This is a genomic window from Paenibacillus larvae subsp. larvae, from assembly GCF_002003265.1.
Taxonomy (GTDB): domain Bacteria; phylum Bacillota; class Bacilli; order Paenibacillales; family NBRC-103111; genus Paenibacillus_H; species Paenibacillus_H larvae.
This window is the reverse complement of record NZ_CP019687.1, coordinates 3,348,358-3,406,028: the sequence shown is the minus strand read 5'-3', so window position 1 is coordinate 3,406,028 and position 57,671 is coordinate 3,348,358. Positions and strand designations below refer to the sequence as shown.

The 57,671-nt window shown below is 44.1% G+C and carries 48 protein-coding genes and 4 pseudogenes (2 of these 52 only partly in view); 11 read left to right on the top strand and 41 right to left on the bottom strand.

Features of this window, described 5'->3' with window-relative positions; all coding sequences use genetic code 11:
* The 4 genes and pseudogenes from BXP28_RS17635 to BXP28_RS17615 all read right to left on the bottom strand — a co-directional run.
* Nucleotides 1-372, bottom strand: the start of a protein-coding gene (locus BXP28_RS17635; RefSeq protein ID WP_023482264.1) for a carbon-nitrogen hydrolase family protein. Its footprint begins 486 nt before the window's first position; the window shows 372 of its 858 coding nt (coding positions 1-372); it begins with the start codon at nucleotides 370-372; its stop codon lies beyond the left edge, outside the window.
* A gap of 992 nt (nucleotides 373-1,364) precedes the next feature.
* Nucleotides 1,365-2,954 (bottom strand): annotated as a pseudogene (locus BXP28_RS17625) (UDP-glucose--hexose-1-phosphate uridylyltransferase).
* A gap of 19 nt (nucleotides 2,955-2,973) precedes the next feature.
* Nucleotides 2,974-3,963, bottom strand: coding sequence for a UDP-glucose 4-epimerase GalE (gene galE, locus BXP28_RS17620; RefSeq protein ID WP_023482268.1), 990 nt, complete (start codon nucleotides 3,961-3,963; stop codon nucleotides 2,974-2,976).
* A gap of 1 nt (nucleotide 3,964) precedes the next feature.
* Complete coding sequence (locus tag BXP28_RS17615) at nucleotides 3,965-5,146, bottom strand: galactokinase (protein ID WP_023482269.1); 1,182 nt, start codon at nucleotides 5,144-5,146, stop codon at nucleotides 3,965-3,967.
* A 207-nt stretch (nucleotides 5,147-5,353) separates the two neighbouring features.
* Between BXP28_RS17615 and BXP28_RS17610 the strand changes: the two genes are divergently transcribed.
* Nucleotides 5,354-6,220 (top strand): AraC family transcriptional regulator, encoded by an 867-nt coding sequence (locus tag BXP28_RS17610; protein ID WP_024095469.1) that lies wholly within the window; start codon nucleotides 5,354-5,356, stop codon nucleotides 6,218-6,220.
* A gap of 232 nt (nucleotides 6,221-6,452) precedes the next feature.
* On the opposite strand, the gene BXP28_RS17605 is transcribed toward BXP28_RS17610, so the two are convergent.
* The 16 genes and pseudogenes from BXP28_RS17605 to BXP28_RS17535 all read right to left on the bottom strand — a co-directional run bounded on the left by BXP28_RS17605 (nucleotide 6,453) and on the right by BXP28_RS17535 (nucleotide 23,062).
* Nucleotides 6,453-7,415, bottom strand: a complete 963-nt coding sequence (locus BXP28_RS17605; RefSeq protein WP_023482271.1) for an ABC transporter permease — start codon at nucleotides 7,413-7,415, stop codon at nucleotides 6,453-6,455.
* Complete coding sequence (locus tag BXP28_RS17600) at nucleotides 7,416-8,495, bottom strand: ABC transporter permease (RefSeq protein ID WP_023482272.1); 1,080 nt, start codon at nucleotides 8,493-8,495, stop codon at nucleotides 7,416-7,418.
* The gene (locus tag BXP28_RS17595) at nucleotides 8,485-10,032 is read right to left on the bottom strand and encodes an ABC transporter ATP-binding protein (RefSeq protein ID WP_036655564.1); all 1,548 of its coding nucleotides are present in this window, start codon (nucleotides 10,030-10,032) and stop codon (nucleotides 8,485-8,487) included. Before BXP28_RS17595 ends, BXP28_RS17600 begins: the two co-directional genes overlap by 11 nt.
* Nucleotides 10,033-10,174: 142 nt before the next feature.
* Nucleotides 10,175-11,200 (bottom strand): BMP family lipoprotein, encoded by a 1,026-nt coding sequence (locus BXP28_RS17590; protein ID WP_036655566.1) that lies wholly within the window; start codon nucleotides 11,198-11,200, stop codon nucleotides 10,175-10,177.
* A gap of 277 nt (nucleotides 11,201-11,477) precedes the next feature.
* Nucleotides 11,478-12,734: a threonine ammonia-lyase IlvA gene (gene ilvA / locus BXP28_RS17585; protein WP_023482275.1), complete on the bottom strand. Its 1,257-nt coding sequence runs from the start codon at nucleotides 12,732-12,734 to the stop codon at nucleotides 11,478-11,480.
* A gap of 554 nt (nucleotides 12,735-13,288) precedes the next feature.
* Nucleotides 13,289-13,597, bottom strand: coding sequence for a hypothetical protein (locus BXP28_RS17580; protein ID WP_036655568.1), 309 nt, complete (start codon nucleotides 13,595-13,597; stop codon nucleotides 13,289-13,291).
* A 153-nt stretch (nucleotides 13,598-13,750) separates the two neighbouring features.
* Nucleotides 13,751-15,820 carry an ABC transporter ATP-binding protein gene (locus BXP28_RS17575; RefSeq protein WP_046654993.1) on the bottom strand — a complete coding sequence of 690 codons (2,070 nt, stop codon included), beginning with the start codon at nucleotides 15,818-15,820 and terminating at the stop codon, nucleotides 13,751-13,753.
* Entirely contained in the window at nucleotides 15,817-17,577 is a 1,761-nt protein-coding gene (locus BXP28_RS17570) for an ABC transporter ATP-binding protein (RefSeq protein WP_077585152.1), read from the bottom strand. Before BXP28_RS17570 ends, BXP28_RS17575 begins: the two co-directional genes overlap by 4 nt.
* A gap of 169 nt (nucleotides 17,578-17,746) precedes the next feature.
* Nucleotides 17,747-17,890: a hypothetical protein gene (locus BXP28_RS22925; RefSeq protein WP_024095476.1), complete on the bottom strand. Its 144-nt coding sequence runs from the start codon at nucleotides 17,888-17,890 to the stop codon at nucleotides 17,747-17,749.
* 279 nt (nucleotides 17,891-18,169) lie between these two features.
* Nucleotides 18,170-19,000, bottom strand: a pseudogene (locus BXP28_RS17565) (aldo/keto reductase).
* Nucleotides 19,001-19,150: 150 nt separating this feature from the next.
* Nucleotides 19,151-19,429: a hypothetical protein gene (locus BXP28_RS17560; RefSeq protein WP_036655571.1), complete on the bottom strand. Its 279-nt coding sequence runs from the start codon at nucleotides 19,427-19,429 to the stop codon at nucleotides 19,151-19,153.
* A gap of 11 nt (nucleotides 19,430-19,440) precedes the next feature.
* Complete coding sequence (locus tag BXP28_RS17555) at nucleotides 19,441-20,094, bottom strand: ATP-binding cassette domain-containing protein (RefSeq protein ID WP_023482279.1); 654 nt, start codon at nucleotides 20,092-20,094, stop codon at nucleotides 19,441-19,443.
* 189 nt (nucleotides 20,095-20,283) lie between these two features.
* The gene (locus BXP28_RS23465; RefSeq protein WP_174567579.1) at nucleotides 20,284-21,372 is read right to left on the bottom strand and encodes a stage II sporulation protein M; all 1,089 of its coding nucleotides are present in this window, start codon (nucleotides 21,370-21,372) and stop codon (nucleotides 20,284-20,286) included.
* 397 nt (nucleotides 21,373-21,769) lie between these two features.
* Nucleotides 21,770-22,345, bottom strand: coding sequence for a hypothetical protein (locus BXP28_RS23460; protein ID WP_023482281.1), 576 nt, complete (start codon nucleotides 22,343-22,345; stop codon nucleotides 21,770-21,772).
* A gap of 79 nt (nucleotides 22,346-22,424) precedes the next feature.
* Nucleotides 22,425-22,646, bottom strand: coding sequence for an uberolysin/carnocyclin family circular bacteriocin (locus BXP28_RS17540; RefSeq protein WP_036655577.1), 222 nt, complete (start codon nucleotides 22,644-22,646; stop codon nucleotides 22,425-22,427).
* 152 nt (nucleotides 22,647-22,798) lie between these two features.
* A complete protein-coding gene (locus BXP28_RS17535; protein WP_024095479.1) occupies nucleotides 22,799-23,062 on the bottom strand; it encodes a hypothetical protein in 264 nt (87 codons plus the stop codon).
* A 236-nt stretch (nucleotides 23,063-23,298) separates the two neighbouring features.
* Between BXP28_RS17535 and BXP28_RS17530 the strand changes: the two genes are divergently transcribed.
* Nucleotides 23,299-25,929 (top strand): collagenase, encoded by a 2,631-nt coding sequence (locus tag BXP28_RS17530; protein WP_046654994.1) that lies wholly within the window; start codon nucleotides 23,299-23,301, stop codon nucleotides 25,927-25,929.
* A gap of 44 nt (nucleotides 25,930-25,973) precedes the next feature.
* On the opposite strand, the gene BXP28_RS17525 is transcribed toward BXP28_RS17530, so the two are convergent.
* From BXP28_RS17525 to BXP28_RS17500, 6 genes and pseudogenes are all read right to left on the bottom strand, one after another.
* The gene (locus tag BXP28_RS17525; RefSeq protein WP_023482283.1) at nucleotides 25,974-26,819 is read right to left on the bottom strand and encodes a DUF72 domain-containing protein; all 846 of its coding nucleotides are present in this window, start codon (nucleotides 26,817-26,819) and stop codon (nucleotides 25,974-25,976) included.
* Complete coding sequence (locus tag BXP28_RS17520; protein ID WP_036655579.1) at nucleotides 26,816-27,508, bottom strand: metal-dependent hydrolase; 693 nt, start codon at nucleotides 27,506-27,508, stop codon at nucleotides 26,816-26,818. The genes BXP28_RS17525 and BXP28_RS17520 overlap by 4 nt, the downstream gene beginning before the upstream one ends.
* Before the next feature lie 89 nt (nucleotides 27,509-27,597).
* The gene (locus BXP28_RS17515) at nucleotides 27,598-28,350 is read right to left on the bottom strand and encodes a DeoR/GlpR family DNA-binding transcription regulator (RefSeq protein ID WP_036655583.1); all 753 of its coding nucleotides are present in this window, start codon (nucleotides 28,348-28,350) and stop codon (nucleotides 27,598-27,600) included.
* A gap of 257 nt (nucleotides 28,351-28,607) precedes the next feature.
* The gene (locus tag BXP28_RS17510; RefSeq protein ID WP_023482286.1) at nucleotides 28,608-29,012 is read right to left on the bottom strand and encodes a DUF3221 domain-containing protein; all 405 of its coding nucleotides are present in this window, start codon (nucleotides 29,010-29,012) and stop codon (nucleotides 28,608-28,610) included.
* 262 nt (nucleotides 29,013-29,274) lie between these two features.
* Nucleotides 29,275-31,506, bottom strand: coding sequence for a thiamine pyrophosphate-dependent enzyme (locus tag BXP28_RS17505; protein WP_046655000.1), 2,232 nt, complete (start codon nucleotides 31,504-31,506; stop codon nucleotides 29,275-29,277).
* A gap of 87 nt (nucleotides 31,507-31,593) precedes the next feature.
* Nucleotides 31,594-32,603, bottom strand: a pseudogene (locus BXP28_RS17500) (2-oxoacid:acceptor oxidoreductase family protein).
* Between the two features lie 355 nt (nucleotides 32,604-32,958).
* On the opposite strand from BXP28_RS17500, the gene BXP28_RS17495 reads away from it, so the two are divergent.
* Nucleotides 32,959-33,642, top strand: coding sequence for a YwiC-like family protein (locus tag BXP28_RS17495; protein ID WP_023482289.1), 684 nt, complete (start codon nucleotides 32,959-32,961; stop codon nucleotides 33,640-33,642).
* On the opposite strand, the gene BXP28_RS25645 is transcribed toward BXP28_RS17495, so the two are convergent.
* Together BXP28_RS25645 and BXP28_RS17485 are read right to left on the bottom strand one after the other, a co-directional pair.
* Complete coding sequence (locus tag BXP28_RS25645) at nucleotides 33,626-33,709, bottom strand: CysS/YqeB C-terminal domain-containing protein (RefSeq protein WP_437435900.1); 84 nt, start codon at nucleotides 33,707-33,709, stop codon at nucleotides 33,626-33,628. The genes BXP28_RS17495 and BXP28_RS25645 overlap by 17 nt on opposite strands.
* Before the next feature lie 145 nt (nucleotides 33,710-33,854).
* The gene (locus BXP28_RS17485) at nucleotides 33,855-34,940 is read right to left on the bottom strand and encodes a YeiH family protein (protein WP_077585150.1); all 1,086 of its coding nucleotides are present in this window, start codon (nucleotides 34,938-34,940) and stop codon (nucleotides 33,855-33,857) included.
* A 356-nt stretch (nucleotides 34,941-35,296) separates the two neighbouring features.
* Between BXP28_RS17485 and BXP28_RS17480 the strand changes: the two genes are divergently transcribed.
* The 5 genes from BXP28_RS17480 (at nucleotide 35,297) to BXP28_RS17460 (ending at nucleotide 40,083) form a co-directional block, all read left to right on the top strand.
* The gene (locus BXP28_RS17480; protein WP_036655592.1) at nucleotides 35,297-36,613 is read left to right on the top strand and encodes an APC family permease; all 1,317 of its coding nucleotides are present in this window, start codon (nucleotides 35,297-35,299) and stop codon (nucleotides 36,611-36,613) included.
* Nucleotides 36,614-37,062: 449 nt separating this feature from the next.
* Nucleotides 37,063-37,335: a hypothetical protein gene (locus BXP28_RS17475; protein ID WP_152532834.1), complete on the top strand. Its 273-nt coding sequence runs from the start codon at nucleotides 37,063-37,065 to the stop codon at nucleotides 37,333-37,335.
* A gap of 269 nt (nucleotides 37,336-37,604) precedes the next feature.
* Nucleotides 37,605-37,796 carry a hypothetical protein gene (locus BXP28_RS17470; protein ID WP_036655594.1) on the top strand — a complete coding sequence of 64 codons (192 nt, stop codon included), beginning with the start codon at nucleotides 37,605-37,607 and terminating at the stop codon, nucleotides 37,794-37,796.
* Between the two features lie 74 nt (nucleotides 37,797-37,870).
* Nucleotides 37,871-39,424, top strand: coding sequence for a hypothetical protein (locus BXP28_RS17465; protein WP_144029499.1), 1,554 nt, complete (start codon nucleotides 37,871-37,873; stop codon nucleotides 39,422-39,424).
* Nucleotides 39,418-40,083 (top strand): ATP-binding cassette domain-containing protein, encoded by a 666-nt coding sequence (locus tag BXP28_RS17460; RefSeq protein ID WP_023482293.1) that lies wholly within the window; start codon nucleotides 39,418-39,420, stop codon nucleotides 40,081-40,083. Before BXP28_RS17465 ends, BXP28_RS17460 begins: the two co-directional genes overlap by 7 nt.
* Before the next feature lie 1,080 nt (nucleotides 40,084-41,163).
* Here the strand turns inward: BXP28_RS17460 and BXP28_RS22920 are convergent.
* The 4 genes from BXP28_RS22920 to BXP28_RS17440 all read right to left on the bottom strand — a co-directional run bounded on the left by BXP28_RS22920 (nucleotide 41,164) and on the right by BXP28_RS17440 (nucleotide 43,887).
* Nucleotides 41,164-41,367: a hypothetical protein gene (locus BXP28_RS22920; protein WP_144029500.1), complete on the bottom strand. Its 204-nt coding sequence runs from the start codon at nucleotides 41,365-41,367 to the stop codon at nucleotides 41,164-41,166.
* Nucleotides 41,368-41,374: 7 nt separating this feature from the next.
* The gene (locus BXP28_RS17450) at nucleotides 41,375-42,949 is read right to left on the bottom strand and encodes a hypothetical protein (RefSeq protein WP_144029501.1); all 1,575 of its coding nucleotides are present in this window, start codon (nucleotides 42,947-42,949) and stop codon (nucleotides 41,375-41,377) included.
* Between the two features lie 220 nt (nucleotides 42,950-43,169).
* Nucleotides 43,170-43,679, bottom strand: coding sequence for an ATP-binding cassette domain-containing protein (locus tag BXP28_RS17445; protein WP_024095489.1), 510 nt, complete (start codon nucleotides 43,677-43,679; stop codon nucleotides 43,170-43,172).
* The gene (locus tag BXP28_RS17440) at nucleotides 43,639-43,887 is read right to left on the bottom strand and encodes an ATP-binding cassette domain-containing protein (RefSeq protein ID WP_024095490.1); all 249 of its coding nucleotides are present in this window, start codon (nucleotides 43,885-43,887) and stop codon (nucleotides 43,639-43,641) included. Before BXP28_RS17440 ends, BXP28_RS17445 begins: the two co-directional genes overlap by 41 nt.
* Before the next feature lie 845 nt (nucleotides 43,888-44,732).
* Between BXP28_RS17440 and BXP28_RS17435 the strand changes: the two genes are divergently transcribed.
* From BXP28_RS17435 to BXP28_RS17425, 3 genes are read left to right on the top strand one after another with little or no spacing between them, the layout of a single operon-like run.
* Nucleotides 44,733-45,914 carry an efflux RND transporter periplasmic adaptor subunit gene (locus BXP28_RS17435; protein WP_023482297.1) on the top strand — a complete coding sequence of 394 codons (1,182 nt, stop codon included), beginning with the start codon at nucleotides 44,733-44,735 and terminating at the stop codon, nucleotides 45,912-45,914.
* Nucleotides 45,911-46,591, top strand: a complete 681-nt coding sequence (locus BXP28_RS17430; protein ID WP_023482298.1) for an ABC transporter ATP-binding protein — start codon at nucleotides 45,911-45,913, stop codon at nucleotides 46,589-46,591. The genes BXP28_RS17435 and BXP28_RS17430 overlap by 4 nt, the downstream gene beginning before the upstream one ends.
* Nucleotides 46,588-47,787, top strand: a complete 1,200-nt coding sequence (locus tag BXP28_RS17425; RefSeq protein ID WP_023482299.1) for an ABC transporter permease — start codon at nucleotides 46,588-46,590, stop codon at nucleotides 47,785-47,787. Before BXP28_RS17430 ends, BXP28_RS17425 begins: the two co-directional genes overlap by 4 nt.
* A 94-nt stretch (nucleotides 47,788-47,881) precedes the next feature.
* Here the strand turns inward: BXP28_RS17425 and narI are convergent, their stop codons facing one another.
* The 9 genes and pseudogenes from narI to moaA all read right to left on the bottom strand — a co-directional run.
* On the bottom strand, nucleotides 47,882-48,559 hold the full coding sequence (gene narI / locus BXP28_RS17420; RefSeq protein ID WP_023482300.1) for a respiratory nitrate reductase subunit gamma: 678 nt from the start codon (nucleotides 48,557-48,559) through the stop codon (nucleotides 47,882-47,884).
* Entirely contained in the window at nucleotides 48,556-49,137 is a 582-nt protein-coding gene (gene narJ, locus BXP28_RS17415; RefSeq protein ID WP_023482301.1) for a nitrate reductase molybdenum cofactor assembly chaperone, read from the bottom strand. The genes narI and narJ overlap by 4 nt, the downstream gene beginning before the upstream one ends.
* An 18-nt stretch (nucleotides 49,138-49,155) precedes the next feature.
* The gene (narH, locus tag BXP28_RS17410; protein ID WP_036655602.1) at nucleotides 49,156-50,625 is read right to left on the bottom strand and encodes a nitrate reductase subunit beta; all 1,470 of its coding nucleotides are present in this window, start codon (nucleotides 50,623-50,625) and stop codon (nucleotides 49,156-49,158) included.
* The gene (locus tag BXP28_RS17405) at nucleotides 50,615-54,295 is read right to left on the bottom strand and encodes a nitrate reductase subunit alpha (RefSeq protein ID WP_023482303.1); all 3,681 of its coding nucleotides are present in this window, start codon (nucleotides 54,293-54,295) and stop codon (nucleotides 50,615-50,617) included. Before BXP28_RS17405 ends, narH begins: the two co-directional genes overlap by 11 nt.
* A gap of 219 nt (nucleotides 54,296-54,514) precedes the next feature.
* A complete protein-coding gene (gene mobA, locus BXP28_RS17400; protein ID WP_023482304.1) occupies nucleotides 54,515-55,150 on the bottom strand; it encodes a molybdenum cofactor guanylyltransferase in 636 nt (211 codons plus the stop codon).
* Nucleotides 55,147-55,683 (bottom strand): molybdopterin-guanine dinucleotide biosynthesis protein B, encoded by a 537-nt coding sequence (gene mobB, locus BXP28_RS17395; protein WP_046654995.1) that lies wholly within the window; start codon nucleotides 55,681-55,683, stop codon nucleotides 55,147-55,149. The genes mobA and mobB overlap by 4 nt, the downstream gene beginning before the upstream one ends.
* Nucleotides 55,684-55,713: 30 nt before the next feature.
* The gene (locus BXP28_RS24530; RefSeq protein WP_257125648.1) at nucleotides 55,714-55,890 is read right to left on the bottom strand and encodes a hypothetical protein; all 177 of its coding nucleotides are present in this window, start codon (nucleotides 55,888-55,890) and stop codon (nucleotides 55,714-55,716) included.
* The gene (locus BXP28_RS17390; protein ID WP_257125647.1) at nucleotides 55,887-56,960 is read right to left on the bottom strand and encodes a molybdopterin molybdotransferase MoeA; all 1,074 of its coding nucleotides are present in this window, start codon (nucleotides 56,958-56,960) and stop codon (nucleotides 55,887-55,889) included. The genes BXP28_RS24530 and BXP28_RS17390 overlap by 4 nt, the downstream gene beginning before the upstream one ends.
* 122 nt (nucleotides 56,961-57,082) lie before the next feature.
* Nucleotides 57,083-57,671, bottom strand: a pseudogene (gene moaA, locus BXP28_RS17385) (GTP 3',8-cyclase MoaA) (it continues 415 nt past the right edge of the window).

Genomic DNA, 57,671 nt, shown 5'->3' with positions numbered 1-57,671 from the left:
TGGAGTGATGTGAATCTTTCGCTGCTCTCCAACTCTCCCGTCCGGATAAAAGAGGAAGGCTGTATTATACAAATGACCGTTTTCTTCGATAATATGGGTTCCCCCGGCAATATACATTCCTGAAGAAGTGGCTAACCCGCGAAACAAATTTTTGTAATCGTCCGTATATGAAGGCAATGCGCTTATGGGTAATGCATTCCCATGCTCATCGCCAATGGAAAGAAGCTGGGTGGTAAATAGCTCAGGAAATAGAATGAAATCCGACTCGTATTCCTGGGCCGTCTTTACATAATGAGTGACCTGTGCAGCAAAAGCATGAAAACTGTCTACCGTATGCAAATGATACTGGACAGCCGAAATTCTTACTTTCATAGACAACGCCTCCCCTTTCCAACTATATTCATTGTAAACGATTCATACGGACAGGAGAATAGTCAAAAAATTTGATCTAGTTTGTTCAACTAACCCGTGGCAGAATTTACCCTAATCTTTTTAGTGCACTAAAGGGGAGTGAACATACATTGAAAAAAGTGTTGTTGTATCTATTAGCTGGTTTTGCCACACTCATCTTTATTTTTTTGCTGGGTAATTTTCAACACGGCTATACCAATAAACCTTCCGATGAACTGATTCAAGATTCCCCCCAATCAACAAAGCTATGTTAAATCCTCCCGGTTGAAGGATACTCAGCCCTACGATGAATTAAAAACATGATAAAGCTGACAAGCACTTATTTTTTCCCCGCGTTATTCGCGCTATTGTACTCGGGATTAGCTTTGCCCTTGCCGCTTCTTTATTCAAATGGTTCGGCCCGCATAACAAACGCCATACATCATGTGCTTGTCGCCATTCCGGATTTCTTCCTTATCATATTGCTGGTCTACAATGTGATCTTGTTAAGTAAGTTCATTACAAAAAGGCCCGTGCTCGTTACCCAAATCCATACGGAAGTACCCTTTCTTATTCCATACATCACTATTTTATTTGTTCCGATGCTTGTGATATGGGTACTTTTCTTAATGGCCCAGCTAGCTGTTTTCGACATCTTTATTCATGGAGCAGATATGTTCATTTTAAATATGGAGAGAGCATACTCTGTCTGTGATTACAGTAGGAGAATGGTGTGCCCTGATTGCTTAGGGAGCAGAGAAAATTCAGCTGTACCCGTGGATTTTGTCTTCTGTAGGCGTTTTTTACATGGGACCATCTTTATTATTCAATTCTTCCTTGGACAGCAAAAGAAAGCCTATTCCCTACCCTCTTTTTTAAATGAAAGAAGTCTCCAGATAAAGAGCAAGTAGCCATAGTGGAACGATCCGGCTATGGCTTGTGCTTCTCTTTATGACCTCAATATTGTCCGCAATTCACATTTTTTCAAAACCAAGATGCCCGAGGAAACGTCTGAAAGCGGCCTGCCCTTCTTCGGTTCGCTTGAATACTCCTGAATCTTCAAGAACTTGCTTGAACTTGCGGCCCGTTTCTTGTTGTAAAACCCGTTCTGCCTCTTCCTCGGTGAGGGATTGCCCGTATCGCTTTACAAGCCAGTTAATCCACTCTTTATGCTTTTGTAATCCGGCAGGCAATGATCCAGTCGAATTCCACTTTTGTTTGCCTGTCAGGATATTCCGAATCCCGCGTAGCTCTTCTTTCAACCGTCCCGGCAACACAGCAACTCCCATTACTTCAATCAACCCTATATTTTCTTTTTTAATGTGATGCAGATTTTAGTGAGGGTGGAAGATCCCGTCCGGGTGCTCTTGGCTGGTCCTGTTGTTCCGTAGTACCAGGTCAATCTCGTATTCTCCCCGCCCATTGTTTCTCGCTATGGGTGTTATCGTATTATGAGGCACTTTTTTCCCGTTCGGCTCGGTATAGGCGTATATTTCCGCACCCGGATCGCTATAGGTTTTCCACATATCCAGAATAGTCTCGCAAAATTTGATTAATGTATGCCGCTGATGGGTGGAAATACGCAAAACGGACATGGGCCAGTTAACAATACCTACTTTGATGTCTTTCCATCCCGGATGCCGGAACGATGTCTCAACAGAAGCCTTCTCCATCGGAAACTGATGGCGGCCCCCCTGAAAGTGATCATGATCAAGAATAGAGCCTCCTACAATAGGAAGATCCGCATTGGACCCGATGAAATAATGAGGGAACTGCTCAATAAAATCCAGCAGCCGGTAAAAGGTGAACTTCGAAATTTGCATGGGTACATGTTTCTCATGGAACACAATGCAGTGTTCATCGTAATATGCGTACGGAGAATATTGAAAGTACCATTGCTCCCCATCCAGTTTGACGGGAAAGACCCTTAAATTTTGCCTGGCCGGATGGTCCAGGCGCCCCTGATACCCCACATTATCAATGCAGAGCATGCAGGACGGGTAATGGGATGTAATCTTGTCAGCTGCTGATTTCAGCATAGCAATTTCCCTGGGGTTTTTTTCCGGTTTGGACAAGTTTATTGTAATTTCAAATTCACCGTATTCCGTCGGCGCTAACCAATATTCATTTTTTTGGATCCGGTCCATTCGAATATAGTTGGAATCAATCGATAATTTATAAAACTGGCCGGTTGCCGTTTCCATACCAAACAACTGATCGTTCTGGTGGAATTGCCGGACAACTTCGGAAGGCCTCGGCAGAAGCAGACCCATGATTTTTGCGTCAAGCAAATCTCTATGCGTAACCGTATCAGCTTCCAGAATGCCTTTTTCGGCCGCATAATCCAGGAGTTCTCCTAACACGGCCGACGGACTATCCATCCTTTCCTCCGGCACGTCACCTATATAAGGCGCACGAAGCCTTAGCAGTTCCAGTAAAGCATTACGCGATTGGTAAATATCCAATGCCTCAATCATGCCATTTTGCCGGGCAAATTGGAGCAGTCTCTCAACAGCGAGTGCCGCCTGGTCTTCCGTTACCGTTCTGCCTCCAGGTTGTGCCATCTGCGCTTTTCCTCCTTCTCTACCTGGTATCGTAACCATCCGGATGAGATTGATGCCAAATCCATGCGCTTTCAATGATAGCTTCGAGACTGTCACGCGTAGGCTTCCATCCGAGCTCCTCTTTGATACGATCAGAGGAAGCCACCAGTATAGCCGGATCACCGGCCCTCCGGGGCTCAACCACGGCCGGAATGGCATGGCCGGTTACTTTGCGGGCAATATCAATAACCTCCTTAACGGAGAACCCTTGCCCATTGCCAAGGTTATAGATGCTGCTCTCCCCCCCGGTGAGCAGCTTTTGCACTGCCAGCACGTGGGCATCTGCCAGATCGCTGACATGGATATAATCCCGGATACAGGTACCATCCGGCGTAGGGTAATCTTCTCCGAAAATGGAGATATGTTCCCTTTGTCCCAGCGGAACTTGCAGGATCAGAGGAATCAGGTGAGTCTCCGGAGAATGATCCTCTCCAATTTTGCCGCTGATATGGGCACCGGCCGCATTAAAGTAACGGAGGGATACATAACGGATACCGTAAGCTATATCGAACCAATGCATCATTTTCTCCATGGCCAGCTTAGTTTCCCCGTATGTATTCGTAGGCACTGTACGGTCCGTCTCCTGGATCGGCACCCGCTCAGGCTCTCCGTAAGTAGCGGCTGTAGATGAAAATACAATCCGTTTCACGTTATATTCATTCATCTTCTCAAGCAAACACAAGGTGCCGTAAACATTGTTATGATAGTACTTTATAGGATGGTTCATACTCTCACCGACCAGAGAATTGGCCGCAAAATGGATTACCGCTTCAATTTCATTTTCACGGAATACCAGGTCCATAAAAACGGCATCCCGCAAATCTCCCTCATAGAGACGGCCACCAAGCACAGCCTTACGATGCCCCTGCTGCAGGTTATCTACAATGACCACTTCCTGACCGCCTTCGAGTAAAGCTGCAACCGTATGGGATCCTATATAGCCTGCTCCCCCGGTAACTAAAACTGCCATATTAGTCCGCCTCCTTCACTTGTTTAACACCGTCGCCAATCTCACATACATAGAATTCCGGCTCTATCCCGGTTTCTTGGCGATAATGACTGCCAACGTATTCCTTGAACCGCTCTACACCGTCTTCATGGACAAGGGATACCGTACAACCGCCAAATCCGGCTCCTGTCATTCTCGATCCCAATACTCCGGAAACCTCAAGAGCACGAGATACCATGATGTCCAGTTCTTTCCCCGTCACTTCATACTGATCACGAAGCGATTCATGAGACTCCGTCATGAGCTTGCCGAATGCCTCCAGGTTATCCTGTTCCAATACTTCCATGGACTGCAATACACGGTCAATTTCCTCCATCACATGGCGGGCTCTTCTTCTCGCCGTTTCGTCCTGAATCAAATGTTCATACTCCCGGTATTGCCCCAAGGAAAGCTGACCTAATAGAGTCAGATCCGGAAACTGCCGCTTCAGCTCCTGCACCGCTTGCTCACACTGATTTCTCCGTTCATTATAGGCCGAATCGACCAATCCCCTTCGCTTGCATGTATTGCCGATCACCAGTTTATAGGTTTTGCTGCGGAACGGAACGTGTTTATACTCCAGCGTATCACACATCAGCAGAATCGCATGCTCTTTTTTTCCGTTGGCCACGGCAAATTGATCCATGATGCCGCACTGAACGCCATTATACTCATTTTCCGATTTTTGTGCCAATAGGGAAATATCTGTTAAATCTATAGCCAGTCCTTCCATAAGTAAAAGCGCATAGGCTGTCACTACTTCAATTGAAGCTGATGAGGATAATCCCGAACCGTTTGGAATTTCTCCATGAAACAACATGTCGTATCCATGTTGAATAGTCCGTCCTGTCTGATCTAATTGAACAATTATACCTTTCGGGTAATTCATCCAGTCATCTTCTTTTCGGTAGGACAAATCATCCATAGACAAAAGCTTTTTTAATTCAAAATTAGTTGTGGCCAGCCCGATCTGGCGATCCTCCCTGCGGCGAATAAGCAAGTGGGTACCGAATGTAAGTGCAGCGGGGAATACATAGCCTCCATTATAATCCGTATGCTCCCCTATAAGATTCACCCTTCCCGGAGCATGGAAAACTGTGATTCCTTTATGGCTCTCGCCGTACAAAGTAAGGAATTGTTCGTATAATGCCTGAAGGTTAGCCATGAAAGCACCGCCTTAATGATATAAGGTATATTTTGGTACAGAGCATCTTTCATTATTAAACGATCTGCTATCAGTATACAGAAAGACGGTTTTGAACTAAATGGAGGCATGTTAGAACGACATGGACAAATATGAGGTTTGCTCTACAGAAAAAAACCTCATCATGCTATATTTATCGTATCAGATGTTTAGACGAGGTGAACCTTTATGTATCGGGAGACGTATACCGTAGCTTCCAATTCGGACCCTGACTCCGCCTCATACATTACGGTCCTATTCTCCGGAGAGAGCCAGACCAGACCAGGGCACCAGATTGGACCAAGATTATGTGATTATTATCTGATGCATCATGTTATATCCGGCAAAGGTATCTTCATGTACAGGGGCAAAGAATTAGAACTAAAAGCAGGAGACACGTTCCTGATTGAACCTGAGGAGCTTGTGCGGTATGAGGCCGATCAGGTAAATCCGTGGATGTACAGATGGGTGGCTTTTCAGGGAAAAGGCGTACCGGAGGCTCTGGAGAAAACCGGATTTTCATCTTCCCGTTGCATTGTGCATACGAGGGATAATCAGAACGTATCCGAATTATTTTCCACGATATTAAGTGTACTTCAGGACAAAAAAGAAGGCGCCCATCAAAAGGCGCTTGGATACCTGTATGTACTGTTCGGCGAACTTTGTGAAGCCATTTATCCGAAAACGGGTATAGGAATGCGTACTTCCTCAGAGTCAGGCAGAACAGTACAGAAAGCCATTCACTATCTATCAACCCAATATGCCGAAGACATATCCATAGAAACAATGGCTGATAATCTCGGCTATAACCGTGCCTACCTGTCACGCATTTTTAAGCAGGAAACCGGGCTCACTCCTGTGACTTTCTTGCTCAAACTGCGCATTGATAAAGCCAGGTTTCTTTTGCGTCAGCGGATGGAGCTTACGATCGAACAAATCGCTTCATCCGTAGGCTTTCATGATCCCCTATACTTCTCTAAACAGTTTAAACGGTTCTACAAATGTGCACCTACCGAATACCGGGATAGCATAAAGCACATTCGGAAGGAAAACTGACAGGGCTTGGAATGGAGTGTACCCTTCTCCACTCAAGAGAAGCTGTTCTTCCTGCATAGGAATAACGATTTGAATCCGAATGAAAATCAATTGGCATGAACTCTATCCTCCTTTTGTTTCATTCTATGAAGTAATATTTCATAATGTTTCCCGGGCATAACCTCGTACCCCGGAAATATCGTTGCTTATAAAGAAAAAACCGTATCTCCGAAGTGGAGATACGGTTTAGGTATTATCGTTTTCCCGGATCGTACGGTTCGCCCAGCGCGGAAGGAGCTTTACCCCGCCCGCCAACGGCACCTGCCAAAACGAGAATGGTCAGGATATATGGAAGCATGTAGAGGAACTCCTTAGGCAGACCGGCGATCCAAGGAACCAGTTGGGCCTGCAGGCTGATTGCCTGAGCAAATCCGAAGAAGATGGCGGAACCCATTGCCCCGATCGGATGCCACTTCCCAAAGATCAATGCTGCCAAGGCAATAAACCCTTGTCCGGAAACGGTATTATGAGAAAAGCTGCTTGTTGTCGTCAAGGTCAGCGTAGCGCCGCCAAGAGCCGCAAGTGCACCGCTAAGCATAACGCCAATGTATCGGTATTTATTTACATTGATTCCTACCGTATCGGCTGCGCTCGGGTGTTCGCCTACCGAACGGAGACGCAAGCCAAATGGTGTCTTAAACAGGACATACCAGCATACAAAGACCAGAATAATAGCCAAATACATCGGAGGATAAGCGTGGAAGAACGCTTCCCCCAGGAAAGGAATATCCGATAAGAAAGGAATGCTTATTTTGCTGAACGGAGCTGAGATCGTTTCCGTTTGTCCGGCTCCGTCAAACAGTACTTTCACCATGTACACCGTGGCGCCGGCGGCCAGAAAATTGATGACAACCCCGCTAACCACCTGATTTGCTTTAAACTGAATAGAGGCCACGGCATGGATGAGCGAAAATAAAATTCCAAGTACCATTGCTGCCAGCATCCCAAGCCATAAAGAAGCTGACTCCATTCCGGCGTCCTGAGTGTATAGCGTTACAATCGCGGATGCGAAAGCTCCGGATATCATTAGTCCTTCCAGACCGATATTGATAACACCGGAACGTTCAGAGAACATGCCGCCTAACGCCGCGAGGATGAGGGGCGTTGAAAAAACAAGTGTCGTGTTCACCAACATGCCTAATTGTGTTAAATCCATCTACTGCATCCTCTCTTTCTTGCGCCTGGAATAAAATGGGGCGATCAAGGCACGGACAATGCCTTGAGCAGCTACAAAGAAGATAATGGCCCCGATCACAACACGCATAATTTCCGGCGGTACATCTGCGGCAAAACTCATTCCGCTTGCCCCATAGTTCAGGATACCAAATAAAGCTGCTGAGAGGAAAACTCCAATCGGATTATTCATGCCTAACAGGGCTACGGCAATACCATCAAAGCCGTATCCTGGAAGCGCAGCTGATATTACTTGATAGTGGAATACGCCGAGCACCTCGAAAGCTCCCGCCAAACCGGCAAAAATACCACTGATAAACATCGCTTTCACAATATTTCGTTTCACGTTCATTCCGGCATATTGAGCAGCATGAATATTATAGCCTACTGCCCTCAGCTCATATCCCTGTTTAGTCTTGTTCAGGTAAATATGGAAGAAAACTGTCGCCAGTACGGCAATTAGGGTACCCCAATGCAACCGGGCACTTCCCATAAAATCAGATAGCCAGATAAGGCTGGCGGAAGCAGACTCATGAATCGCTTCCGAACGCTGCTGGCCTTGCTCCAGCAGGAATGTATTGATCATATAGTTCGAAAGGTGAAGAGCTGTCCAGTTCAGCATGATCGTGGTTATAACCTCATTGACACCGCGGTTTGCTTTAAGGAAACCGGCAATGGCCGCCCACAATCCACCGGCCAGCCCGCCGACGATAACGGCAAGTGGTGCATGAATAATCGCCGGAAGATCCAGCTTTACCCCAATTAAAGTTGCTGCGGTCATCCCGACCATGAATTGGCCTTCTCCACCGATATTGAACAGCCCCGCCCGGAAAGCAAAAGCTACGGCCAAACCGCAGAACAGCAGAGGAGTGATGGCACGGATGGTTTCACCAAAACCGTTCAGGCTTCCAAATACTTTATCTAATAAAGCCAAATAGGCATCAATAGGATTATATCCTCCTGCCAGCATGACCAGGGCACCCGTGAGAATACCAAGTACAATGGATACTAACGGGATGATAAGGGAGTTGCTTTGGAATGTTTTGAATATCTTACTGCTCACTTCCTGTCCCCCCCTGTTCATGCTTTTTGCTTCCGGCCATCATGAGTCCCAGTTCCTGGTCGTTTGTCTGGTCCGGAAGCACTTCGCCAACGATCTGACCTTCATAAATAACGGCAATCCGGTCGGAAACATTCAAAATTTCATCAAGCTCAAAGGAAACCAAAAGAACCGCTTTTCCTTTGTCCCTTTGTTCGATCAACTCCTTATGGACAAATTCAATCGCACCCACGTCAAGACCCCGGGTAGGCTGGGCAGCTATCAGAAAATCCGGGTCCTTGTCAATTTCACGGGCAATAATCGCCTTCTGCTGGTTGCCCCCGGAAAGGGAGCGGGCTTTAGTCTCTAAACCCGGTGTCCGGACATCAAACTTTTCAATTAAACGTTGTGCCTGTTTATTTATCGCATCATAGTTCAAAAAGCCATTACGGCTATACTCTTTATGGAAATAGGTTTGCAGAACCATGTTTTCATTCATTGCAAAGTCAAGTACAAGGCCATGCTTATGACGGTCTTCCGGAATGTGGGATACCCCGGATTCGGAAATCATGCGCGGCCTTTGATTAGCAATCTCCTGGCCTTTTACTTTTATGGAACCGTCATCAATCTTTCTTAAACCCGTAAGAGCTTCAATCAATTCGCTTTGTCCATTTCCGTCTACGCCGGCAATACCCAGAATCTCACCTGCTTTGACATGAAAGGAAATGCCGTTCAGGGCGTTTACGCCTTCTTTATTCTTTGTAGTTACGCCTTTCACTTCCAAAATGGGGCTGTCCGGCTTGGCAGGCTGCTTGTCAACTTTAAAGCTGACCTGGCGGCCAACCATTTTTTCTGCCAATTGTTCGGCACTCGTTTCACCCACATGAACAGTATCAATCACTTTTCCTCTGCGGATAATCGTAACAGTATCGGCAATTTCCATAATTTCTTTCAGCTTATGTGTAATCAAAATAATGGATTTTCCTTCTGCCACCAATCTTTTCATGATAATCATCAGTTCCCTGATCTCTTGGGGGATAAGAACAGCTGTAGGTTCGTCGAAAATCAGAATGTCTGCACCACGGTAAAGGGTTTTTACAATTTCAACACGCTGTTGCATACCGACTGAGATATCCTGAATTTTGGCGTTCGGGTTGATTTTTAAACCATATTGTTCAGAAAGTTCCTTTACTTTTCTTGAAGCTGATTTATGATTTATATTCAGGCCTTTTTTAGGTTCCATGCCAAGAATGATGTTTTCCGTAACCGTAAATGGCTGAACCAGTTTAAAATGCTGATGCACCATGCCGATACCAAGATCAATGGCCTTGTTAGGACTATCAATGGTAACAGGCTGCCCGTTGACTTCGATACTCCCTTCATCCGGCTGATAAAGGCCGAATAAAATGTTCATCAGTGTGGACTTCCCCGCTCCGTTTTCCCCGAGAAGCGCATAAATCTCGCCTTTTTTTAACTGAAGGCTTATAGAGTCGTTAGCAACAATGCCAGGAAAACGTTTGGTAATTCCCTTCAATTCAACGACAGGGGGCACTGCGTTCATTTCATCACCCTTCACTTACTATTTTATAATAGGGTAAGAAAAGCTCCGGAAGCGGAGCTTTTCTTATCAGATACACTCTGAAGCAGGTTTAATAAAAACTGCCCGGGAGTATTTAAATTATATCGAAAATGTCAGGTGAATGTTATTGCTCAGGGACTTTGATTTCACCTTTAATGATCTTGTCTTTGAACTCGTCCACTTTCTTAAGAACATCCTCAGGAACGTTTTTCTTGGAAGTATCAGCAAGTCCCACACCGTTGTCTTTCAAACCGAGAACAGTGGTCTTGCCGCCTTCAAATTTACCGTCAATGACGGTTTTGGATATTTTAATAACAGCTTCGTCTACTTTTTTGATCATGGATGTCAGGGTTACTTTATCGCCATATTCCAGTGACTGGTCCTTGTCAACACCGATAACCCATACTTTCTTGCCTTGTTTCTCACGGTCAATCGCTTCGTTAAATACCCCGTTGCCCGTATTGCCTGCAGCATGGAAAATAATATCTGCCCCATCATTATAAAGTGTAGATGCTGCGGATTTGCCTTGGTCAGGCTTGTCAAATGCGCCTGTATAATTTACTTTAACTTCCACGTTAGGATTGGCGGCTTTCACACCTGCTACATATCCGGCTTCAAAACGTTTGATAACCGGAATTTCCATGCCTCCAACGAAACCTACTTTGTTCGTTTTGGTCATCAGGCCCGCGACAACACCCGCGAGGAAAGATCCTTCGTTCTCTGCAAATACTACAGAGTGAACATTAGGAGCTTCAACCATGTTGTCAATAATAGCAAACTTGGCATCTTTATTTTGGTCTGCCACAGTTTTCATTGCCTTATCAATCGTCTGGCCAATTCCCCAAGTCAGCGCATACTTTTCACTTGCAAACTGGGTTAAGTTCGGAACGTAATCTGCATCAGTTTTGCTTTCCAGATTTTTCACTTTGGCTCCGGTTTCTTTTTCAAGTTGTTTCAGGCCTTCCCAGGAGGACTGGTTAAAGGACTTGTCGTTAATCCCGCCCATATCCGTAACCATACCAATCTTGATATCAGATCCTTTGGAAGCCCTTTCCTTGCCACCATCATTACTGCTTTTCTTGCCGCATCCTGCAAGAACTACGGATAGCACCAGCAGCATAACTAGACTGAACTGCAGAGTTTTTTTCATTTTACTTCCCCCGAAAGTTTTTGTCCATCTTCCCGGCCATTTACTGGAACCGGCAGAGAAGTGGCAGGCGGAATGATGGCATTCCGCGACACAATTATACAACCACTGTTCAAGAAAATCTACAAAAAATTTGATCTTCCGACATCCCTCTTTTTGGAGTGCCGAATAAGGAAAGTATCAGCTAAAAATAAGCGATATTGCTGATTATTTTCAGCCTCTGGAGGAAACATTATGCAGCTCCTCTCGGGAAAAGTTACCTGTTTTATCATTTCACCATTCATATAAGCAGATTAAATAATTTCGGGTCTTTATTGATTTCTATATAATGGTAATCCTTTTGTGACAAACGTTCAATGAGCCCCTCATAATCTTCCTTGTTTTTAAGCTCAATTCCCACAAGCACAGGTGCATTATCCCGGTTATTTTTCTTCATATATTCAAAACGTGTGATATCGTCCCCTTCTCCCAGCACTTCCTCAAGGAACTCCCTGAGCGCTCCGGCCCTTTGGGGGAAGTTCAATATGAAATAATGCTTGAGCCCCTCGTAGATTAAGGACCGCTCCTTAATCTCCTGCATCCGGTCAATGTCATTATTGCCTCCGCTAATCACACAGACTACATTTTTTCCCCTGATTTGTTCCCGGTAAGCGTCCAGGGCCGCAACCGATAGGGCTCCGGCCGGTTCAATGACAATGGCATTATTATTGTACAAGTCCAAAATCGTAGTGCATTCCTTGCCTTCTGGCACAAGCACGATATCATGGAGTACATCCCGGCAAATTTCAAAGGTTAGTTCACCTACTTCTTTCACCGCTGCCCCATCCACGAACTTGTCAATTTCCTCCAAAGTTACAACTTGTTCTTCATCTAAAGAAGCTTTCATTCCTGCTGCCCCTTCAGGCTCTACACCAATTACCCTGGTACCAGGGGATACGCTTTGTATATACGAACCGATTCCGGCAGCAAGTCCGCCGCCTCCGATGGAAGCAAAAATAAAGTCCGGAGCGTCCGACATCTGATTCATAATTTCCACACCCACCGTACCTTGTCCGGCAATGGTGCGATAATCGTCAAATGGATGGATAAAGGTTTTATTCTCTCTGGTACAGTACTCCTGCGCCTGTTTGGATGAATCATCAAAGGTATCTCCTGTCAGAATGACCTCTACAAAAGGTCCGCCAAACAGTTTCACTTGGGAAACCTTCTGCCTTGGCGTCGTGGTAGGCATAAAAATCTTGCCTTCAATGCCAAGCTGTTTGCAGGAATAGGCGACTCCCTGTGCATGGTTTCCTGCACTTGCACAAACTACCCCATTTGCCCGTTCCTCAGGGGAAAGATGCTGAATCACATTATAGGCGCCGCGTATTTTAAAAGAACGGACTATCAGCATATCTTCTCTTTTCAAATAGATATTGCACTCATATTGGTCGGAAAGCAGCACATCCCGTTGAAGAGGTGACGGCTCAATCACTTTACCCAGAAGATGATGCGCTTTGATAATATCTTCAACTTGTATCTTGCTCTTGGTGCCCATACAAATGTTCCCTTCCCTCTTCTACATGATTTTAAGCTATTGTAGCACAGGTTGATGTCTATTTTATCTAAATGCATGCAATTTGTTATGATTCAGTCCCTTTTTCTCCAGTTAATCAGTACAAAATGCCCAAAATACGGGAAAGTGACTTATCAACGAAAACAGTCTGTTTTACAAGTAAGGAAATCAGGGAACCATAGCGTCAAACGTTGAATTTCATAGATTGGAAACGGATAAAGAAAAGATCATCCAAAGAGGAGCGCCTTCTCTTGAACCTTATTTAAGAGGGAGTGGAACAAAAATGGTTAGGCGGATAAGAGGAAAAGAGAGGCTGGGTTCATTTCCACAAAATTACATCTGCACATGTGGAGGTCTCAAAACGAAAGTAATTCGTTTTGAGACCGATATTGAATCTGGCCAACATGCTTTCGGATTTGGGACAGGGTTTCTTCTTCTTTTCAAAAAAACTCCCTTGGTCCGGCTTTGCCAGGAATGTCAAGGGAGTTTAGATTTTGTATATGACCTGTCTATACATTCGGAAGGCATCCCGCTCATTAAAAACGGCTTGGTCTGTTTAAGATACCGCAATTTAGAAGGGCCAGCAGAATGCCAATCAGGCGGGGAATATAACCTAACAGAGGAATAAAGCTCAACAGAGCCATCAATATATTCAACCCGCTGAACAGGAACGTGCCGTTTCCGGTAACGATGGAAAGAATAAAGCTGATCAGGACGAGCGGGACCACCCAACCTGAAGACCATATATAAAGAAATGGTACTAAAGCAAGGAAAAATCCAATGCCAATTAATATTTCAACAAACAGCTGTATACCATTTAAAACCCTTCGGGTATCCGGTCTCATATCCTATAACCTTCTTTCTATTTTAAATCTGCATATGGTTAAACAGAAAAGCTCTCCTGTATATCATTGTATTCTATACTACGCAGCAGTATGTACAGGCGTTTCAAATATAGTAAAAAGCAGGCAGCCCAAAACTCCCTGCTTTTCACATCATCAAGTTGCCGGGAGTCCTTCGCCCGGCACCGGGTCTGTCTGCCGCTGTATCTCCTGCTCGGCAGCTTTCTTGCCTTGCTGGAGCTCATACATGCGGTAGTAGCGTCCTTTTAGCTGCATTAAAGTATCATGCGGGCCCCGCTCGGCGATTTCCCCGCGATGCAGTACCAGGATTTGATCCGCGTTCCGGATGGTAGACAACCGGTGCGCGATAATAAAGGTGGTGCGGCCCTGTTTCAGCACCTCAAGCGCTTCCTGGATGACGGCCTCCGTCTCGGTATCAATGCTGGCGGTCGCCTCATCCAGGATCAAAATCGCGGGGTCGAAGGCCAACGCCCGCGCGAACGAAATGATCTGCCGCTGTCCGGCTGAGAGCGTGCTTCCTTTTTCCAGCACCGTCTCGTCATAGCCTTTCGGCAGATGGGCAAGCACCCGCTCCGAACCGACATCGCGCAGCGCCTTCTCTACCCGTTCACGGCTGATGGACGGATCATTAAGGCTAACATTGCTCGCCACCGTCCCCGTGAACAGGAACGGGTCCTGAAGCACGATGCCCATATGCTGCCGCAGCATCTGCTTCGGAATATCCCGGATGCGCATTCCGTCGATGAGGATCTTGCCTTTTTGCGGATCATAAAACCGGAACAGCAGGTTCATGATCGAGCTTTTTCCTGATCCTGTATGCCCTACTAACGCCACCGTCTCTCCTTGCTTTGCTTCAAAAGAAACCCGCTTCAATACGTACTCCTCTTCTTTATAGGCAAAAGAGACCTTATCGAATACCACATCCCCGCGGTATCTAGGCATGCTTTCATGAGAGACAGGTTCACCCGGTTCATCCATCAGTTTGAAAACCCGCTCAGCAGAAACAAGGGACTGCTCCAGATTTGCGAGCTGGTTAGCCATTCCGGTAACGGGCTGGAACAAGCGTCCCAGGTAATCTACATACGCATACAGAACACCAAGGGAAATGGCCGTCCCGGCTGTCAGTGATGCCCCTCCGAAATACCATAGTGCCACGACCAGTGACAAATTCCGAAGCACATTCGTCAAATTATGCCCGGTCAACGCATTCAAACTCAGCATCTTGTTCTGGTATTTAAAATATTCCTGATTTAATTCTTCAAACTCCCGGTTCGTTTCTTTTTGTCTGCGGAAAATACGGATAATCGGCATTCCCTGAATGGATTCGTTAATCATGGCATTAATGTCACTTAACCGGGAACGGATTATTTTATTGTATTTATTGGCAAATTTTCTATAGACGACGAACCACAAGGCAAGCAGCGGCAAAAGCAGAAGGCTGATGCCCGCAAGGCCGGGATTAAGCAGGAACAAGGCCACATAAATACCCGTGATATACACAAAACCGGAAAAAAAGTTCGCAAGAACCGAGACAAACAAGTCACGTACCGCCTCAGTATCATTCGTCACCCGGGATACCACTTTCCCAGCCGGTAGATTATCAAAATACTGAACCGGCAGACGCTGAATATGAGCATATACGTCCAGCCGGAGTGTCTGAATGACCCGATTGGCGGAAATTTGCAGTATATACCGCTCGCCGTATTGGAACAAAGCCGATATGACCAGTAAAACCATATAAAATCCTACCAGCAAGAGTATATAAGGCAGTTCCGGCTTGTAAAAGGAAAACAGTTCCCCGGTCGTCAGCAGATTTGCCTGATATACAGATACACTCCCGTCTTTGGCGGTAACCGCAAGCTTACCCTCTTCCCATTTCCTTTCCCCGTCCTGCACAATTGTCTCGGCGGTAAATACGAACTGCCTTCCTACCTGCAGCACCCTGGCCTGTCTGGCAGGGTCCGGTGCTTCCGCCATGCGGTCACTTCGGGTGTAATGTTTCCCCTGATATGAAACAGCATTTTCCCCGGCTCCGGTTTCGTACCATACTTTTTCTATGCCGAGAATGTTCGTATCAATCATCTTCTTGGCGATGAAAGGACCTGTCAATTCCGCAGCGACAGAGATACCAAGCATCAGCAAAGCTATAATAAACATTTTTTTATATTTCATCGCGTATCGAAAAAGCCGCTTGCTTACACTCATGCATTCACCTCCGCTTCACTCAGATTGGATTCCACTTGCTGCCTTTCGAATTGTTCCCTGTACCAGCCGCCCAAAGCAACCAGGTCCTCATGGGTACCTTGCTCCGCAATTCTGCCATCCTCCATCACAATAATCCAATCGGCATGCTCCACGGCAGACAGACGGTGACTGGAGATTAACGTTGTTTTCCCTGATCGTTCCCGGCGGATATTTTCTATAATACGGGCTTCCGTCCGGGCGTCCACAGCGGACATGGCATCGTCAAGGATCAGAATTTCGGGATCGCCGATCAGTGCCCTGGATAAAGATACGCGCTGTTTCTGACCTCCCGACAAGGCCACACCTTTTTCCCCAACCAGCGTCTCAAGTCCTTGGGATAATGTTTCTATATCTTGGCTGAATAAGGCGTCCTGGATGGCTTTCTGAACGTCCCCATCAGAACCTCCGGATTTACCGAACAAAATATTTTCCCTGACCGTCTTGGAGAATAGAAGCTGTTCCTGAGGTACGTAGCCAATCCAGCCATGAAGCTGTTCTAGAGAAAGGTGTTCAATAGGAACACCGGAAATTCTGATACTCCCTTTGAGTCCCGGGTATTCCCTCATCAATTGCTTGATCAGCGTAGATTTGCCGCTTCCTGTCCGTCCCACTATGCCGAGCGTTTGCCCTCTTTTCAGTGTGAAACTTACATGCTTCAGATTATCAACGGTGGAAGAGGGATACCGGAAGGTAACATCCTCGAATTCAATTGTCTCCGGTGAATCTACATAAGTGGGGTGAGGGCGTTCCGAAACATCTTCAGAATAACCCAGCGTTTCATTCACCCGGTCCATGGAGGCGGAACCGCGCTGCATCACATTGATAAGCTCACCCAGTGCGAACATCGGCCAGATCAGCATGCCCAGATAGACGTTAAACGTAACAAGGTCTCCCAGTGTGATACTGTTTTGAAAAACCAGATAGGCCCCGTATCCAAGACCGATCATATAACTGATTCCGACCAAAACCTTGATAGTAGGATCAAAAAGGGCATCGATGCGGGCGACGGAAGCATTTTTGGCATAGACATCTTCCGTAATATCCCTGAACCGGTTGCGATCTTCCTGCTCCTGTACATAAGCGCGGATCACCCTAACCCCGGAAACGGATTCCAATACTTGATCATTCATATCTCCGAATGCGTCCTGGGCTTTCGTGTAACGTTCGTGGATCGTCTTCCCGTATACCTTCATGGCCAGGGCTATAAAGGGGAGGGGCAGCAAAGCCGCAAAGGTAAGCTTCCAGCTGATGGCAAATCCCATGGTGCATAAGATGACGATCATAAACGCCGTGGAATCGACTAAAGTTAAAATCCCAAAGCCGGCCGTAATGGAAACTGCCTTTAAGTCATTGGTCGCTCTTGCCATCAGGTCTCCCGTCCGGTTTCGTTCATAAAAAGTCGGCGTCATTCTCATAAAATGTTTCATCAAACGGGACCGAAGAATCCGTTCCACCCAGTAAGCTCCACCAAATAATTGATACATCCATACATACGTAATGCCATAAATAATAAATGTAAGACCAAGGGTAAATAGCAGAAGTTCTGCCAATCTCCCGTATGTAATGGTCCCTTGCTGGATCCCATCCACCACTCTCCCCACAATCTGCGGTGGAATAATATCCCCAACCCCTACTAAAATCAGCAGGACTACAGCAATCGTATACCTCTTCCAATGCTGCCGGAAAAACCACCGCAATTTGTACAAAATGCTTAACAATATGTCCACCCCCTATGGAAAATTCCCATTCTTTCATCATTCCTAACTCCACTTTTCCGAATGGACCCGTGGATAAAGACAAAAAGAGCATACGTCTGCTGACATATGCTCTGTACAACCTCTTGGACGGTAAGCACAATTTGCTCAGCCAATTAGGGAATGCTTCCCCTCAAAACGCCTGCTCATGAACCTGCTTACACAATTTAAAAGGCATTGCTCCGGGATCGGAAAGGGGCTGCTCCATATTCATTTGGGTAGATGATAGTCCGTATTGCTGCTGGATAGGAGCTATTTTTTGCACATTTTGTAACATGAAGACCACCTCTTCCCTTTTCCATTTTCTTCAAAATTGATTTTTACATGTTGTGATTGTACCCTGCCTTTAGGCGGTTGTCAATGAGTTCTTTTTCTGGAAATTTGAGTATAATTTTTCTTTCCTATGCGGCATTAACGCCTAAAAGTTAACGCATGATTACCGGTCGTTCCAACAACGGTCATAGATGTGCTTGGAAGCGGCATGGACATGCATACTGCCGCTCTATAAAAAGAGCCCTGGTCCGATGATTACCGAACCAAGGCTTCTGGGGTTTAGTTAGAACAAGAATTCATCCGGATTAGGACCGTTCCGTTCATCCGGATTAGGACCGTTAATGCGTTCCATATCTTCTTCGGATAATTCAAAATCAAAAAGATCGGCGTTTTGTCTGATACGTTCTGGATTAACCGATTTGGGAATAGTCACAACCTCGTTTTACAGATCCCAGCGCAAAATAACCTGGGATGTGCTCTTCCCGTACTTATCCCCGATCTCTTTCAATGTTGGATTATCAAGCAGCTTACCCTGCATAAGCGGGCTCCAGGCTTCCAGTTGAATGCCCTTTTGCTTGCAGTAATTGCGGAGTTCCACTTGACTAAAACGAGGGTGGAATTCGACCTGATTTACTGCAGGTACTACATCTGCAGCTTCCATCAGCCGGTTCAAATGATGAACATGGAAGTTACTTACTCCAATTGCGCAAATGTATCCCTCTTTATAAAGCTTTTCAAAGGCCTTCCAAGTATCCACGAACTTTTCGCCTTTACCCGGCCAATGAATGAGATACAAATCCAGGTAATTCAGACCCAGCTTTTTCATGCTTACGTCAAAAGCTTTTAGTGTAGATTCGTATCCCTGTTCTGTATTCCAAAGTTTCGTTGTTATAAAGAGCTGGTCCCTCTGTACGCCGGAATCTTTGATCGCTTTGCCTACGCCTTCTTCGTTTTCATAAATGGCTGCGGTGTCAATGCTTCTATAGCCGACTTCAATGGCTGCTTTAACTGAATGATAAACTTCACCTTCTTTGACGTTCCATACGCCCAGCCCAAGCCAAGGCATTGCAACACCATTGTTCAATGTGGCTGCATCTGATAAATGTTTGCTCATGATTCTACCTCTCAAAATGGAATGTGAACATATACGTTTATCATACCACACAAAATTTGGGAAAAGAATAAATTCCCTAGGGTATACATGACGACTTCCTACGCTTAAAGGCAGGGGCTCCTCAGACCATTGAGGTTCATAAAATTTAATTTAAATCAAGTAAGAAACAAACGCAATCAGCAAAAGAACGGACAGAAAAAGCTTGGTCCAATTCAACCAAATCGGGCGATATCCTTTCAGTGTTTTCATACAAATCCACCAGCTTACTAGAAAAATGAGTACGATTACGATTTTATTGCTTTGGACATGAAACTTTCCCAAAACATAATCACTGATATAGAAATTGTCCCTTATTTTAATGCTGAAAATAACACATACCATCATAACAATTCCAAAAAAATACCCCACATATCTAAATGTCCGGTTCACCAAATTCCTCCTTATTGCTCCTTCAACACTTCACTTTCTCTAAGTTCCCCATTTTCCAGTACCAGGCTCCTTGTCGCTAACTTACGGCTTATCTCATTAAGATGTGACACAAAGAGGATGATGCTTCCTTGTTCAGCCCTATTTATCAGCATATTCATGGCCACTTCTTGTGAGTCCTGATCAAGGGGAGAGAAAGGCTCGTCTAATAAATACATGGAGGTTTCCCGGGCAAAAACAGCAGACCAATATAATTTATGTCTCATTCCCAGAGAGTAATCTTTTACAAATTGGTCTAATGCCTCATCCATACCAAATTGATGTATCATCGTTGAAAAGCTTTCAAAATGATCCTGTGGAATATCAAATAATGCCTGAAAGAAATCAGCGTTCTCTTTTCCCGTTAAATAATCAAACAGATACGGTTCCGAAGGAATATACGTTACCTGTGACAGGATCTCCTCTCTTGATTGACTTAATCGCCCCTTAAAATAAATTTGGGAATCCGTTTCAATAAGCTGCGTAATAATTCGCAGAAGTGTGGTCTTTCCGCTTCCATTGGCTCCTCTCAGCCATATAATCTCTCCGGGACTTGCGGATAAGTGAATATTTTTTAATAAAAGCCGGTCTTTTTCGTAACCAAAATTGATCTCCTTTATTTCGAACATAAGGCTTCTCCTTTAAACTTCTATCTCAAGAATAAAGATACTTTCCATAATAGCTGCAATAAAAAATAACAAAATAATGCAAAATAATATAGGAATAAGTTCAATTTTAACTAATTTATATTGCAAGTTTTTGTTTTTAATACTGGCTGTAATGAATCTCCAAATCATAAACGGATAGAGGCAAGACAACTATATTGCAGGTATTTCAAAAATAGCATGCGGGAGAAATGCTGTAATAATACTTTCACCCATATTGTTTTGCAAAGTTATCTCAATACCTACACCTGCGGATATGCCGCTTATAGCCCCAAGTGCCAAGCTTCCAAAGCCATATGTTACAAACCCCAATAAAATAGTCAGGAAAGCTTGTTTTGTATTATGAAAAAAATAATCCATCCATGTAAGATTGGGTGATGAAATAACAAGAGGATTTTGATAGCTTTGGCTGATCATTCCCCATAGGAAAGAGGCTATAAAAACTAAAATAATCAGAATCGATTTCGTGGAATACGTTTGCCAATAATACTTAAATACTCCCATTTTCATTTTGCCGTTCATAAAAGCAATACCCATCCTTATGTTTTTTGTCCCTGGAAGAATAATAGAAAAAAAATAACGCAAAACCCCACAAAACGAACAAGATGAAGAAAATATCATAGAATAACTTCTGCCCCTGCTCAAAATGGATAAAATCCCCAATAAAAAAACAATACATAAACCGGCATTCAGCATCCTTTTAGGTATCATGAAAGATTGGTGTACAAATTTCGATTCGTAAGTGTCTATGCGAACCATAAATAAATTGGGATAGTCGAACCGACTGCAAAATTTCATCCAAACTGTGCTTATAAACGCACTTATGAAAAATAATAACCAAGAACCAATAATACCCACTAACAATTGCATAAAGGATCCATTTAGTAAAAAAACACCAACAATTAACACCCCGTTTATAACACACTGTAAGGGAATCAACAAAATCATAATCAGCCTCATTTTTGTATTCATAAATTGGTTAATTGAATATTTAGGAGATAGTTTTACCAGATCAATCTGCCTCAGTTCGCTTGAAGGGTGTAAAATAGGATAACTCCACAGCCATAACCATATAGTCTGAGATAAGGCAAACCAGCAAATAAACCAAATGGTTAAAACAAAGCTGGAGTAATCATGAAGACTCAACAAAACAAAAGATAGGCCCAGCAACGAACTCAATGCAGGAGGAAAAACTAGGGAAATGCTATGCGGGAGTTTGGTATTCTTGATTATTCTTTCCATTATTAACAAATCCCTATTTACCCAGGGAAGATTAGGGAAGAAAATTTTACCTAACCACCTATACATACGGAAAATGTAATTTTTCGAGTATGTAATAATGGATATTCTAGGATTTTGTACAAACTGAAATCGTCTAGAATAATTTAATAGATAATACACAATTACAGAAGCATATACAATAACCAAAGTTCCCACTACATAATAGAACCATCGTGTTTGAAAGATATGTACCAAAAAATCAAACTTGTCCAAAAATACCGTTTTGACGTTAGAGGAAAAATAACCAATTATCGTCATGAAACCTTGTTGATAAATCTCAAAAGGAACGGGTCTTTGAATCAACGGAAGCAGAAACCACCTGCTTAGAAGCGAAACAAACCCAAATATTACAACCAGCTTAAACAAATAAATGATGGAATTCTGGTTTTGAATCTGTAATAGTCAAACCCCATGATTTCAATACTTCTTTTTTTAAGTTCACATAATAAATAGTTGAAATGAATAAGAGCCAAATTAAAATCAAAAGCAATCCGGATATAAAATCTGGTGATAATCTTATGAGGACATATATGGCAATAATTTCAAGCATCAATTCATGAAGCCAAAACATAAGTACCTCAGATAATAAAATAACATTTAACAATTCAAATCTGTTAATGGAAGTTTGCCATAAACATTCGTGTATAGGATGGTGGCTTATTCTGTTTGCGTTTTGTCTAGCCATTGTACCAGGAAGCAGGAGATTAAACAGAAGTACAATAAATATAACTATTCCCTTAAATTGGGGGTCGGTAATACTTTCAAATACCAATGCAAAAAGTAAAAGAAGCATATTTTGAAACAAAAGTGTAATCATCCAACTTAAGGTGGCTGGAAGCTGAATCCCAAATTCCTCCTTAGTTTTTTTCGTTACCATAACAAAATCCTGGCGAAGCTGATCAACCATCATATGTTTCAAAATGGTATATTTCATAGCACCCTCCTAAACATCAAATCCAAAATTAACCATCTTTAAAAGGAGACAGCCGTCTCCTTTTAAAGATAGCTAACAATTACCATACAATAGCTTGTGCCTTGAGATTTCTCTTGAGCAAATCTTTCACATAAATAATAGCGTAATCAACCATTGCACTTGTAACAGCTAGTCCACCTGCTGATAAAATCGCCATAATAGTTGATACAGCTACAAATGCCCACCCTGCAGCATCAATGACATCAACAATCTTTTTTGCCATCCCGGTACTAATACCAAGATATCCCGCAATTTGAAACAATAGAATCCCTCCTTTCATTTGAAATTCCATACTTTCTATTAAATATTACTATTAAATACATTTTTGTCAATAATTACAGCGAATTTCCCTCTATATAATATAAAGACCCCATAGAGTATCTATAGGGCCTTTTAACATCATGGGAAGCTGCCTTAAGGTTCACGCCTCATTTGGCTTAAATCCTCCTTCTCCAGTTCCAGTTCATTCCGGATCTGTTCCACAACCTCCTGGCTGTGGCTAAGCTCAGCCTGACTAACCGCGTTTTCGGCATGCGCTATTGATTTATAGGCTTGGTTAACTGTCTGGTTCGTCGGATGCGTCATTGCCTGGGAAATGGCATTGTGTACCTTTTCCACGGAATTTTGGGCCTGGGAAATCGGATTTTGTGATTGAAGGCTGGAGTCATTTTTGGCCATGTCTCTGGGTACCTCCTCATGATTCGCTATGGTCCTTCTCAGGAGCACGAAGTTATTATGAGAAAAGAAAGCCTTTTCTATACACAAGAAGAAAAAAATGGTGCGAAATCTTTATCTTTCGTAAGGTGAATCCGATATTAAAAATGACTGTTCATAAATCAAACAGAAACGTTATTATTTTCCTTTTCTGGGATGATAGTTTTGAACAGATAATCAAAATAAGGAGTTACGTACATATGAAACGCATTTGGATCAGCATTTTGTTATCTGGAATGCTCTTAGTTTCTTCGACAGCGGTTTGGCCGTCTGGAACCGTTAAGGCCCAGCAGCTGTCCGAAACGCTTGCCGGAATGATGCAAAATGACACCGGTACAGAGCAATTATCCGAATCAAACAAACCTGAACAGGAAGTAAAACGCCTGAAACGCCAGACTGATCAAGATTATAGTATGGCGTATTTAAATTCACTTCCCTATAACGAGCTTGTTGATCTGCTCACAAGTTCGAGCTGGACACAAATTCCGGAACTTTTTAAATTCAATCCGGACTCTCGCCAATTTTATGAGAATCAAGACCGCTTCCAGTCCATCATCGACGCTCTGAAAACAAGAGGAAGCCAATTTACGGAAGATGATGACAAAGGGATTCCTACACTGGTAGAGGTATTACGCTCCGGGTATTATTTAGGCTATTACAATCAGGAGCTGGGATTCCTGAACACCCGGGAATATAAGAAAAAAGTGCTGCCCGCAATAAATAAAATGATGGACAACCGTTTTTTTGCATGGGGATCTGCAACCCAGAACGAAGTCATCGGGGCGGCCGGAAAATTGATTTCCAACACAACTGTGGACACGGAAACCGTGAATCGTATGGCCGGGTTGGTGAAGGACTTTGTTGAACATGTGGATGATTATGCCGGAGACCACGGGAAGAGCAAGGCATTTTACGATGTCATACAAGGAATCGGTTATGTGCTGTTGTGGGATTTGAGTGAACCTGACAAACAAGCCATTAAGGGAAATATTGATGCGTACTTAAACCCGCTATTCCTGTTGGCAAAGCAGGGACCTTCGTCTGCAGATAAAGTCTGGTTGACAAACAATGCGGTATATTATACCGGAGAGCTGGCGCATTATCACAGCAATCCGGATAAGGCGAATCAGGTGCTCACGGATTCAATGAATTCGCAACCGCGTCTTAGTGAATTGTTCTTTACTGCTGCCCGGCAAATTTCAGAGCATTATGCAGGAAAAGATTATAACGGCAACCGGATCGACCTGGAAAAGTTAAAGAACGAGGGAAAAACGCATTATTTGCCGCAGCGTTTTTCGTTTGATGATGGCAAGTTTATTTTCCAAACAGGCGGCCAGTTGAAGGAAGAACAGATTCAGCGGTTATATTGGGCAGCTAAGGAAGTGAAAGCGCAATTCCACCGTGTAGTCGGCAACGACAAAGCTCTCGAAAAAGGTAATGCAGATGATGTGTTGACCGTGGTGATTTATAATAACCCGGATGAATACCGTATGAACAATTATTTATATGGCTATAGTACCGATAACGGGGGTATTTACATAGAAGGAATAGGTACATTCTTCACTTATGACAGAACTGCAGAACAAAGTACCTACAGCCTGGAAGAACTGTTCCGGCACGAATTTACGCACTATCTGCAAGGGCGATATGAAGTCCCGGGTACTTGGGGCAGGGGACCTTTATATGAAAGCGGAACGATGCCCTGGTTTGAAGAAGGCGGGGCCGAATTTTTTGCCGGGGCTACCCGGACGGATAGCATCCAGCCCCGGAAATCGGTAGTAGGCAATTTAAGGCAGGATAGCCCTTCCCAACGCTACTCTGTATCACAGACCCTGCATGCCCAATACGGTTCTTGGAAATTTTATGATTACTCATTCGCCATGTTCAATCATCTTTATCAAACCGATCTTTCTGAACTTAACAAAATTAATAATATGATTCGGGCCAATGACTCCCACGGATATAAGGACAATATCGAAAAACTAAGTAAAGACGAGAAATTAAACCGCGAATTCCAACAGACTATTGAACAGCAAATATCCCAGTATGACAGCTTGAGTACTCCTCTCGTTTCCGATGATTATATGGAAGTGCCTCAGCCGAAAAACACGTCGGAAATCTATGCGGAAATCGCGAATGCGGCCGGCTTGTCTAACGTCAAGACCGAGGAGCATGAGTCCCAGTTTTTCAAAACGTTCACCCTGCAGGGTATCTATACGGGAGGACCGTCAAAAGGAAAAGTACAGGACTGGAAAACGATGAACGGGTTGACGGACGGATTCCTAAAAAGCTTGTCCGGCCTAACCTGGAACGGATACAATACCGTAACCGCTTATTTTACAAACTATCGCGTAACAGAGGACGGCCGTTTTGCTTACGACGTCGTCTTCCATGGTAAGTTACCGGAAAAAGAAAACCCTGGCGCTGGCGGAAACCCGGATAACGGCCATAGTGGAAACCCTAATACGGATAACGAACATAATGGAAACCTTTCGGGCGACCAGGAACCAAACAATACGTTCAAGCAGGCAAGCCAATTAAAATTGAAACAAACGGTTTCCGGAACCGTGGGCGGTTCGGACTATGCGGATATTTACCGTTTTGAAGTGAAGCACCCGGGGCAATTGGACATACTTTTGGAGGCGGATAAGGAGCAAGGAGTGGCCTGGCTTTTGTATCATGAGTCAGACTTACAAAATTACACGGCCTACCCGGATAAGGTGGAAGGAAAGCGTCTGTCGGGATCTCATGAGGCCAAGGCTGGTACTTATTATTTATATGTTTACAGCAGTAAATCCGTAATTTTTTCCTTTATAGAGTTGTCACCATAAGATTTGATTTATGGTGACAACTCTTTTTCTATATGTCGATAGAACTAAAATAAATCCAGTTGTCTTGGAGCAAGATCTTGATAATCAATGTCTAGTAAGTTAATGAGCTGTTTCGCGTTGGCTGCCGCATCCCCGCCTGAATTATTGTTGAAAATAACGGCTATCTCGCGGACAGATTGTTCAAGAATACGCAGCCGCTCCGCCCATTCCTTCAATTCTTGTTCATTATACCGGTATAAGTATCTGACTTCCCGCCAGTTTTCATTTCCGCTCTGGTTCCACCCCCGTACATTCCGGCCATGGAGACGTACCAAGGTCAGCTTCTCGTCCGTCGGAACAGCCACTGTCGGAATCGAACCTTCTCCGGCCTGCGGTTCATCACAAATGCTGTGGATCCACTGCTCCCGCTTCATAAAAGCAAGCGTCTTCTCCCTCATTTCCGGTACAAACCAGCTCTGATGCCGAAATTCCAGGGCCACCGGAACGTCTTTCATCCGTTCCCGTGTCTCCTTAAGAATATCTACATTTTCCTTGATACAGGTGAACCAGGGCGGATATTGAAACAGCACTGCCTTAAGCTTTCCCGCCTCACGCATGGGCCGGAGGGATTCCAAATAAGCATCAAACATCTCCTTGGTATCCGTAAAAGGGTTCTTGCCCCGCAAATGTCCGGTCATTCCTTGGTAGGCTTTGCAAATAAAAGAGAAGGAATCCGGTGCCTGTTCCGTCCATTTGCTCATATTGTGAAGGGATTGAACCGCATAAAAGCAGCTGTCCACCTCTACAATAGGGAAATGCCCGCAGTACATAGGAAGCCTATCCTTGGATTTAGGAGTCCCTTCATATAAATCTTCATGGTCCCCCCATCCGGTAAGCCCGATTTGAATCATGCTTCTACCTCAAGACCTTGACCCGGTTTCAGATGAACTCCGTTCAGGCGGAATTTCTTCAGACTTTCCACCCACTCATCTCCATCCTGACGAATAGGCGGGAACGTATTGAAATGCATGGGGATATAGGTTTTTGCTCTCAGCCAGGTAGCAGCTACCAGTGCTTCTTGCGGCCCCATCGTAAACACATCGCCGATTGGCAAGGCAACCGCATCTATCCGGTTCGTATCTCCAATCAGCTTGATATCTCCAAACAAAGCCGTATCACCGGCATGATAAAAGGTAACGCCTTCCATAGTAAGCAAAATTCCGGCTGGGTGCCCCCCATCCAGGAATTTCCCCTGCTCCAGCTCAAAGCTGGATGTATGGAAAGCCAGTGTAAATTTGATTTCGCCAAAATCGAATTTATAGGACCCGCCAAGGTTCATGCCAAAAGTTTTAGCCCCTAGTTCAGCAAAATGCCCGGCAATCTCATAATTAGCCACAATCACACAACCGTTGTTTTTGGCGATGGTGAGAGCGTCCGCAATATGGTTATAATGACCGTGGGTCAACAAAACAGCGTCCACCCGTATGTCCGAGGCTTTAACCGGAGCAAGGGGATTATTGTCAAGAAAAGGGTCAATGATGACCGAATGTTGTTCCGTTTGAGCCAAAAAACAAGAATGTCCGTAGTAAGTCAGCTTCATTATGCTCTCTCCTTTAAATAAAATGATTGGAGCGGCAGGCTCCCTTAATTCCACTATATACCCATTTTATTTATTTTTGAAAACACTTTTTATAGGGAAACAGCATGAATGTGTATGCCTCTTTGATTGAGTTGATGATGCTGCTCTTTCGTCAATCCCTCATCCGTAATGATATCACTTAACAAATCGGCGGGGGACATCTGCCAAGATTCAATCGGAAGCTCCTGATGGGTAGCGATGAGAATCTTTTTATGAGCCCTTTCGGCCAACATACGGATACTTTGGAGTTTTTCGGGTCCGGGCGGCTCTTTACCAGGACCCCATAGATCCGAAGCAGAAAAAAAGCAACGGTCAAACGTAAACAGCCGCGTTATACCCTGAGCCAGCAGATCATCCATAACTCCGCATTGGCTAAGCTTTCCTCCCGTCACATACGTCGTTATCTTTTTTCTTGTACGAAGGATTTCGGCTGCTTTGGTAGAATTGGTCACTACAGTAAGGGGGAGATTATGCGGGATAGATCCGATCATATCCAGGTGGACATTCGCTCCTCCGAGAAAAATTACTTCTTTGTTACGAAGCAAACCTGAGGCATACTCCACAATCGGTTCCATCTGTTCCCGGGCATATGAACCTGCCGGGTAACTCCTGGTTTTAAAACGGGGAGGAAGCATAGCACCCCCATGAGTTTTGCGCAGCAGTCCCCGTTCTTCCAAAATGGTCAGGTCCCGGCGGATCGAATCCATTGACAGATGGAATCGTTCTGCAAGCTCTTTGACGTATACTTTTTTGTTTTTGTTCAGCAAGGCAACAATCTGTTCTCTCCGCTCTTCGGAAAACATGGCTATCCCTCGTTTCAACGGAACTGGTACTAATGTTTTTAGTTTGCAACAATTGGAAAGAAGTATACACCGTCTCCGATAGAGACATTTATCCTGTTCCCTTGCTTCATTCTCCCTCCGTTCAGAAAAGAACATGTTAGACCTGTATCTCTCCTTATCAAGGAGTGCTAATTGAGTAATTTAGACTACAAAACCCAGTACCTGGGCGGTACTGGGTTGTAGCTTACCAATAATAAAAAATAATTTTTCTAGGTTAATTACTCTGATATTTTTTCAATGGTAGGTGAAATAGCAATTGGTGGAATGAATTTAGTCATGGCTTTTGCAAACACATTCAGTTTATCACCGACCTCATAAGTATCATGACTTGTAACGGGAACTTTTAACAGCTTATTTTGATAAGCCAATTCCCACCAACTTTCCTGATATAACAATGCTTCCTCTTTTGTAGAAGTATCCGCCACGAACATGTAATGGTTATCAATAGAAATGACATACCCAGTGAAAGGCAGTTGCTCCTGTTTCACAACAGACGAGACAGAAGTGGCCCCCGATGAAGATCCATCCGGATGTGCAAAAGCGGGTGCTCCACCTGCGGTAAAGCCAATGCCTAATGCAAGTGTAGCTGCTACAGTTATTAATTTTTGTTTTCTCGTGATCATAGCTTTTATCCCCCTTAGATTAGAGTTTCACAAATATAAATGTCATTTCTCACTTTTCTTTTACTATAAATAACCCCAGCGCCTGAACGGCACTGGGGTTGAATTTTTCCAATAATTTAGAAATCAAGCTGAATGAATCAATTTCATAACTTAGATTTTCATCCGAAACGGGTACAAGATAGAGTTAAATCTGAACCGTATTTATCTATATCTTCTTTATTAAGCGCTCACCAGTTGTATCATGAAATTGACTCGAATCATTTTATAAATATGGGCTTTCGTGCTTGGCTTTCAGCTTGTTCCACCTGCGTTCCACTTCGTCTTCGAACGCCTCCAAAGTGGATTTATGCTCGGGTAGCAGCAAGTGCTTCGTCTTTCCCATTAGGCTCAGCCAATCGTTTAAGGATACGCGTTTCTTTTTATCTTCCGGATTATAGGTTATCTTCGTAACCCCATGCTCCACTTCATATAAGGGGAAGAAACAGCTGTTTACGGCGGCTTCTACGATTTTGGTTCCTGCGTCATCCTTCGCCTTCCAATTCCGACAAGAAATAAGGATTTTACCGTAAACCGTTCCCTCATGCCGGGCATACCATTGGGCCTTGGCCGCTTTTTTGATCAAATCCTGCGGAAAGGCCTCCGTTCCTGTAAAGACGTACGGAATATTCGTAGATGCCATGATTTGAGCCGTATCCTTGTGATGAAACGGTTTCCCTCCAAAACCGCCGCCGATCGCGGAGGTAGAGGTCATATGTCCCATCGGAGTAGAGTAAGACAACTGGGCTCCGGTATTCATGTAGCCTTCATTGTCATACTCCAAAATAATCAGTCTATGGTTGCGCAAAGCTGTACCAATTGCCGGACCCATTCCGATATCCATGCCGCCGTCACCTGTGATCATCACGAAGGTAACGTTTGATTCATCCACCTGAACCTCACCACGGCGTACCCGTTCCCAGAACATCTCTACTACACCTGATAAAGTGGCGGAACCGTTCTGAAATAGATTGTGAATGTAGTTCACCTTGTGGGCAGAATAAGGATAACCGGTCGTAACGACCATCGCGCAGCCCGTATGATAAAGGACCACGACATCCCCCTCGATTCCTTTAAAGAACATGTCAAGTCCGGAGAAAATGCCGCATCCCGGGCAAGCCCCGTGTCCGGGCGCAATCCTTTTCGCTTTAGCCGTCAGAGCCCGCATGGTAGGCATTTTGACCTTAAGCTCTCCAGTAGCCGCATCCCGGGTTACAGATATAAATCCGGATGTCTCTGCCTTGCTGAGCGGCCCTGCCTTTACTGCCTTATCCTGCACCGTTCCCGGTGTATGTCCGTGATAATCAAAACGTTTAACCTCTTTGCCGGCAAGAGCATCCAGGCACAGCTCATAGAAAGAAAAAGCATCTTCGAGATAGAAATCTTTCCCGCCCAAACCGTAAATGCGGGTATAAACCGAAGCTGAAGAGCCCGCATCCAGAAGAGCTGATTTCAGTTCATGGCTGAGGTTCCCTCCATAAGCCCCGTAAGAATCGGCTCTCTCTCCCATCAGCACAACCTTAACACCGGAAAGCGCTTTTTGCAGAGCCTCTTTAGGAAAGGGGCGGATTACATTCGGTGATACCACTCCGGCCCTCACACCCTGAAGCCGGAGACGGTCGGCTGCGTCTTTCGCTGTATCTGCAGCCGAATTAAGCAGAACAAGAGCAATGTCAGCATCCTCCATCCGGTACGAATCCAGAAGCCCATAATGCCGTCCTGAAAGTTCTTCATATTCGGCAGCTATTTGAAGAAACACTTGCCCAGCCCTGTACATGGCTTCAGACTGCTGGTATTTGTTATTGATATAATCCGGGTCGTTCATATACGGGCCAATGGTAACCGGATGCTTCGTATCTGTTGAATCTACGTAGACAGGACCGGTTTTGCCGACAAACCCCTCCACTGTCTTCCGATCCTCGAAATAATGAACCCTGCGTTTCTGATGGGAAGTGAAAAAGCCGTCAGATGCCACGATAACAGGGAGCCTGACATCGGCATGCTCGGCCACTTTGAGCGCTATCAGGTTCATGTCATATACAGCCTGGGGATCTCTCGCCATGAGAATCGGCCAGCCTGTATTTAAGGCATAATACAAATCGGAATGATCCCCGCGGATATCAAGAGGTCCCGATACTGAACGGGTGACCAGATTAAGTACCATCGGAAAACGCGTACCTGACTGGACAGGGAGCTGCTCCAGCATATACAGGAAACCATTGGCGGAAGTTGCATTGAATACGCGTCCTCCCGCGGTGGCAGCCCCATAGCATATACCCGCAGAACCATGCTCACCATCCGCGGGTATCAGCTTAATATCGTGTTCACCGTTTGATTTCATTTCCTCCAGATATTCCGCAATCTCCGTGGATGGAGTGATAGGGAAATACCCCATCAGATGATAGTTAATTTGCGCTGCCGCCTTGGCGGCCATTTCATTCCCGGAACGGAAATCCATCTTCTGCGCGGGTGCTCCGCCATTTATCGGAAGTTCTTTTTCATGTACGCTCACGATAGGCTTCCCCCTTTTAAATAAATAGTTTTATTAAACATGTTCCAGTAACGAAAACTTGTGCTTTACAGCATGTACGCCAGCATACCCTTCTGTCTCCCTTCCTTTAGACAAGGCGGTTGTCGGACATGCCTCCACACATTTTAAACAGCCTTTGCAGTACTGATAATCTATTCCTTGCAAGAACTGATGTTTTCTTCCCTTTTTGTCCTCTCCCTCTGCCCAAACAAAACAAAAATCGGGACAGCTCTGATCACACGCTGCACAATTGATACAGTCCTGCTGATTGAAAACGGGCAGGAAGCCTTGGCGGGAGGTGCTTAAATCTTTAAACACCGTATTCCCCGGGTTCAGGATTACACCGCCAATAGGCTGCGTTTCATATCCAAATACAGGGGCATTCTGAACCGGCCCCCTTTAAAACCGTCTTCCGGGGCAAACGAACGGGATATGATCTCTTTATAACCCGCTTCAAAAGTTCTCAGGTTGGCTTCAACCAGTGCCGGATATTTGGCTTCAAAGGTTTGCCGGATGACCGTCTTTACCGCTTCCGGGCTTAGGAAATCTACCGCCCTGCAAAGTGCACCAAGCATTGCTGTATTGATTCTCGTTTTTTCCCGGATAGAAATACCAAGCGCATCCACACAAAGGATTGTGCCTCCGTTGAAGCCGGATAAATCGCGGATTTTTTCCGGTGATTGGGTTGTGTTTACAAGCAGCAGACCATTTTCGTCCAGTCCGTCTACGCAGTTTTGGGAAGTGAGCAAGGCTTCATGGAAAACAGCCACAACATGAGGATGGTCAATAGGCGAGGATGCTCTTAACGAAACATGGGGGTCAGAAAAACGGATAAAAGCTTTTACCGCCGAACCCTTTTTCTCTGATCCGTAAGAAGAAAAATTAGAACCGTTCAGGCCAAGATGCAGAACCCCCGCCTCGGCCAGCATCTTCCCCGCAAGATTGGCACCAAGCCCTCCAATCGACTCCAGACGGATTTCAAATAGTCCGAGCTCATTCACCCGCGAAAGCTTTGTATGTTGCATGAGTTGCTTCCCTCCATTTCAATTTGGTTATAACAATGCTAACAAGAGGTCTTTATATACAAGAGGAAACGGCTTCACTGTTTAAGAAACAATGAACGTTTCCTGCCTGAAAATCGGGAGAAATGATCCAATTTTACATCCACTATATGACAACCGGTCCATCCTGAACTATGACATACTTAACAAAAGGGGCCGAAATTAGTGATTTTACTCACATTATTTTCGACTATATGTTCACAAATCGTGATTTCCCCTTATCGCCGGTCCCCCTACCCGGTAAAATAAGAAATATTGAGAATCTTAAGGGGGTTATTTTATTAAAGGTTACATCCCGACACAACATGGTGCCTGGGCTATGCTTGTAATACCTTTTGCCTTCGGCATGGCGGCCTCCGGTCCCAAAATTGGTCATCTGCTTTTGTTTACAGCCTGGCTGCTTGTTTATTTATTTTCCTACCCCCTGCTTCAATGGGTACGTACAGGTAAAAAGGCCATTTATAAACGGCCTGTCCTGTTCTATGGGTGCCTGCTGTTTCCCCTGGCTGTCTGGCTGCTGATTCTATATCCGCAGCTTGTATGGACAGCCCTGTTTTACGGTCCACTTTTCCTGGTAAATTGTTTCTTTGCTTCGCGTAATCAGGAGAGGTCGCTTGTGAACGATCTGGCTGCGGTCCTTCAATTTTGCTCCATTGTGTATGTAGCTTTTTATACAGGAGGGGGATATATATCCGGTTGGGGTACAGTCCATGAACTTTTTATGATCAGCCTGCTTTATTTCATTGGAACCATCTTCTATGTCAAAACCATGATCAGAGAAAAAAATAACAAAACATTTTATTGGCTGTCAGTTACCTATCATACTGCCGCCTTTGTGGTCATCCTCACGTGGTTCCCGAAATGGCTGATAATTCCCTTTGCTGTCTGTCTGCTTAGGGCAATCATGACACCAAAAACAAAAATAACCATCAAACAGGTGGGCTTACTGGAGTTCGCCTATGCCATCGTCCTTACAATATTCGTAGTCAGTCTGTATCACTAAGAAAAAAATATTGGCGTGTCCCCTCATCGCGAAGGACAAAGCCCAGCTTGGCCGCCTCGCGGCGCAAATCTTTGGCTTCTCCGGTTTCCTTCTTTATAGCAGATTAATTTCAAATGCAAAGCGTATTCCTCTCCTTCCCGTCCGGTTAAATGCCATATTGATAAATAAAAGGGAAACAGCCCTGGAACCAAATCCGGTTCAAGGGCTGTTCTTTACGTGTTTAATTGGAAAATAATTACGAGTACATATCCGAGAACGGAAAGCATCACGGAACCAATTAACCCTGCACTGAAGGAGCGGATGCCCAGTTTCCGGAAGGCGGCAATGTCCACGTTCAAGCCAAGTCCCGCCATAGCCATGGCAATGAGCATATAGGCTAAAAGCACAATATAGGAAGCTGCCTGTGCGGGAATGATCCCGAGAGAGTTAATCCCGCTGACAAGCAAAAATCCCAAAATGAACCATGGAATCGGAACGGAAGAACGGGAAGACCCGCTATCCTGCCGGGGTGACCCCTTTGACATAAAAACGCCAATCAGAATGGCGACAGGGACAAGCAGGGCTGCACGTGTCAACTTTACAATGACGGCAATATCCACCGCTCCGCTTCCGCCCGGGTCAGCTGCGGCAATAACGTGGGCGATTTCATGCAGCGTAGCCCCAGAAAAAATGCCGTACCCCGCAGGGGTAAGTCCCAATACCGGATACAACAGTGTAAACAAAAGCGTAAAAATAGTTCCCAGAATGGCTACGGTGGCGGCACCGACAGCCGTTTCTTTTTCATCTGATTTGATCTGGGAAGCAATAGCGACCACCGCCGCAGCTCCGCAAATTGCCGTACCGCTGGCTGTCAAAACACTTAAATTTTTATCCACTTTAAATACCCGGCAGAGGGCATAAACAACAATCATCGTAAACGTGATATTGATTACGGCTATAGCGAATACTTTAGGTCCTGCATGGATAATATCCATCAGATTCAATCTCATCCCAAGCAAAATGATACCGAGACGGAGCAGTTTTTTACTGGCAAAGTGAATGCCTTCTTCGGCAATGGCCGGCACTCCGGCGGAAGCTCTCCATACAATTCCAATCAGGATAGCAATAACAAGCTGGCCCATAATATCGAGGTACGGGATCAGTGAGAATGCTTTGGCTGCAAGAGCGATAATCAAAGTAATAACCAGCCCCAGGATAAATCCCCGGGTCTTTTTTTGTTTATCATCCGTCCGGTGGCCGGTTAGAGTACGGCCTGAAGCAGAATCTTGTTGATTTGTCTTTGGTTGCAGTTCACTCATGATGTACATCCCCCCACTATATTTCCAATAGCGCGCTAATGAGAGTTCCTCTTCACTATAAAAGCAAGGGGGAGAAATGTGAAATTCGAATCTTATATTCCTGTTATAAGATTCGCTTATAAAATAGGACAAAGTGGAAAAATTTCTCGATTTTTTTCGAAAAACAGCATTGATTTTTTATGTAATTATAGTATTGTTACATAGTTGACTTTTTGCATAAGCAAGAAAGGCTCCGTTCTATACGGGACATGTGTTTCATGTTGAAAAAAGGCTTTTTTATTTAAGCCCGCCAGCATAAACAAACTGTAGAAAACGCATATCGGTACATGCGTTTTTGACTCTAGGAGGAATGATAATTGGACAAGCAAACACAGCTCAAAAGAACCCTCACACTAGCACCTGTAGTGTTGATCGGTCTTGCCTATATGGATCCTCTTGTAGTATTTGATTCATATGGCATCGTGTCTCATTTAACAGAAGGACATGTAGCAGCATCGTACATCACCATATTGGTTGCGCTGCTGTTTACCGCATACAGCTACGGTAAAATGGTCCAGGCCTTTCCCGTAGCCGGTTCTACCTACACCTATGCACAAAAAAGCATAAGTCCGTATGTAGGTTTTTTAGTCGGATGGGCTGTGATGCTCGACTACCTATTCTTGCCCATGGTTAACTTCGCCATCGGGGCCGCTTACCTGACCTCGGCATTTCCTGCTATTCCAGGGGCTATATGGGTGCTTATTATGGCTGTTTTGATCACTACAATTAATCTGCTTGGCATTCGCCTTACGGCCAACATCAACACTTTACTGGTGTCTTTCCAGACTCTGGTAGCCTTAACTTTTGTCGGTTTTTCAATCCAAGGACTTATAAGAGGAATGGGCGAGGGCACCTTGCTATCACCTGCCCCCTTTTTTACGCCTGATATGGATTTCAGCCTGATCTTGGGGGGAGCTTCCATTCTTTGTTTCTCATTTCTGGGATTCGATGCGGTGACGACCCTCTCCGAGGAGACAATCAATCCCCGTAAAACGATTCCCCGTGCGATTCTTTTGATCGCTTTGATTGGAGGCATTTTATTTACTTGTACTTCTTATTTCCTGCAGCTGGTCTATCCCGATTACAGTTCCTTTGCGGAAGCAGATTCCGCTTCTCTGGAGATTGCGCAGTTTGTAGGAGGTGCATTCATGCACTCGTTCTTCCTGGCAGGAACAATGGTCGCAGTATGTTCTTCTTCCCTTTCTTCCCATGCCAGTGCATCAAGGCTGCTGTATGCCATGGGGCGGGAAGGGTCATTGCCTAAAAAGGTGTTCGGATATGTACATCCCAAGCTGCAAACTCCGGTATTCAATATTTTATTTATCGGGATATTGTCATTGACGGCCATGTTTGGAGAGCTGGAAGTCATTGTATCCTTCATCAGCTTTGGGGCACTTGTCGGCTTCATGTTTGTAAATATATCCGTAATTGCCCACTACTTCATTCGGAACGAATACCGGGAAGGCTTTGATATTGTACGTTTTCTGATCGTGCCTTCGGTAGGGGCTCTTTTCAGTGCCTGGCTGTTCACCAGCTTGAATGTCCATGCCCTGATGCTTGGAATTGGCTGGCTGATCGTAGGAATTGCCTACTCTTTCTTTACTTTCAGGAAGGAACAGACTAGCCGTATCTAAAGTTGTGAAAGATTCTGCCGTGTGGTTAAAATCCCTATTTTTACTGAAAAGAAGGAAAAACCTGTAGATATGGCTTATAATATAAAGAAATAGACATTATCGTTTCTTCGGAAACGTTATCCATCATGTAAGGGAGGCATTTGCCAAAGTTATTTTTGTACTGAAAGTTGACTCATGCGAATATGTTACCAGTAAACAAATACCAGGCTTGAACCGTATGGGTCCCATCAGGCAGATCCTGCCGGCATCAGACGGGAAAAGCCTGACCCCTCAAAGCCTGCCTGCACAAACATACCACTTATCCCATCAAGGAGGGACGCTGATCGCTATGGCTATTATTCCATTCTTAAGTCATTCCGGAGAAATGTCGTTCCACCTGCTTAGGGCAGTGGCAAAGCGAAGGAGAACCGGTGGAAGTCGAATTTGCCAGCCCCACAGGACTCACGCTCATGAATACTATTGGAATCCTGACCGATCTGGAAGTGTGTGATACTGAGGAAGACGGGACCGAATTGACTTTCTGGCTGGATAAAACAGAACTTGGTTTTAATGAAAGAGAATGCACCATCGAGCTGCTGCCGAATGAATCTCTTCAAGTTACCGTCCGTAATGAAGATGACGAAATAGTCAGCATCATTACTTTTACGATAAGACGTACTAAAAATATCTTTCCGATGGAGCGCATCCTCAGCGAGGAAATCCGCAATAAGTTATCCTTCTAGAATAGTTCCACCCGGGGGATGAAACATGTTCGAAATATATCTGGATGTGAGAAATTCATTTCACCAAAGAAGCCTATGATCTCCTTTTTGGAGGGAATGGCTTTTTTTGTCTAGCAAAATTGTTACTAATGGTCTAAATTCTCCTATTACCATAGAGGAAGAAAACAAAAGGGGGATATTGACAAATAGAGGTAAATAACGGATAATACTGGACGTGTTAACACCCCAAATAATAGTAATAAAGGAGAAACAAGTAAATCAATCTTATTATGAGTATAGCTGGACTAACGGCAAGTGCTGCTGCCGCAGTTCTAAACGTATTGGATTATGCAACTTGGGTTGGAACTTTATTGACCTTCACAGAAGTTGGTATTGGCGCAGCGGCGGCTATCTTTGCTTATCGTGTTGCTATTAAAAAGATAGTTATAGAAAAAGGCAAACAGGCAGCCATTCAATTTTAACTTTTTGGAAATATATGGGGGGGATACTTAACAATCCCCCATATCCTAATTTAAAATCATTAAAAAATGGGGAAATGAATCAAATGGTGTTCAATAGCTATTTGAAATATTATAAATGGATTCGTAAACGCGTTAGCAGGGAGAGCATTAATTTATTTTACAAAAAAATATTAGACGTATTTTATGAACGGGATAGAATGAAAATAGTGAATTTCTTGGTGATATCATCTAAAGTTCTGGTCATTATTCCACTTCTTTTATTCACTACTTTGTATTTACTGGTGGAGACGTTATCTTCAGCCCAACTAGTGGCAGGTGTATGTTTGAGCGGATTCTTAAGCAGTATCCATACCCTTCTTTCCCTTCATTTCAAATTCAGCCATCGTCCAATCGATTATTTAAAAAATGAATTCAGATTTGTACTGCGTCTTTTACCGAAAAGGAAAGAACCCTCCTTTATACTAAAAAGACTCAGCCTGGATTTAGTTGGCGGCACGTTGATTTATTCCATTGTTCCTTATTTTTTTTCGTTATTGATTATTCTTTTCGTTAATCCAGCGTTATGGGTTTTATTGCTTGGCTTAGTTTTTATTCTTTTTAACTATTTATTAGGCTTATCCTTGCTTATTGGAAAAATCCTGAATAAAAAAGGTTTGTCTCTGTCTGCTATAGGAATGGTTGTCCTGCTTCTAATAGAAGCGATAAGGGTATTTGATTTCCAAAGAGCATTTCAAATAAATAGTCAACACGTATTCACTTTATTTCTGAAGAATGAACCGATTTCGTTTCCTTCTGAAACCCAGGGTTTGTTGTTGACAATATTATTATCTGTTTTTTTCCTTTTTTGCTATATTTATTCCCACTTAAGAAAAAACCGTTTTACTTGCTCAATTTTCAAGGATAGGGAAACCGTTATCGAAACATTCAGTAAAAATAAAGTAGTTTATCAACGTTTATTGCTAAGAGGGTTTTATTTAAATAATAAAGTACAGAAACTGAGAATAGGAACTATGATTCTGGTTTTATCTATGATTGTTTCCTATCCTCTGCTAAGCCAAAATAGTTCTATTCCCTTAACCTTAACGATTCTGGTTTTTAGCTACACTCCTTCGGTTTTTAACCTAATTATCAATTTTTATTTATATGATGGAATTTTGGAAAAAAGATTTATGGTTTTAACATATTATTTTCTAAGGAAATTTAATTGTCAAAACTATTTATTAAAACAAACTGTTTTTCCTACTATTTCTCAATCCTTTGTTTTATTGTTTCCGTACTTTGTGCTGCTTATGTTCCTTAAACCGGTGGATATGCTCGCCTTCATCGTATTGTATGTTCTGATTTTCTTCTCAACCATTATTTTAACAGTTATAAGAATCTATAACTTAAAGCAATACGATTTTGATCAAATGAAAACTTTAAATTCTGATGCTCTTATTTCAAAACCGATTGAAAATTATATTATATTTGGCACTCCAATTCTTTACTCTATGCCTCTTGCCGTTATTCAGTTAACACAATCCCATCTGTTGTATACATATTTGTGCATGATTGGCTATACTAGCTTATTCCTTGTTTATTGTCTAATAAAGATCTGTTTTTTGATTAGAGGGGGAAAACGATGCTAACGATTTGTGGCCTAAAAAAAAGCTACACGGGATTAAAGATATTTGAAGAAATTGATCTGGAAATTCCGAAGAAATCCATTGTAACTTTAACAGGGAAAAACGGAATTGGGAAAACTACCCTTCTTAATATTCTGGGCGGAATATCTGAATTTGAAGGAGATGTTCTGTTAAACGAAATCAGTTTAAAATATCATTTTAAGGATTATCTCAAACTAACATGGTTAATCTCTAACGACCCTTTCTTATATGACTATTTAACTGTTTCTGAGATGATTGATTTCATTGCATTGTTATCAAACAATAATACATGTCTGACGACAGCGTATAAAGACAACATGATCGAATACTTGGAGCTTACCCGATACAAATCCGTCTTCATAAAAAATCTGTCATTGGGAACTAAACAAAAACTTTCTTTTATTATTGGTTTTTTAAATAATCCTAAATTAGTCTTGATTGATGAACCTTTTGTTAACTTTGATAAAACATCGATGCATAGAATCCTTGATTTTATACAGGATTACGTTTCCCAAACTGAATCCATCGTTATTTTTTCAACCCATTCAGAAAATAAAAAAATAAATAACATTGTCACCCATAATATTCATATTCATGGGAGCGATGAAATTTGCTTCAGAGAAGTGAGCTATTCTATATGAGATTGAACATACTACTGGTTGTAGTTTCTTTATTTGCCGTACTCTTTTTTTTCTTGGGATTTGTTTTTCCTGGGGATTTGGAGAAGGAAAGCTGATTATTTAATTTTTCGAAAGATGGCCAACATCTTCGCAATTATTTTTCTTTTAACAATTACAGCTGCTCTTATTGAATCGTTCATAACACCGGCACTTATAGGGGTTGATTAAAGTGAAAAATACCAAGGGAATTTTGTTAGTAATAGCTCTTACCTTAGTCTTGTTGATATCAAGTTATGTTCAATTTAATTATATTCAACAGCTTGCAGAGAGCAGTGGACTTCCTGCAAAGTTTAAAGATTATACCGATCATTTCCATTTTATTATTTTCATTATTTCATTCTTGTTTCAAATCATCATTCTGTTTTTTTTGATAGGTTATGAGGTCTTCTTACTTTACTTCACGGTATACTTTTTTTATAAGAGAATGCACTACCTGAAAGTTTATATCCAACCTGTTCTGTTATCTAATCTTATTACTTTAATTCTGAATCTGGGCATCAATTTACTAATTTCCCCATATATTTATGATATACAGGCTTTAAAACAGTATACTTTATTATCTCCAGTCAATTATTTGATCAAGCCTTTCATGCTTTGTTATTTTTTATCCAAGAAAAATATTTTTCCCAATACTGTGTTGGACTGGATAAAAGTTGGCGTGGTCTATGTGTTATTCACTTGTATTCCAAGCATACTATTATTATTGATTTTTTAAGGAGGTATGTGTTATGAATAAATTAGGTAAAGAATTTTATTTTTCCATTATCGTTCTTATCATTATAATAGTATTATTTATTTTTAACCTACTATATATAAATTGGAAGTAATATGTGTTTGATGTGCTCAAGTACTCAAGAAGGAATGTTATCTTGAATAGATCATGAAATAAAACCACGGGTCTGTCCCAAAAATCACGAAAGAATGGACGGCCCTTTTACATGTTTATGAGACGAAAAGAAACCTCCCCTTGGTAAAGTATGATAAATACACCGAAGAAGAGGTTTAATCGTCTGATCCCCGAGCTGTTCGCTGCTGCTTCCGTTACTTTTTTTCTTTACGTACAAGAACCTCTGAAAAAATTAAAAGAACAACTCCAATAGCTCCTAATATAGTCCCTATTGTATTAGAAATGCGAAGTCGGTCATGAAAGATAGACATAGCTAAAAGTGCTATACCCACTAGAGAAATGAGTCTGAGTTTTAACAACATAATAACCTCCCACGATAAATGAATATTTTCTTTCATTCGCTCCTCAATTTATTTTCGTATGATGAGACAATATGCCAGGTATCCTTTTGCTAAGTGAACGGGTGGTTCTAATCATAATTAGATGAACTAAAATAAACAGTAACAAGCTTGCTGATATCAAAATTGGATATAGGAGAAAATCAGGTATCCAACCAACAGCCGCAATTATAGGAATGACTCTGATCATATCATGAAGGATGTAATCTATAACCGAAATGCCTCCATGGGATATATGTTGATCTGAATGACCTCCAATCTGCTGTACATTCTTGATTTCAAAATGCGGCGATAGGAGGCCAGGTAATAACTCCAAAGCAGGGTAAACCCATATGGACAGGACGCTTAATGATACAATTAAGAGAATTTGCCCTAAAGAAAATGCCCCGGTTAAGAGAATTATACTAATCATAATTACGATTCCAGGCAACGCTAGTATACGGACAAGGTTAGTTTTGATATGGAATAAATACCCGCTTTCTTTCGGGGATATAAAGTAGAGGCTTGTCTTTTCCCCATCTGAATCATAAGAAAGAACAGCCCTCAATCTTTGCGTTAGCTGCTGCACATGTTCTTTAACTATAACCACACCTGCTTCAATGATTAACAGTTGAAGGAGTAAATCAGGAATTTCATCCATACTTAACACCCCCAATATGCCACCTAATAACAGCCAGCTTTTCATAGAGCCTAAGAAAACAAAAGGTTTTTCAGCGAAAATAGGGTGACGGAACAACAACTTGATTCTTAATAGAAGATGTGGATCCATTTTTAAATAATTAATTATTTTTTCTGATATTTTTATGGAATATTTCTCTAAAGGATAAGTATTCGTAACCTTATCAAAACTTTCCAAAGGTTTAGCCAATAAATACTTGAACAAATAATTCACAATAAATAAGATAGCTAATATTCCCAAAAACAGCTTTACAGATTCAAACGCATCACCTTGCAACAGCTTTTTAGCCATATAGGTCCAGGGAGTGTAATCACCTAAAAGATATTGGAACGGCTCAATGAATAACCGTTTCAGTTCTTGTATTGCCAAAATCCCCCAATCTTTTATAAATTCTAAATTTACCGGCCTATTGTCCATAAAAGGAGCATTTCTTAGAATTTCACCTATATATTTCCCTATATATGCTCCAATCGCAATAATGATTAGACTTGAAATTATGAATCTAAGGAAAGATATGAGCAATGTTTTCCCTTTCAAAAACAAAGTAAGTACAATATTGTAAATGCGATGTATGACAAAGATTAATGCTATTTTATAGATCAAAAGAGTGATACCTAAAATCAAGGAGGTTCCGAAAGATACACCACATAATAATGAAATGATTAGGGTAATGGGGACTAACCCGGTCAAGTAACCGTATAATTTAAACATCATTTCTTCAATAAAGTATAGTTTTGATAGTTCTTCTTTATTAAAAGGTGTACAGGCTCTTGCCCATTCATAATCAGGAGCGAAAAAGCTCCATCTCCAAGTTTTTTTAGCTTCAGAAAAATCAGGAATTATTTGTATGAGAATATAAAAAGATAAGAGGTATAAGGGTTCGATATCCGTGTGATTTAACAAAAGATATACACCTAAATAGGTGATTAATAAAATAAGGATGTCACGAAAAATCATGAAGAGAGTAAAAATAACAAATCTCTGTTTATAGGTAATTGAAGATAAGAAGTTGGAGTTGTTGAAGATATAAAACATCCTAATAGCAAACTTCCATCTGATCCAAGAAAAGTATCTTTTACATGTATCCAAAGAAACGATATCCTTTCTATAGTTAAATTAGGGTTTATTTATATGATTGAGTTACATCCATGTAATAGGATTCTAAATCAATGGATTGATTTTGTGTCAAGTTCTCAACAGTATCACAATTATAAATACATCCATCTTTTAAGAGAGCTACTCTATGACATAACTTTTGGGCAATTTCTAATGTATGAGTTGAGAAGAAGACCGTATTTCCTTGATTTACGTACTCTTTTAAAAAGAGTTTTGCCGTAAAAGCGCTAGTAGGATCTAAACCATTTAAAGGTTCATCAAGAATTAAACATTTGGGTTGATGTACTAAAGCGCCTATAATGGCTAATTTTTTTTTCATTCCGAAAGAATAGTCTGTTATTCTTTTATCGTACACCTCTTTTATTTGAAAACGTTCTAATAAATCGGAAACTATCTCCTCAGGGTATGAAACCTCCCATAATTGAGATAAAAATGTGATATATTCATAACCTGTTAGACTTTCATATAAAAATGGATTATCGGCTACATAGCCAAAGATTTTTATACGGCTTCCCATCTTCCATACTATAGGTATTAATAAAAGTTTTTCCATGATCACTTCGAAGAAGTCCCACCAATATCTTTATCGTTGTTGTTTTGCCTGCACCGTTAGGGCCAATAAACCCTAAGATTTCTCCCGTTTTAACTTCTAAATTCACCCCGTTTAGTACCTGTTTTCCCCCATAAATTTTATGTAAATTTTCTATTACAATCATTTTTTCCATGATTTATTCTCCTAAAATAATCTATCCCACGCCATTAAGCATTTCCAACAACCATTGTCCCTAAAACCATTTCTGCTACAGGGCTGGAAATGTATTATCACTTTTAACAAGCTACGTTATATCCTTATCCTTAATGATTCCATTTTTTTGCAATAAATCTGTTATCTTCATGTTAATATGAAATATTCCAAAAGTAAATTCTGATTTTCCATTTTCTCTGCAAAAACGTCGACAGTAGGTTTATGGAATTTTATCTATCATTGATGGACCTGGGAGTATTAGTGTCATTTTCGCTTCTCTAGTTGGAAGTCTCAAGTCTACCCCTTTTTTATGGTCATACATTGTTTCTGCGACATATACAGAATGTGCGTGTAAGCGTCAAGGGCCCTAATCTGTTTAATGGAGTTTGGGCACACCCAGAGTCAAACCATCTTATTCTCGTCCTCTAACCTTATATCGTTCTAAGATAAAAGTCCCCGATAGCTTTTGGTTTGTCAAGAATAGATAAGCAAGACAAGTGATTTCCTCCAAAGTAATTTTTATCCAAAAAAAGTTATTGTTTTATAGGTGCTAAATTATTATAATTTTTAGTAACTGCGCTTTTGGGGGAAACGCTAGCCGGATATGAAGGTTTAAGGTAAACATCCTATTTGGCAGGCTAACCTAAGCTCCTAATTATGCTTCATGAAGGGATGGGAGGATTGTCAAACGTTCATAATTACAGAAAGACCCGGGAGTATTTAAGTTCCCTAACAAAGTAAATCAAGCTCAAGAACTGATGCACCTGTTTCTTTGCTTAGCAGAAGTTCCGGTTTATAAAATTTTTTAAAAGGAGAGGAGTTCTATTGCCAGAAACGGTTCAAACCCCAAAGAAGAAAAAGAAATGGATCATCATTGGAGTTGCTTCACTGCTGATAATCGCCGCAGGAATCAATATCGGCATAATGAAAAGTAGTAACAAGGCAAAAACACCCGTAGATGTTAAATTTGCAGAGGTAACCGAACGGAATTTAAGCAATACCAAACTTATTTCCGGCCAGGTAAAGCCGGGAAATATAGAACGCTATTATATCGACCCATCAAAAGGGACAGTCAAGGAAATTTTTGTAAAAGGAGGTCAGGAAGTAAAAAAAGGAGCACCTCTATTTCGTTATGACACAGAGGAAATTAATTTGCAAATCAAACAGGCAGAGCTGGATCAAAAGATCATCTCAATCAATTACGGGAAAAATAAAAAAAAGCTGGATGCATTAAAAAAAGAAATGAAAACAGCCATAAATAACAGTGCCGGAAAAGAAGTACTTGAACCATTAGAAGCACAGGTAAGTGAACTGGAAATGCAGCTAAAAACAACGGAACTTGAAAAAGAAAAAGGATCTCTCCGCATGGATGAGCTAAAAAGAAAAATGGGACAATTTACAGTTCACAGCAGGTTTGATGGTGTTGTTCAAAATCTTAATACTTCGCAGGGTTCTTCTCAAGAAATCGGCGGCTCAGCAAAGCCTTTTTTACAAATGGTTTCCAAAGAGCCGTTGCAAGTTCAAGGAACCTTGACGGAATTGCAAAAGTCACAAATTCGGGAAGGTCAAATTTTTATAGCTACGGCCAAAACAGCACCGGAGAAAACATGGACAGGGAAAATTATTGAAGTTAGTGATAATCCAATAAGTGAGGAAATGGGTACAGGCCTAACCAGTCCGGAAACCGGAAAACAAACAATGTCTTCCTATACCTATAAGGCCGCATTAGATACGCAAAACGATTTATCCCCCGGTTTCCATGTATCCCTTCAAGTTCAGTTAGAGACAAAGAAAGGGCTTACAGTTCCTCGCAGCAGTGTTGTGGAACTGAATCATGAAGCATTTGTATATGTAGAAGAGAAAGGGAAACTTCGTAAACAAATGATAAAGACAGGTTCAAGTGATAAGGATTCAATTGAAGTGCTTGAAGGTCTGGCAGCAGGACAAAAAGTCGTTGAACATCCTTCCAATAACACATACGACGGAATGGAAGTGCAAGTAAAATGATTCTACTAAATCAGATTACCAAAACTTATGATCAAGGAAATTTATCTGTACCTATTTTACATGGGATTGGCTTAACCATTGAAAATGGTGAGTTTGTTTCTATCATGGGTCCATCTGGTTCAGGGAAATCAACACTTATGAATATTATCGGTTGTTTAGACCGTCCTACAGAAGGCAAATATAAGTTGGATGATATAGATATTCTTACGCAAACTGAGGAAAAACTCGCCTTCATTCGCAATGCATACATCGGATTTATATTTCAGCAATTCAATTTGCTCCCTCGCCTTTCTGCACTGGAGAATGTGGAGCTTCCCCTTATATACAAGGGGATGAGAAAGTCCGAGCGTCGTGACCGGGCTATCGAACTATTGAATAAAATCGGCTTATCGGATCGCATGCATCATCTGCCCAATGAATTGTCAGGGGGACAGAAGCAACGTGTAGCGGTCGCCCGTGCGATGGCCAACAGGCCAAAATTCATCATTGCCGATGAACCCACAGGAGCACTGGATTCAAAGTCAGGCGAGCAACTTATGAAACTCTTCAGACAGCTTAATCAAGAGGGGACTACAATTATAATGGTTACGCATGATGATGAAATAGCTGCTTACTCTTTCCGGTGCATTTTGCTTAAAGACGGAAAAATCACTGAAGACAGGAGCGGTGTTGTTTGAGTTTTTTAGATAGCATTAAAATTGCCTTTGCTTCTATTTTCGCTCATAAAATGCGGTCCGTATTAACCATGATCGGTATTATGATAGGTATCGGCTCTATTATTACTGTAGTTGCAATCGGACAGGGCGGGGAAGCCATGCTTAAATCCAAATTTGCCGGTTCGGGCAACAATACAGTTGCCATTACATTTGCAGAGGATGTTCATGACCCTTTTATCATGAATACGGAAGAACGTCCTGAGTTAACCGAAGAAGATATTTTTGAAATAAAGAAAATTCCTGAAGTATCCGAAATTGTGATAACAAATACGAAGATGGAGACTCTGGATATTCATGACCACAAGGAACCTGCAAACATAACGGGAGTCGATTCTGCTTATTTTCTGGCAAATAAAATCCATATGCGGGAAGGCCGGACTCTAAATGAAAAGGACATGAATCAGGGCAATAACGCCGTCATGATTAATACGGAAACAAAAAAACTGTTTTTTCCAAAAGAAAGTCCGATTGGCAAAATCATTGAAATAAGAGGGCAACCATTGGAGGTTATCGGTGTTTATGAGTCGGACGATCATTTTATGAGCTTGGGTAATGCCGAAGCGTTAATTCCTATCTCCCTTTGGCCTACATTATACGGAAAAAATGAAATTCAAAATATCTCTGTACAAGCTAAGCATGTGGATCAACTTGAAAAGGCCGGGGAAAAAGCAATCGATGTTTTAAATGCCCGTAAACCAAGCGATACTCCGGGTAAATATGAAATGATCAATTTGAATGAGCTTCAGAACAGTATTTCAACATTAACAAATATCATGACGATGATTATAGGAGGTATAGCAGGAATTTCTTTGTTTGTTGGCGGTATTGGAGTTATGAACATTATGCTCGTATCCATAACTGAACGTACGCGTGAGATTGGAATACGTAAAGCGCTCGGTGCAACTCGCGGAAAGATCCTTCTTCAATTCTTAATCGAAGCCGTCATGCTAACGCTTCTTGGCGGAATCATTGGGATTTGCCTCGGTTACACTAGTGCATATATCTTTTCTTTATTGGCAAAATGGCCGCCGCTTGTTTCGTGGGAAGTTGTACTAGGCGGCGTTCTATTTTCCATGACACTCGGTATTATTTTTGGCTTAATTCCAGCGAATAAGGCAGCAAAACTTAGTCCAATTGAAGCACTGCGTTATGAATAAAAAAGATAAATAAAATAGGCACCATTCAGACGGGCAAACAAAATAAAAATAGCTCTCCCAAGTCGTAATACTCCAGGGAGAGCTTTGAATATGTTTAACGCCGTTTCCGGTACAGGACATAACTGCGCCGCAAATAGGTGATCGGCATACTGATAATATGCACCAGACGAGTGAAGGGAAATACCGCAAACAGGGACAACCCGATCAGCACATGCAGCTTGAACAAGACAGGCACATCCCTCATGAGAGAGGCATCCGGATGGAAGGTCAATACTCCCCGGATCCAGGGATTTATCGTTGTTCTGTAATCAAAATCCGTGTGTCCCGCGTTCGAAAAGGTAGCAGTCAGGCCCGTCAAAAGGATAAGGGTGAGCAGAAGAAGAGCGACCATATCGCCTATGCTGCTGGTACGGCGGACCCGTCTGTTTGCAAAACGCCGGTAAACCAGTATAAAAATCCCCGCAACTGTCATCAAACCGGCCAGGCTTCCTCCCCAAAATGCCACGGAATGGTACATGTTATCCGTAATACCAAGGAACTCATAAAATGATTTCGGAATCAAAAGTCCGGCCACATGACCAAAAAACACAAAGATGATTCCTATATGAAACAGGTTGCTTCCCCATTTGAGCTGCTTCTTTTCCAGAATTTCGCTCGATTTGGACGTCCAGCCAAATTGGTCCGTCTGAAACCGGTAATAAAGGCCAATTAGAAAAATGCAAAGTACCACATATGGATAGATCAGCCATAGAACCTGTTCCGCCGCATTCATAGCTGTTCACCTCCCGGCGGAGTATCGCCTGCGGAAAGGCGGAATTGCTCCAAAGTAGCAAGCAAAGCATCAAATACAGAGGTATAAGGGCTCTCCATACGGTTAAGCTCATCCCTGATACCCTGTATGGCTGGCTCATACTGAAGCAGTAGAGCGCATCCTTCCTGATAAGAAGCGCAGGCAAATTCCAACATAAGCGGCAAATAATCGGGCAGCTCATCATCCGCCATTAACAAACCCGCATCCAGATATGCCTGCTGAAGATTGAGAAGCACGGCACCGCGTTCCCTCTGCTCTCCCAGTTCCGCGTAAGTCAGGTACATGTTGCTTTTTTTGTTGAAATCAAAGGTCTTCACGTATCGGTCAGCCCATGCTTGTTTATTCTCCAATCGTAAAGCTTGAAGGAAAGAACGGAAATGTGCTTCCGTTCCACGGCAGAGCGCCCCCGTCCCTTCCTCCTCCTGAATGTCCAGCCACTCCCTAAAGTGATCTTCGGCTTCATGCTGAAACCGGTCTCCGGGATACTGAAGCAGCAAGGAGGCTAACTGAAAGGTCGACCGGATCGAATCTGTATGCATGATACACCTCCCGTTTGATTAAAGCACGCCACAGGAACCAGGGCCTCCGGCAAAATCCAGCCCGCAGGAACCCTGCTCCCTAAGCAGATCAGCAGCATGCTCCTTGTGGCTTGTCGGAATGACAAACCTGTCTTTGTACTTGGCGATAGCCAGCAGCCGGTACATTTCCTCCGCATGATCCGCCGTCAAACCGTATTCTTCCAGGCATGCTTCGTCCGCCGGTTTCCCCAAATTTCTTGCCCTCATATGAATCCGCATTGCTGCCATCTTTTTCAGGACTTGTTCCATAATTTTAACGTCTCCGGCAGTCAGCAGATTGGCCAAATACTGGACGGGAATTCGCATCGCTTCAATAGCCGGAAAAATATCTTCGGACCTCCCTGCCGATCCCTTGCCTTCCACCATATTGGTGACAGGACTTAAAGGCGGGATATACCAAACCATCGGAAGTGTTCTGTACTCGGGATGAAGGGGCAGTGCAATCTTCCATTCTATAACCATTTTATAGATCGGCGACTGTTGGGCGGCCTCTATCCACTCCTGGGGGATACCCTCTTCCCTTGCGGCTTTGATCACCTCGGGATCATGCGGGTCCAGAAAAATGTTCAGCTGCGATTCATATAAATCACTCTCATCATCCACGGAAGCTGCTTTCTTGACGCGATCCGCATCATACAGCATAACGCCTACATAACGGATTCTGCCCGTACAGGTTTCCGAACAAATGGTAGGAAGCCCGTTTTCGATACGAGGGAAGCAGAACACGCATTTCTCTGCCTTGTTTGTTTGCCAGTTAAAGTATACCTTCTTGTATGGACAGCTGGAGACACAGAAACGCCAGGCTCGGCAGGCATTCTGGTCCACCAGGACAATACCGTCCTCATCGCGTTTGTACATCGCGCCTGAAGGGCAGCTGGAGACACAGGCCGGATTGATACAGTGTTCGCAAATTCTGGGCAAATGCATCATAAACACCTGCTCAAATTCCATCCGTACCGCTTCTTCGATGCCTTTCATATCCGGATCCTGATAACCGGTCTTATGCGCACCCGCCAGATCATCCTCCCAGTTCGGCCCCCAATCCAGTTCCATATAGTCTCCGGTTATTTGAGACTTGGGCCGGGCTATCGGCTGATGCTTCTTCTCCGGGCTATTCGTCAGCTTTTCATAATCATAATTCCAAGGCTCGTAATACTCATCAATTGTAGGCATGTCCGGATTGTGAAAAATATTTTTCAGCCGATTGGCCCGGCTGCCGGAGCGAAGCTCCAGCTTGCCTTTTTTCAGTTCCCAGCCTCCTTTGTGCCTATCCTGGTCTTCCCACCGCTTGGGATATCCGATTCCGGGCTTGGTCTCCACGTTATTCCACCACATGTATTCGGCGCCTTTGCGGTTGCTCCAGACGTTTTTACAGGTCACGCTGCAAGTATGGCATCCTATACACTTGTCCAGGTTCATAACCATTCCAATTTGCGCTTTAATCTTCAAGCCAATCCACCTCCTCCAGTTTTCTGATGATGACATTCAAGTCTCTTTGGTTACCGGTAGGGCCGTAATAGTTAAATCCGTAGCTGAGCTGCGCATATCCGCCTATCATATGCGTAGGTTTCACATGAATGCGGGTAGGGCTGTTATGGGTTCCTCCACGGGTATCCGTCATTTTTGTACCCGGCACGTTAATCGTCCGGTCCTGGGCGTGGTACATAAACGCCATTCCTCTTGGAATACGGTGTGTGACAACAGCACGCGCTACGACTACACCATTTTGATTAAAGCATTCAATCCAGTCGTTATCTTCAATGTCCGCCTCCACAGCATCGTCCTTATTCATCCATACCGTCGGACCTCCACGGAAGAGCGTAAGCATTGTCAGATTATCATAGTACATACTGTGAATCGACCACTTGTTATGGGGGGTCAGATAGTTCAAGGTCACTTCTTTGCCTTTCGCTTCCGGCCGCTTGCTATTTGCGTGGAACGGAGTATGTTTCAACGTGGGCTTGAATACAGCCATGTTTTCTCCAAATTCCATCATCATTTCATGATCAATGTAAAAATGCTGGCGTCCCGTCAAGGTTCGCCATGGAACCAGCCGCTCCACATTCGTGGTAAACGGAGAATACCTGCGCCCTCCCTGCTCTGACCCGCTGAAAGCAGGCGAAGTAATGACCGTCTTGGGCTGGTTTGTAATTTCTTCGAAGGTAAAGCATTCCTCTATCCGATCTTCCGCCAAATCCTTCAGCTTCAGATTCGTCTTCCTTTCCAGTGCCTCCCAAGCTTTCACGGACATACGGCCGTTCGTGGTCGTCGATAATGTCAGGATGGCCTCCGCCATATGGCGGTCTGTACTGAGATCCGGGTAGCCTTCGCTAAGGCCCGGGCGTTTCACGGTTCCTACTTTTTTCTTTAGCTTTTCGTACTCCTCAGCAGCGGACCAGCTCATGCCATGGATTCCATAAGGCTTTTCTTTGACAAGCGGTCCAAGTGCTGTCATTTTCTCATAGACTTTAGCGTAATCCCGCTCTACAAGGGCAATCTTCGGCATAGTTTTTCCTGGAATCGCCTCGGTTTCCCCTTTGCTCCAATCTTTGATTTTTCCAAAAGGCTGTGCCAGTTCATCTGGAGTATCATGCTGAAGCGGTACGGTCACAACGTCAGTTTGCGGTCCGTCGAAGTGGATTTCCGCCAGCTCGGAGAAGGATTGGGCCAAAGTTTTGAAAATCTCCCAGTCTGACTTCGATTCCCACTGCGGACCTACAGCCGGATTGAACGGGTGTACAAAGGGATGCATATCCGTACTGCTTAAATCACTTTTCTCATACCAGGTAGCGGCGGGCAGGACGATGTCGGAATAGAGCGCCGTACCGGACATCCGGAATTCCAGGTTGACCATTAAATCAAGCTTGCCTTCCGGGGCTTTGTCGTGCCACTCGATTTCTTCCGGCCGGAACCCTTTCCGGTCATGATTCAGCAGACCATTCCGGGCTCCAAGCAAATGCTTCAGGAAGTATTCATGTCCTTTCCCCGAGCTGGAGATCAGATTGGCCCGCCAAACAAACATGACCTTCGGATGGTTTGGTTTCGCATCCGGATCTTCTACCGCAAACTTCATACGGCGGTTCTGCAGCTGGCCTGCCACATAATCAGCCACCTGTTCCGGCGTCTTTGCCCCATTCCGCTTGGCTTCTTCATACAGCGATAATGAGTTGCGGTCAAACTGCGGGTAGGACGGAAGCCAGCCGAGCCTTGCCGCCAGAACGTTATAGTCCGCGTAATGGGAGTATCTGGCTTTATCCGCAAGCGGAGAAACAAGCTGGTCAACAGGCGTCTCCTCATAGCGCCATTGGTCGGTAGCAAAGTAAAAGTAAGAGGTTCCGTTCTGCTGGCGGGGCGGCATGCTCCAGTCTCTGGCAAAAGCTACAGTCGCCCATCCCTCTGCCGGACGAAGCTTCTCCTGTCCCACGTAATAGGCCCATCCCCCGCCGTTTACTCCCTGACAGCCGGTCATCAGAACCAAATTCAAAATTGCCCGGTAAATGGTATCGGAATTATACCAATGGTTAATTCCTGCCCCCATTACGATCATAGAGCGCCCTTTGGTATCCGCTGCGTTTTGGGCAAATTCACGGGCTATTTGCATGACGGTTTCACGATCTACTCCAGTGATGGCTTCCTGCCAGGCCGGTGTGTAAGGGGCCACATCTTCAAAACCAATCTCATTCTGGCTGCGGTCAATGCCGTAGTTAGCCAGCATTAAATCATAGACCGTTGTTACATACAGCGTACGGCCATCCTGTACCACTTTCTTCACGGGAACATTCCGTCTCAATACTTCGCGGCCTTTATCATCAAAGTAAGGAAGCAGGATCTCTACCTGTTCATCTTCCATGCCCAACATCGTAAGTCTTGGATTCAGTTCCTCTCCTGTCCGGATATCGGTCATATGCAAATTCCACGTTCCTTCTTCTCCCCAGCGGGAACCGATAGTCCCGTTAGGAACCGCAAAGCGCTGCTGATTCTCATCAAAAAGAACCGTCTTCCAGTCTGCATGATTTGTCTCGATTCCAAGGTCCCCGGCAAGTAAAAACCGGCCCGGTACAAAACCGCTCTCCTTCTCATCAAGCGTAACCAGAAACGGAAAATCGGTATAAGCCTTCGCATACTGGATAAAGTATTCCGTGGGATTATCCACGTAAAACTCACGAAGAATAACGTGACCCATGGCCATAGCCAGTGCCCCATCCGTTCCCGGTTTGACAGACATCCATTGGTCGGCGAATTTCACATACTCTGCATAATCCGGACTGATGGAAACCACCTTAGTCCCCCGATAACGGGCTTCCGTCATAAAATGGGCATCCGGTGTCCGGGTCATGGGCAGGTTGGACCCCCAAACAAGCATATAGCCCGAGTTGAACCAGTCGCTGCTTTCCGGTACATCAGTCTGGTCTCCCCATACTTGCGGAGATGCCGGGGGAAGGTCCGCATACCAGTCATAAAAGCTGAGAAGCGGAGAACCGAGCAGGGATAAAAACCGGGAGCCTGCCGCGTAGCTAATCATGGACATGGCCGGAATCGGCGAGAAGCCAAAAATCCGGTCGGGCCCATCTTTCTTAATCGTGTAAATCAGGGAAGCCGACACAATCCGGGTAACCTCTTCCCATGAAGCCCGTACCATACCGCCTTTTCCCCGGGCGGATTTGTAACGCTTCGATTTGGCCGGGTCTTCTACAATGGAGGCCCAGGCTTTAACTGGGTCGCCGTTCTCCTTCAACGCTTCTCTCCACATATCCAGGAGAACCCCCCTTACATAGGGGTACTTTACGCGCAGCGGGCTGTATAAATACCAGGAAAAGCTGGCTCCGCGCGGGCAGCCCCGGGGTTCGAATTCGGGCATATCCGGTCCGCAGCTCGGGTAATCAGTCTGCTGATTTTCCCACGTGACGATGCCGTTTTTCACAAATATTTTCCAGCTGCAGGACCCTGTACAGTTCACACCATGCGTGGACCGGACCACCTTGTCATGCTGCCACCGGCTACGATACATATCCTCCCAGGAACGGTCATAGGGCGATACTTCACTCCAATCTTCCGAATAACGTTCCCTTTTCGTAAAATAGCGAAGCTTGTCAAGCAGTGGTCTTCTTTTCTTCGTCATGAGTTCATCTCCTCATCCTCTGCGTATATCAAAGCTGAATCTGTTTGCGGTTAGTACACCTATGTGTCTTTCAATCCACTGAAACTCTCTATGCATTCATCATAAGAAAACCTTCCATAAAAAAAGAGAGGGGAACTCCCTCATCTCCATGAGGAAATTCCCCTAATTCATTAAACGGTAGGTCCCAACAATGCCGTCTCTTGCTTAATGTTGTTTTGATTACGCTCCACCTGAAGGACGTAAGCCCGTACTATTCATTAACCGGTCGAACTCATCCGGAGTATTAAAGCTATCGGTAAATCCAAGAGGTATACCGGCTTCGTTAAAATCCGCTTCTTTTAAAAACAAGGCAGACTCTTTCCGAATCCACCGGATCAAGCCGGACTGTGCCCCGGATTCCAGCAGACGCTCTATTCCGGACAGGCAGCTCCTATGATAAATGCCGTGGAGCGGTTCAATTTGACCGGAAAGACAAGGAACCGCCAGTTTGCAGCGGGAAGCGAGCAGCTTCTTCCATAACAGCAGCCCTGCCTCCCACGAGACGAAAGGCATATCACAGCCCACCATCCAAAAGAATTCGCTGGGGGAACCGTGCATAACGGCATGAAATCCACTGAGCGGACCCTTTCCCGGATAAACGTCAGAAATCATGGAGACGGGTTCTGCCAGTAACGGTTTGTATAACCAGGGCGTGTTAGTGACAATAATCCGTTCATAGCAGCCCTTTTCCATCTCTCTCAACGTCCTGATAAAAAGCGGCTCACCCTGTATGTTTACAAGCCCCTTCGGTCTTCCCATCCGCGAATTTTCACCGCCCATGACCAGGACTCCCGCCAAACCTCGGTCCGGTCTCATCGATTCCCCTCTTCGGAGAAGAGAACGGCCAGCAGCTTGTCAGGGTCATCGATGGAAACAATCGGGATAGCGGGCGGAACAAGCTGGCGGATTTCCCTCTCAGGCAGCCAGGAAGCAATAGCCTTGACATGATTGAGGGAGTTCAGCAGCTTCAGATGCTCCAGGTTCCGGATGACAGCTACTTTGGGGTAAGCTTCCGCTTTAAACCCTTCCACTGCCACAACATCGAGCTGGTTGCGGTTGCTTATCTGTTCCACCAGATCCGGAAGGGGTATATATCGCTGTTCGATGACGCAGGTTTGTCCCTGCCGTTCCGAAGTAATAGCCACGGCATCTGCTCCGGCTTCACGGTGCTGCCAAGTATCTTTGCCGGGATGATCTATCTCAAACTGATGGGCATCATGTTTAACCGTTCCCACCCGGAAACCGCCTGTTTTAAGGACATGAACCAGTTTGCAGACGAGTGTTGTTTTACCGGCATTTTTATAGCCTACTACTTGAAACACCCGGGGATTGCTAGCCGTCTTGGCCATCCCATTCACTCCTCCTGTATAAGTAATCAATTATAAATGCTTAATTGGAACAAAGCTTACAAGTTCTCCTGCAGCTATTTTACCGGAATGAGGAGGGATTACCATCAGGCAGTCGGCATCCTTAATAGAGGTAGTCATACTGGATGCGTCGTTGCAGGCAGGCCTGATCCAGACCTGTCCTTCCCGGAACTCCAATTTGGACCTCACATAACGGGTAAACTTGTTGTCCTTTCCGTAATCGGTGGCGAGATAAGCCCGCTGTTCCCGCTGGACAGGCTGCTTCCCCCCTGCATGCCCAGTAAAACCGGCTTGGCAAAAAGAATAAATCCAACATAACAGGCTCCGGGATTTCCAGAGAGAGCGAGCAATAGCCTGTCTTTATAGATACCGGCAGTCGTAGGGCTGCCGGGACGCATTCGCAGCTTATTAAAAAGCAGCTTGCCATCCCAATTGGCCACCATATCATAGAGAACATCGTAATCCCCAACCGAAACGCCGCCGGTTGTCAGGACAAGATCGTACTCATCCATAGCGGCCAGGATGGCAGATTTCGCCGTTTCCACTTTATCGGGAATCGTCACCTTGATATCGGGCAAGGCGCCGGCTTCCTGCACCAGTGCAGCGAGCATATAGCCGTTGCTGTTACGGATTCTGCCCGCCTGCAGCTGCTCTTCGACGCGCAGCAGCTCCGTACCCGTAGCGAAGATTGCTACGCGCGGACGCTTGTAGACGGGCACTGAAGCGTGCCCGAACATGGCCAGCAGCGCCGCTTCTCCGGCGCCGATGAGCCTGCCTGCCTCAAGGATCAATTCTCCTTGAGGCATTTCCTGTGCAACGGGTGTCACATTGGCACCCGGGCGCATCTCTTTGCGGACGGCGGCATAAGTCCGGCCGTTCCGCTGAACGCTTGCCGTCATCTCGAACATGATGACGGCATCAGCTTCATCCGGCACCGCAGCGCCGGTCATAATTCGTGCAGCCTGTCCCGGTTGAAGCTGCCGCTGCGCTATGGACCCGCAAGGGACGGTCTCGACAACTTCAAGGAGCACCGGCCGTTCGGCCGATGCTCCTGCGGTATCGGAAGACCGTACCGCATATCCGTCCATCCCCGACCGGCGGAAGTGCGGGACCGGGTGGGAGGCATGGACATCGGACGCAAGCCTGCGGCCGATGCTTTCCTCCAGCTTCACCTTCTCCAGGTTCCCCGCCGGAACATGTGCCATTACCCGCTCAAGTGCTTCCTTAACGGTAAGAGCTTCCCGTTCAAATCTCCCCATGTTGGAACCTCCTATTCAACAAGTATAAGCAGTATTATAACCGGCCCACTCCTCGATCTGTATCAAATCCTGTTAAACAATCACATTGGCTTTGCGGACCTCGCCGTTCTCCGTTTGCTTCGCTATCCGCCGATTTGAGACATTTTGCGTCCGGTTGGTGTACGGGATAACTGCTGTCCAAGCAGAGACCGTGCCATTTCATGACTCTCCGGTTTTAATTCCAGTGCCCGCTGAATGAGCCGTTTTAGTCCTTCCTCATTTCCGATCCACTTGCGGACATTCCATTCATCCGACCAATATAGGCAGGGTTTCAGGTTCCCGTCGGCTGTCAGTCTAAGCCGGTTGCAAGTTTTACAAAAATGCTCGCTGACCGGATGATCAGTCCAAAGGTTCCGGCTGCCCCTTGAATACGATAATATTCGGCAGGACCACTCCCGATCCCTTTGTCCGTTCCGGTAAAATCGTATCCAGCTTGCAAAGCCCGCTCTTTTACCACTTGTAAAGGAATATAGCCCTCTCTCCATTCCTCATTCCGGGTGCCAATCGGCATATACTCAATGAAGCGGATTTCAACGGGATGATCTATGGTCATACGGAGAAAATCGGCAATCTCATCATCGTTCCGCCCCTTCATCAACAGGACATTCAGCTTGACCGGTGAGAGTCCCGCTTCACAGCTTGCCCGGATCCCGTCCAGAACACGGCTTACTT

Bases quoted from the DNA above. Each gene is read 5' to 3' on its own strand.
- narJ (WP_023482301.1), bottom strand. From the start codon at position 49,137: ATGCATACAGATTCGATCCGGTCGACCTTTCAGTTAGCCTCCTTGCTG.
- BXP28_RS17515 (WP_036655583.1), bottom strand. From the start codon at position 28,350: ATGTTTTCCGAAGAGCGGAGAGAACAGATTGTTGCCTTGCTGAACAAA.
- BXP28_RS17440 (WP_024095490.1), bottom strand. From the start codon at position 43,887: ATGGAAAAAATGATTGTAATAGAAAATTTACATAAAATTTATGGGGGA.
- BXP28_RS17405 (WP_023482303.1), bottom strand. From the start codon at position 54,295: ATGACGAAGAAAAGAAGACCACTGCTTGACAAGCTTCGCTATTTTACG.
- mobA (WP_023482304.1), bottom strand. From the start codon at position 55,150: ATGAGACCGGACCGAGGTTTGGCGGGAGTCCTGGTCATGGGCGGTGAA.
- BXP28_RS17520 (WP_036655579.1), bottom strand. From the start codon at position 27,508: ATGAAGCTGACTTACTACGGACATTCTTGTTTTTTGGCTCAAACGGAA.
- BXP28_RS23465 (WP_174567579.1), bottom strand. From the start codon at position 21,372: ATGGAAAGAATAATCAAGAATACCAAACTCCCGCATAGCATTTCCCTA.
- BXP28_RS17460 (WP_023482293.1), top strand. From the start codon at position 39,418: ATGCTAACGATTTGTGGCCTAAAAAAAAGCTACACGGGATTAAAGATA.
- BXP28_RS17535 (WP_024095479.1), bottom strand. From the start codon at position 23,062: ATGGCCAAAAATGACTCCAGCCTTCAATCACAAAATCCGATTTCCCAG.
- BXP28_RS17590 (WP_036655566.1), bottom strand. From the start codon at position 11,200: ATGAAAAAAACTCTGCAGTTCAGTCTAGTTATGCTGCTGGTGCTATCC.
- BXP28_RS17390 (WP_257125647.1), bottom strand. From the start codon at position 56,960: ATGGGGAGATTTGAACGGGAAGCTCTTACCGTTAAGGAAGCACTTGAG.
- BXP28_RS23460 (WP_023482281.1), bottom strand. From the start codon at position 22,345: ATGAAATATACCATTTTGAAACATATGATGGTTGATCAGCTTCGCCAG.
- BXP28_RS17610 (WP_024095469.1), top strand. From the start codon at position 5,354: ATGTATCGGGAGACGTATACCGTAGCTTCCAATTCGGACCCTGACTCC.
- BXP28_RS17470 (WP_036655594.1), top strand. From the start codon at position 37,605: ATGAGTATAGCTGGACTAACGGCAAGTGCTGCTGCCGCAGTTCTAAAC.
- BXP28_RS17580 (WP_036655568.1), bottom strand. From the start codon at position 13,597: ATGAGACCGGATACCCGAAGGGTTTTAAATGGTATACAGCTGTTTGTT.
- BXP28_RS17575 (WP_046654993.1), bottom strand. From the start codon at position 15,820: ATGAGTGTAAGCAAGCGGCTTTTTCGATACGCGATGAAATATAAAAAA.
- BXP28_RS17510 (WP_023482286.1), bottom strand. From the start codon at position 29,012: ATGATCACGAGAAAACAAAAATTAATAACTGTAGCAGCTACACTTGCA.
- BXP28_RS17430 (WP_023482298.1), top strand. From the start codon at position 45,911: ATGATTCTACTAAATCAGATTACCAAAACTTATGATCAAGGAAATTTA.
- BXP28_RS22920 (WP_144029500.1), bottom strand. From the start codon at position 41,367: ATGAAAGAAAATATTCATTTATCGTGGGAGGTTATTATGTTGTTAAAA.
- BXP28_RS17530 (WP_046654994.1), top strand. From the start codon at position 23,299: ATGAAACGCATTTGGATCAGCATTTTGTTATCTGGAATGCTCTTAGTT.
- BXP28_RS17485 (WP_077585150.1), bottom strand. From the start codon at position 34,940: ATGAGTGAACTGCAACCAAAGACAAATCAACAAGATTCTGCTTCAGGC.
- BXP28_RS17525 (WP_023482283.1), bottom strand. From the start codon at position 26,819: ATGATTCAAATCGGGCTTACCGGATGGGGGGACCATGAAGATTTATAT.
- BXP28_RS22925 (WP_024095476.1), bottom strand. From the start codon at position 17,890: ATGTTACAAAATGTGCAAAAAATAGCTCCTATCCAGCAGCAATACGGA.
- BXP28_RS17555 (WP_023482279.1), bottom strand. From the start codon at position 20,094: ATGTTCGAAATAAAGGAGATCAATTTTGGTTACGAAAAAGACCGGCTT.
- BXP28_RS17465 (WP_144029499.1), top strand. From the start codon at position 37,871: ATGAATCAAATGGTGTTCAATAGCTATTTGAAATATTATAAATGGATT.
- BXP28_RS17495 (WP_023482289.1), top strand. From the start codon at position 32,959: ATGCTTGTAATACCTTTTGCCTTCGGCATGGCGGCCTCCGGTCCCAAA.
- BXP28_RS17475 (WP_152532834.1), top strand. From the start codon at position 37,063: ATGAATACTATTGGAATCCTGACCGATCTGGAAGTGTGTGATACTGAG.
- BXP28_RS17615 (WP_023482269.1), bottom strand. From the start codon at position 5,146: ATGGCTAACCTTCAGGCATTATACGAACAATTCCTTACTTTGTACGGC.
- BXP28_RS17595 (WP_036655564.1), bottom strand. From the start codon at position 10,032: ATGAACGCAGTGCCCCCTGTCGTTGAATTGAAGGGAATTACCAAACGT.
- narI (WP_023482300.1), bottom strand. From the start codon at position 48,559: ATGAATGCGGCGGAACAGGTTCTATGGCTGATCTATCCATATGTGGTA.
- galE (WP_023482268.1), bottom strand. From the start codon at position 3,963: ATGGCAGTTTTAGTTACCGGGGGAGCAGGCTATATAGGATCCCATACG.
- ilvA (WP_023482275.1), bottom strand. From the start codon at position 12,734: ATGGGCACCAAGAGCAAGATACAAGTTGAAGATATTATCAAAGCGCAT.
- BXP28_RS17605 (WP_023482271.1), bottom strand. From the start codon at position 7,415: ATGGATTTAACACAATTAGGCATGTTGGTGAACACGACACTTGTTTTT.
- mobB (WP_046654995.1), bottom strand. From the start codon at position 55,683: ATGGCCAAGACGGCTAGCAATCCCCGGGTGTTTCAAGTAGTAGGCTAT.
- BXP28_RS17505 (WP_046655000.1), bottom strand. From the start codon at position 31,506: ATGGATTTCCGTTCCGGGAATGAAATGGCCGCCAAGGCGGCAGCGCAA.
- BXP28_RS17445 (WP_024095489.1), bottom strand. From the start codon at position 43,679: ATGGGAAGCCGTATAAAAATCTTTGGCTATGTAGCCGATAATCCATTT.